This is a genomic window from Carnimonas bestiolae (genome assembly GCF_051251145.1).
Taxonomy (GTDB): Bacteria; Pseudomonadota; Gammaproteobacteria; order Pseudomonadales; family Halomonadaceae; genus Carnimonas; species Carnimonas bestiolae.
This window is the reverse complement of record NZ_JBPCZK010000013.1, coordinates 1-57,671: the sequence shown is the minus strand read 5'-3', so window position 1 is coordinate 57,671 and position 57,671 is coordinate 1. Positions and strand designations below refer to the sequence as shown.

At 56.7% G+C, this 57,671-nt stretch carries 51 protein-coding genes, 1 tRNA gene and 1 pseudogene; 25 read left to right on the top strand and 28 right to left on the bottom strand.

The window, feature by feature from the left end:
• Positions 1-44 precede the first annotated feature (44 nt).
• Entirely contained in the window at positions 45-1,685 is a 1,641-nt protein-coding gene (gene pgi / locus R84865_RS12680; protein WP_435639858.1) for a glucose-6-phosphate isomerase, read from the bottom strand.
• 267 nt (positions 1,686-1,952) lie between these two features.
• Here pgi and cmoA point away from each other — a divergent pair, with 267 nt between their 5' ends.
• A complete protein-coding gene (cmoA, locus tag R84865_RS12675; protein WP_435639857.1) occupies positions 1,953-2,717 on the top strand; it encodes a carboxy-S-adenosyl-L-methionine synthase CmoA in 765 nt (254 codons plus the stop codon).
• Complete coding sequence (gene cmoB, locus R84865_RS12670) at positions 2,717-3,709, top strand: tRNA 5-methoxyuridine(34)/uridine 5-oxyacetic acid(34) synthase CmoB (protein WP_435636705.1); 993 nt, start codon at positions 2,717-2,719, stop codon at positions 3,707-3,709. The genes cmoA and cmoB overlap by 1 nt, the downstream gene beginning before the upstream one ends.
• A gap of 72 nt (positions 3,710-3,781) precedes the next feature.
• Here the strand turns inward: cmoB and R84865_RS12665 are convergent, their stop codons facing one another.
• Positions 3,782-4,372 (bottom strand): hypothetical protein, encoded by a 591-nt coding sequence (locus tag R84865_RS12665; protein WP_435639856.1) that lies wholly within the window; start codon positions 4,370-4,372, stop codon positions 3,782-3,784.
• Between R84865_RS12665 and R84865_RS12660 the strand changes: the two are divergent.
• Both R84865_RS12660 and R84865_RS12655 read left to right on the top strand, forming a co-directional pair.
• A pseudogene (locus R84865_RS12660) lies at positions 4,372-4,599 on the top strand (DUF1698 domain-containing protein); the annotation flags it as partial. The gene R84865_RS12665 and the pseudogene R84865_RS12660 sit on opposite strands and share 1 nt — an antisense overlap.
• A 225-nt stretch (positions 4,600-4,824) precedes the next feature.
• Positions 4,825-5,811: a ChuX/HutX family heme-like substrate-binding protein gene (locus R84865_RS12655; RefSeq protein WP_435639855.1), complete on the top strand. Its 987-nt coding sequence runs from the start codon at positions 4,825-4,827 to the stop codon at positions 5,809-5,811.
• A gap of 205 nt (positions 5,812-6,016) precedes the next feature.
• Here R84865_RS12655 and cysN read toward each other — a convergent pair whose 3' ends face one another.
• From cysN to R84865_RS12640, 3 genes are all read right to left on the bottom strand, one after another.
• A complete protein-coding gene (gene cysN / locus R84865_RS12650; RefSeq protein ID WP_435636701.1) occupies positions 6,017-7,474 on the bottom strand; it encodes a sulfate adenylyltransferase subunit CysN in 1,458 nt (485 codons plus the stop codon).
• Complete coding sequence (gene cysD / locus R84865_RS12645) at positions 7,474-8,418, bottom strand: sulfate adenylyltransferase subunit CysD (RefSeq protein WP_435639854.1); 945 nt, start codon at positions 8,416-8,418, stop codon at positions 7,474-7,476. The genes cysN and cysD overlap by 1 nt, the downstream gene beginning before the upstream one ends.
• A 559-nt stretch (positions 8,419-8,977) precedes the next feature.
• Positions 8,978-9,709, bottom strand: coding sequence for a metallophosphoesterase family protein (locus R84865_RS12640; protein WP_435639853.1), 732 nt, complete (start codon positions 9,707-9,709; stop codon positions 8,978-8,980).
• 182 nt (positions 9,710-9,891) lie between these two features.
• Between R84865_RS12640 and R84865_RS12635 the strand changes: the two genes are divergently transcribed.
• Both R84865_RS12635 and R84865_RS12630 read left to right on the top strand, forming a co-directional pair.
• The gene (locus R84865_RS12635) at positions 9,892-10,989 is read left to right on the top strand and encodes a carboxynorspermidine decarboxylase (protein WP_435639852.1); all 1,098 of its coding nucleotides are present in this window, start codon (positions 9,892-9,894) and stop codon (positions 10,987-10,989) included.
• A gap of 93 nt (positions 10,990-11,082) precedes the next feature.
• Complete coding sequence (locus R84865_RS12630) at positions 11,083-12,297, top strand: saccharopine dehydrogenase family protein (protein ID WP_435636697.1); 1,215 nt, start codon at positions 11,083-11,085, stop codon at positions 12,295-12,297.
• Positions 12,298-13,285: 988 nt separating this feature from the next.
• Here the strand turns inward: R84865_RS12630 and R84865_RS12625 are convergent.
• Both R84865_RS12625 and R84865_RS12620 read right to left on the bottom strand, forming a co-directional pair.
• On the bottom strand, positions 13,286-13,744 hold the full coding sequence (locus R84865_RS12625) for a DUF1249 domain-containing protein (protein WP_435633108.1): 459 nt from the start codon (positions 13,742-13,744) through the stop codon (positions 13,286-13,288).
• Entirely contained in the window at positions 13,741-14,397 is a 657-nt protein-coding gene (locus tag R84865_RS12620; protein WP_435633109.1) for an NUDIX domain-containing protein, read from the bottom strand. Before R84865_RS12620 ends, R84865_RS12625 begins: the two co-directional genes overlap by 4 nt.
• 281 nt (positions 14,398-14,678) lie before the next feature.
• Between R84865_RS12620 and R84865_RS12615 the strand changes: the two genes are divergently transcribed.
• Both R84865_RS12615 and R84865_RS12610 read left to right on the top strand, forming a co-directional pair.
• A complete protein-coding gene (locus tag R84865_RS12615; protein WP_435639851.1) occupies positions 14,679-15,218 on the top strand; it encodes a GreA/GreB family elongation factor in 540 nt (179 codons plus the stop codon).
• A 260-nt stretch (positions 15,219-15,478) separates the two neighbouring features.
• Positions 15,479-16,099 carry a DUF4136 domain-containing protein gene (locus R84865_RS12610; RefSeq protein ID WP_435639850.1) on the top strand — a complete coding sequence of 207 codons (621 nt, stop codon included), beginning with the start codon at positions 15,479-15,481 and terminating at the stop codon, positions 16,097-16,099.
• Between the two features lie 88 nt (positions 16,100-16,187).
• Here R84865_RS12610 and R84865_RS12605 read toward each other — a convergent pair whose 3' ends face one another.
• A complete protein-coding gene (locus R84865_RS12605; protein WP_435639849.1) occupies positions 16,188-17,207 on the bottom strand; it encodes a methyltransferase in 1,020 nt (339 codons plus the stop codon).
• A 122-nt stretch (positions 17,208-17,329) separates the two neighbouring features.
• Complete coding sequence (locus tag R84865_RS12600; protein ID WP_435639848.1) at positions 17,330-18,112, bottom strand: methyltransferase domain-containing protein; 783 nt, start codon at positions 18,110-18,112, stop codon at positions 17,330-17,332.
• Positions 18,113-18,214: 102 nt separating this feature from the next.
• Between R84865_RS12600 and R84865_RS12595 the strand changes: the two genes are divergently transcribed.
• Positions 18,215-18,291 (top strand) — tRNA-Arg (locus R84865_RS12595).
• An 87-nt stretch (positions 18,292-18,378) separates the two neighbouring features.
• Here the strand turns inward: R84865_RS12595 and dctA are convergent.
• The 10 genes from dctA to R84865_RS12545 form a co-directional block, all read right to left on the bottom strand.
• Positions 18,379-19,680, bottom strand: coding sequence for a C4-dicarboxylate transporter DctA (gene dctA / locus R84865_RS12590; protein ID WP_435639847.1), 1,302 nt, complete (start codon positions 19,678-19,680; stop codon positions 18,379-18,381).
• Between the two features lie 476 nt (positions 19,681-20,156).
• Positions 20,157-21,506 carry a histidine-type phosphatase gene (locus tag R84865_RS12585; RefSeq protein WP_435639846.1) on the bottom strand — a complete coding sequence of 450 codons (1,350 nt, stop codon included), beginning with the start codon at positions 21,504-21,506 and terminating at the stop codon, positions 20,157-20,159.
• A complete protein-coding gene (locus R84865_RS12580) occupies positions 21,484-22,188 on the bottom strand; it encodes an oligogalacturonate-specific porin KdgM family protein (RefSeq protein WP_435639845.1) in 705 nt (234 codons plus the stop codon). The genes R84865_RS12585 and R84865_RS12580 overlap by 23 nt, the downstream gene beginning before the upstream one ends.
• Positions 22,189-22,581: 393 nt before the next feature.
• Positions 22,582-24,381 carry an N-acetylmuramic acid 6-phosphate etherase gene (locus tag R84865_RS12575; RefSeq protein WP_435639844.1) on the bottom strand — a complete coding sequence of 600 codons (1,800 nt, stop codon included), beginning with the start codon at positions 24,379-24,381 and terminating at the stop codon, positions 22,582-22,584.
• A gap of 133 nt (positions 24,382-24,514) precedes the next feature.
• The gene (locus tag R84865_RS12570) at positions 24,515-25,942 is read right to left on the bottom strand and encodes a sugar porter family MFS transporter (RefSeq protein WP_435639843.1); all 1,428 of its coding nucleotides are present in this window, start codon (positions 25,940-25,942) and stop codon (positions 24,515-24,517) included.
• Positions 25,943-26,184: 242 nt separating this feature from the next.
• Positions 26,185-27,189 (bottom strand): SMP-30/gluconolactonase/LRE family protein, encoded by a 1,005-nt coding sequence (locus R84865_RS12565; protein WP_435639842.1) that lies wholly within the window; start codon positions 27,187-27,189, stop codon positions 26,185-26,187.
• A 284-nt stretch (positions 27,190-27,473) separates the two neighbouring features.
• Complete coding sequence (locus R84865_RS12560; RefSeq protein ID WP_435639841.1) at positions 27,474-28,082, bottom strand: LysE/ArgO family amino acid transporter; 609 nt, start codon at positions 28,080-28,082, stop codon at positions 27,474-27,476.
• Positions 28,083-28,211: 129 nt separating this feature from the next.
• Positions 28,212-28,766 (bottom strand): YceI family protein, encoded by a 555-nt coding sequence (locus tag R84865_RS12555; RefSeq protein ID WP_435637563.1) that lies wholly within the window; start codon positions 28,764-28,766, stop codon positions 28,212-28,214.
• Positions 28,763-29,347, bottom strand: a complete 585-nt coding sequence (locus tag R84865_RS12550) for a cytochrome b (protein ID WP_435639840.1) — start codon at positions 29,345-29,347, stop codon at positions 28,763-28,765. Before R84865_RS12550 ends, R84865_RS12555 begins: the two co-directional genes overlap by 4 nt.
• A 341-nt stretch (positions 29,348-29,688) precedes the next feature.
• Entirely contained in the window at positions 29,689-30,141 is a 453-nt protein-coding gene (locus R84865_RS12545) for a TspO/MBR family protein (protein ID WP_435639839.1), read from the bottom strand.
• 663 nt (positions 30,142-30,804) lie between these two features.
• Between R84865_RS12545 and R84865_RS12540 the strand changes: the two genes are divergently transcribed.
• The 5 genes from R84865_RS12540 to R84865_RS12520 all read left to right on the top strand — a co-directional run bounded on the left by R84865_RS12540 (position 30,805) and on the right by R84865_RS12520 (position 35,141).
• On the top strand, positions 30,805-31,413 hold the full coding sequence (locus tag R84865_RS12540) for a YceI family protein (protein WP_435637566.1): 609 nt from the start codon (positions 30,805-30,807) through the stop codon (positions 31,411-31,413).
• 256 nt (positions 31,414-31,669) lie between these two features.
• Entirely contained in the window at positions 31,670-32,137 is a 468-nt protein-coding gene (locus tag R84865_RS12535) for a MarR family winged helix-turn-helix transcriptional regulator (protein WP_435631444.1), read from the top strand.
• A 41-nt stretch (positions 32,138-32,178) separates the two neighbouring features.
• The gene (locus R84865_RS12530; RefSeq protein WP_435631443.1) at positions 32,179-32,730 is read left to right on the top strand and encodes a hydrolase; all 552 of its coding nucleotides are present in this window, start codon (positions 32,179-32,181) and stop codon (positions 32,728-32,730) included.
• A 57-nt stretch (positions 32,731-32,787) separates the two neighbouring features.
• Entirely contained in the window at positions 32,788-33,783 is a 996-nt protein-coding gene (gene mmuM / locus R84865_RS12525; protein ID WP_435639838.1) for a homocysteine S-methyltransferase, read from the top strand.
• Positions 33,780-35,141 (top strand): FAD-dependent oxidoreductase, encoded by a 1,362-nt coding sequence (locus tag R84865_RS12520; RefSeq protein WP_435637569.1) that lies wholly within the window; start codon positions 33,780-33,782, stop codon positions 35,139-35,141. The genes mmuM and R84865_RS12520 overlap by 4 nt, the downstream gene beginning before the upstream one ends.
• Before the next feature lie 111 nt (positions 35,142-35,252).
• On the opposite strand, the gene R84865_RS12515 is transcribed toward R84865_RS12520, so the two are convergent.
• Genes R84865_RS12515 through R84865_RS12500 form a run of 4 tightly spaced genes read right to left on the bottom strand, consistent with a single transcriptional unit; the run spans position 35,253 to position 39,190 of the window.
• Positions 35,253-36,299, bottom strand: a complete 1,047-nt coding sequence (locus R84865_RS12515; protein ID WP_435639837.1) for an HlyD family secretion protein — start codon at positions 36,297-36,299, stop codon at positions 35,253-35,255.
• Between the two features lie 11 nt (positions 36,300-36,310).
• Positions 36,311-36,508, bottom strand: coding sequence for a DUF1656 domain-containing protein (locus R84865_RS12510; RefSeq protein ID WP_435631439.1), 198 nt, complete (start codon positions 36,506-36,508; stop codon positions 36,311-36,313).
• A gap of 17 nt (positions 36,509-36,525) precedes the next feature.
• A complete protein-coding gene (locus R84865_RS12505) occupies positions 36,526-38,658 on the bottom strand; it encodes an FUSC family protein (RefSeq protein ID WP_435639836.1) in 2,133 nt (710 codons plus the stop codon).
• Positions 38,642-39,190 (bottom strand): MarR family winged helix-turn-helix transcriptional regulator, encoded by a 549-nt coding sequence (locus tag R84865_RS12500; RefSeq protein WP_435637572.1) that lies wholly within the window; start codon positions 39,188-39,190, stop codon positions 38,642-38,644. Before R84865_RS12500 ends, R84865_RS12505 begins: the two co-directional genes overlap by 17 nt.
• Before the next feature lie 595 nt (positions 39,191-39,785).
• On the opposite strand from R84865_RS12500, the gene R84865_RS12495 reads away from it, so the two are divergent.
• The 6 genes from R84865_RS12495 (at position 39,786) to R84865_RS12470 (ending at position 46,307) form a co-directional block, all read left to right on the top strand.
• A complete protein-coding gene (locus R84865_RS12495) occupies positions 39,786-40,517 on the top strand; it encodes a YebC/PmpR family DNA-binding transcriptional regulator (protein WP_435631436.1) in 732 nt (243 codons plus the stop codon).
• Between the two features lie 63 nt (positions 40,518-40,580).
• Entirely contained in the window at positions 40,581-41,498 is a 918-nt protein-coding gene (locus R84865_RS12490) for a LysR family transcriptional regulator (protein ID WP_435631435.1), read from the top strand.
• A gap of 173 nt (positions 41,499-41,671) precedes the next feature.
• Positions 41,672-42,073, top strand: a complete 402-nt coding sequence (locus R84865_RS12485) for a YbaN family protein (protein WP_435631434.1) — start codon at positions 41,672-41,674, stop codon at positions 42,071-42,073.
• A gap of 36 nt (positions 42,074-42,109) precedes the next feature.
• Positions 42,110-42,955 carry an aldo/keto reductase gene (locus tag R84865_RS12480; RefSeq protein ID WP_435639835.1) on the top strand — a complete coding sequence of 282 codons (846 nt, stop codon included), beginning with the start codon at positions 42,110-42,112 and terminating at the stop codon, positions 42,953-42,955.
• Between the two features lie 272 nt (positions 42,956-43,227).
• On the top strand, positions 43,228-44,745 hold the full coding sequence (gene betC / locus R84865_RS12475; RefSeq protein ID WP_435639834.1) for a choline-sulfatase: 1,518 nt from the start codon (positions 43,228-43,230) through the stop codon (positions 44,743-44,745).
• A 188-nt stretch (positions 44,746-44,933) separates the two neighbouring features.
• The gene (locus R84865_RS12470) at positions 44,934-46,307 is read left to right on the top strand and encodes an NAD-dependent succinate-semialdehyde dehydrogenase (RefSeq protein WP_435639833.1); all 1,374 of its coding nucleotides are present in this window, start codon (positions 44,934-44,936) and stop codon (positions 46,305-46,307) included.
• Between the two features lie 117 nt (positions 46,308-46,424).
• Here the strand turns inward: R84865_RS12470 and R84865_RS12465 are convergent, their stop codons facing one another.
• The 5 genes from R84865_RS12465 to R84865_RS12445 form a co-directional block, all read right to left on the bottom strand.
• Positions 46,425-46,682 carry a hypothetical protein gene (locus R84865_RS12465; RefSeq protein ID WP_435637575.1) on the bottom strand — a complete coding sequence of 86 codons (258 nt, stop codon included), beginning with the start codon at positions 46,680-46,682 and terminating at the stop codon, positions 46,425-46,427.
• Positions 46,679-46,990 (bottom strand): hypothetical protein, encoded by a 312-nt coding sequence (locus R84865_RS12460; protein WP_435639832.1) that lies wholly within the window; start codon positions 46,988-46,990, stop codon positions 46,679-46,681. The genes R84865_RS12465 and R84865_RS12460 overlap by 4 nt, the downstream gene beginning before the upstream one ends.
• A gap of 162 nt (positions 46,991-47,152) precedes the next feature.
• Positions 47,153-48,385: a Tle-like phospholipase domain-containing protein gene (locus R84865_RS12455; RefSeq protein ID WP_435639831.1), complete on the bottom strand. Its 1,233-nt coding sequence runs from the start codon at positions 48,383-48,385 to the stop codon at positions 47,153-47,155.
• 334 nt (positions 48,386-48,719) lie between these two features.
• On the bottom strand, positions 48,720-50,027 hold the full coding sequence (locus R84865_RS12450; protein ID WP_435639830.1) for an alpha/beta hydrolase family protein: 1,308 nt from the start codon (positions 50,025-50,027) through the stop codon (positions 48,720-48,722).
• A 785-nt stretch (positions 50,028-50,812) separates the two neighbouring features.
• A complete protein-coding gene (locus tag R84865_RS12445) occupies positions 50,813-52,126 on the bottom strand; it encodes an alpha/beta hydrolase family protein (RefSeq protein WP_435639829.1) in 1,314 nt (437 codons plus the stop codon).
• A gap of 884 nt (positions 52,127-53,010) precedes the next feature.
• On the opposite strand from R84865_RS12445, the gene R84865_RS12440 reads away from it, so the two are divergent.
• The 5 genes from R84865_RS12440 to hxsA all read left to right on the top strand — a co-directional run bounded on the left by R84865_RS12440 (position 53,011) and on the right by hxsA (position 57,544).
• A complete protein-coding gene (locus R84865_RS12440; RefSeq protein ID WP_435631425.1) occupies positions 53,011-53,271 on the top strand; it encodes a hypothetical protein in 261 nt (86 codons plus the stop codon).
• A 607-nt stretch (positions 53,272-53,878) separates the two neighbouring features.
• The gene (gene hxsD, locus R84865_RS12435) at positions 53,879-54,205 is read left to right on the top strand and encodes a His-Xaa-Ser system protein HxsD (RefSeq protein WP_435631424.1); all 327 of its coding nucleotides are present in this window, start codon (positions 53,879-53,881) and stop codon (positions 54,203-54,205) included.
• Positions 54,198-55,658, top strand: coding sequence for a His-Xaa-Ser system radical SAM maturase HxsB (gene hxsB / locus R84865_RS12430; protein WP_435639828.1), 1,461 nt, complete (start codon positions 54,198-54,200; stop codon positions 55,656-55,658). Before hxsD ends, hxsB begins: the two co-directional genes overlap by 8 nt.
• 27 nt (positions 55,659-55,685) lie before the next feature.
• The gene (gene hxsC / locus R84865_RS12425; RefSeq protein ID WP_435639827.1) at positions 55,686-56,909 is read left to right on the top strand and encodes a His-Xaa-Ser system radical SAM maturase HxsC; all 1,224 of its coding nucleotides are present in this window, start codon (positions 55,686-55,688) and stop codon (positions 56,907-56,909) included.
• A complete protein-coding gene (gene hxsA / locus R84865_RS12420) occupies positions 56,906-57,544 on the top strand; it encodes a His-Xaa-Ser repeat protein HxsA (protein ID WP_435639826.1) in 639 nt (212 codons plus the stop codon). Before hxsC ends, hxsA begins: the two co-directional genes overlap by 4 nt.
• The last annotated feature ends 127 nt before the right edge of the window (positions 57,545-57,671 follow it).

Below are 57,671 nucleotides of genomic sequence, written 5' to 3'. Positions count from 1 at the left end.
AAAATACTGTATACGCAAACAGTGTTCAGGCTCAAGCACTATTGTTACGCCTTGCGAGCAATTTCAATCAAATGACGGGTTGAGTCGTCGAGCTCATCAAGACCTTCACCGGTAATCAGGTTCTGCTCGGTTTCGGTGGCAATTTTCTTACCGAGCTGCACGCCCCACTGATCGAAAGAGTCGATGTCCCAGATAACGCCCTGCACAAACACCTTGTGCTCATAGAGCGCTACCAGAGCGCCGAGGGTTTCGGGATTTACCGAATCGATCAGCAGCGTAGAGGAAGGCTGGTTGCCCGCGTAGCGCTGATACGGAGGCGGTGTCTGTTCGCTCTTGACCGCGTCGTCGCCGAGCATCAGCACGCGCGACTGCGCAAAGCAGTTGGCCAGCGCTAGGCGGTGCTGAACCTTGAAGCTTTCGCGCAGCGCATCGTTGTCGATTTCGTCGTAGCGGTTGAGCGGCGCAATGAAATCGCACGCCACCTTCTGAGTGCCCTGGTGCAGCAACTGATAGAAGGCGTGCTGACCATTAGGACCGACTTCGCCCCAGATAATCGGGCAGGTAGAGTAGTCAACCTGCTGACCAGCGTTGGTCACCGACTTACCGTTGGATTCCATTTCGAGCTGCTGGAAATAGCCCGGCAGGGATTTCAGGCGGCCGTCGTACGGCAGCACCGCCAGCGAGCGAATATCGAGGAAGTCAACGTTCCAGACGCCGGCCAGCGCGAACAGTACCGGCAGGTTGTCTTTGAGTTCAGTGGTGCGGAAGTGCTCGTCCATTTTGTGCGCACCCGCCAGCAGGCGCTGGAAGTTCTCGATGCCCACTTCGATAGCGATGCCCAGACCAATGCCGCTCCACAGCGAGTAGCGACCGCCGACCCAATCCCAGAACAATACCTGGTTTTCGGGCGCGAAGCCCCATTCGTCCATCTTGTCGGCCTGAGTAGACACGCCAATAAAATGGTTGGCCTTGAGCTCAGGCTCTTGCGCACCGGTACCCAGATTCAGCCAGGTCATCGCGGTATCAGCGTTGGCCTTGGTGTCGATGGTGGTAAACGACTTCGAGGAATAGATGAAGATGGTGGTTTCAGGGTCGAGCTTGGGCAGAATGTCGGCCAGCTGAGTGCCATCGATAGTGGAAGCAAAGTGAACAGCCACCGGATTGGAAGACTCGGCACGGAAACCGCTGAGCGCGTTGGACACCATCAGCGGGCCAAGATCAGAGCCGCCTACGCCCAGATTGACCACGTCAGTAACGGTTTTGCCGGTAACGCCTTTCCAGCTACCGGAGTGCAGTTTTTCGACCAGTTCCGCCATGCGCTCGAGCGACTTGTGCACGTCGGCCACTACGTTCTGCCCTTCGACTTCCAGATCATCGCTGGCGGGCTTACGCAGAGCTGTGTGCAGTACCGAGCGATCTTCGGTGGCGTTAATGCGGTCACCGCGGAACATTTGCGGAATCGCCTCTTTGACGCCGGCTTCTTCTGCCAGAGCGATCAGTTTATCGAGGGTTTCCTTACGCAGACGCTGCTTGGAGAAGTCGAGGGTGATGCCCGCGGCCTGTCGGGAGAACGTGCTGAAGCGATCACTGTCTTCAGCGAATAGCTCCTTGAGATGAACGTCGCGCATGCCGCTCTCAAGATGTTCCTGAAGGGCCTTCCACGCCGCAGATTGTTTAATCGACATCAGTCGTCTCTCCCGTTTTGAATGTAATCGTGCCAGCGCCATAAGCCCTGACGTTGCAATTCTTTAACACCGCGCGCCACGTAGCACCGCCACATGGCTATATAATAGAGGCAGCTCACCACTAGAGCGCGTTACCTGATAAGGGGTACCATAGCGCCCGCTACGCCGAGATGACAATGTCGCCATTTCTGGCTGCCAGCTACCTAATGATAACGCGTTTGCATAGCGCTTTACGTTGTCATCTTACGAAAGTTTTGGTCAACCGCAATGAACGATACTCAGCACGACAGAATTTACGCCTCCCCACGGGGCCACGTCACCAATTTCTCATTCGATGAACGCGTGGCGCGCTGTTTTCCCGACATGATCAATCGTTCGGTGCCGGGCTATGCGCAGATTATCTCGATGTGCGGGCTGTTTGCCGAGCGTTGGCTGCGCCCCGGCGGCCGGCTGTACGATCTGGGGTGCTCCCATGGCGCGGTGAGTCTGGCGGTTGCCGAGCGCCTGCCCGAGCGGGCCTGGACGATCACTGCGGTTGACCTGTCGAGCGCAATGGTGGCGCAGGCAAAACGTAATTTCACTACACGCGTACCTGCGGCGCGGCAATCGGATATAGAGCTGCTGGAAGCCGATGTGCTGTCGCTCAACTACCAGCCCGCGTCGATGATTGTGCTTAACTTTACCCTGCAATTCTTACCGCCGGAGCAGCGCGCGGGACTGATCCAGCGGCTTTTCGACGCACTGGAGCCGGGCGGCGCCTTGGTGCTTTCAGAAAAGATTACCCGCGAAAGCAGCGCCATCGATGCAGAAATTTTCGATCTGCATCACGATTTCAAGCGCGCCAACGGCTATTCTCAACTTGAAATCAGCCAAAAGCGCAGCGCGCTGGAGGACGTGATGATTACCGACACGCTCGCAACGCATCATCAGCGGCTGCACGACGCGGGCTTCGAGCGTCACTTCACCTGGTTCGAATACCTTAATTTCGCCTCGATGGTCGCCATCAAAGCCAACGCAGGCGGTGCTTCCTGATGGCTTACGATGCTGAACACCGCGACCTGTACCGTGCCTTTATCGATCAGGGGTTACAGCGCTGGCTGGCGTTGCTGCCAGAACAGCTGGCCGCGGGCCTCGACCGCAAGCGCTTTGGCGATCTTCCTGCTTGGCAGCGTGCGGTAGAAAAGCTGCCCGAACTACCCGAGCAGCGCCGCGTAACCCTCGACAGCGACACCTTGACGGTGGAAGTAGCGCTCAGTGACGCCGATCGCGCCAAAACCGAAAGTCTGCTTCGTCAGCTCAAGCCGTGGCGCAAAGGCCCTTTCCAACTGGCCGACATTTTTATCGATACCGAATGGCGCTCGGACTGGAAGTGGCAGCGCGTTGCGCCTCATATCAGCAGTCTGGCCCATCGCCGCGTACTCGATGTCGGCGGCGGCAGCGGCTACCACGGCTGGCGCATGGCCGGCGCAGGCGCCAGCTTCGTCCTTGTTATTGATCCTTCGCCGCGGTTCTTTTACCAGTTTCACGCGCTGCGACATTTTATTGGCGACGCCGACCAGCACCGCACCCATTTTCTGCCGGTGGGCATCGAAGAACTTCCTCCCCAGTTGGAAGCCTTCGACACGGTATTCTCGATGGGCGTGCTGTATCACCGCCGCTCGCCGCTTGATCACCTTCACCAACTGCGCGAAGCGCTGCGCCCCGGTGGCGAGCTGGTGTTGGAAACACTGGTCGTCGAAGGCGACGAAACCACCGTACTGATGCCCGGCGAGCGCTACGCCGCCATGCCCAACGTCTACTTCCTGCCGTCCTCCAAAGCCCTCGCCCACTGGCTCGAGCGCTGCGGTTTCACCGATGTGCGCATCGTCGATGAGGCCAACACCCAACTGGACGAGCAGCGCAGCACCGACTGGATGACCTTTCAGTCGCTGAAAGACTTCCTCGACCCACAGGATCACCGCAACACCATCGAAGGGTATCCCGCACCGCGCCGAGCGGTACTGGTGGCGACAAGGGAGAAGTAGCGGTGAGTGGCCGTAGAATCAGCGAACGATAAGAGATAGCACGATAGTGCTACGTGCCTCATTATCGATGTACTAAACGTCAGCGAAGCTGTTATGCCCGCCTTTTGCACTAAACAACTTAACGCTATACCGACCAAAGGGAAGCGCGGCATCGTCAACGTCGATTTGCTCGGTATCGACAAGGCGACGTAATCGCTCTTCAAGCGCCATGTCGTTGTCTATAAGCGCACCAAAGGTATCGTGATAGTAAGCAAGCGCATGTGCCACCACCAAGGCGCTGTTCACCCACGACGTATCACCGCCAATGTCCTTGATCGTTGTCAGCAGGATGGAATTCACGTCCCTTGTGGCAAGTGATGTTGGCAGCGCGAAGCCGTTACGTTGTTGATCATCAAGAGACTGCGGACTAGGCGGAATGCTTCGCCCCTTATATTCATGCCAATCAAATTGCGTTAAGTGCTCGGGTATCTGTTCAGGGAAACGCCTGAACGCCAATGCTTTCGCATCGAGCAGCGCTTGAAATATTTCTCTACGCAATGCCCACAAGGATTGTTTTTCCCGGTCATCAAGATCGGGCATCTCTAGCAGTTGATGAGTTAGCTCTGTCGCCAATTTTTCTATCGTGGCAACGCTCTCTTGCCACGCGTCATGTGTAAACGTCATTTTTTCTGCCCTCCTCCAAAGCCCTCGCCCATTGGCTTGAGCGCTGCGGTTTCACCGATGTACGCATCGTCGATGAGGCCGACACCCAACCAGACAAGCAGCGCAGCACCGGCCAGATGACCTTTCAGTCGCTGAAAAACTTCCTCGACCCGCAGGATCACCGCAACTCTATCGAAGGATACCCCGCACCGCGCCGAGCGGTGCTGGTAGCGACAAGGGAGAAGTAGCGAGCGCCCCGCTGGCTGCTGGCTACCACCCATAACTACAGGGTATTGCGGTGAATATTTTGATAAATATTTATTGCTGATATTGCTGGCTCATCTATTGCTTCACCATCAAATAAAAATTATTCTCATTATCACAAATAGGACAGCCACGCTTTCCTTGTACGCCCCCAACTTTGGCCCAACCGCAACTCCCGCCACGAGCTGCAAGGCCCTCGAGGTGCTTTGATGACTCAGGCAGCTATCATTCGCGAAGCTTACCGCGAAGCATTTTCCCGTGTACCCGACTTCAACATTCAGGAGTTGGCGCGCCAGCTTTCGATCAGCCACGGCCATATTCAGGCCGCGCGTATTGGCGATGGCGTCGCTGGTTTGGCGCTAACCCCCTGCGATCTGGTGATGCGCTTGCCTTCGCTGGGCGCGCTGGAAATTACCACCACCTCGTCGTGTTCGACGCTTTCAAGCCACAGCGATCAGCTGAAAATCGCCAGCAGCGATGCGTCTACGGTATCGCTGCGCATGCTGCTGCCGCATTGGCATTGGGCATGCCTGAATCAGGATGAGCACCCGTCGATCGAAGTATTCGACCGCTACGGCCGCCTGCTTCATCGCTTGGCCAGTCGTCCCGATAGCCCGGTTGCCGAGGGGTGGCAGCGTATCGCGCGGCTTCAGCTAGAGCATCAGCCGGCCTTTACCGAACTGGTGGATATTCATCGCGAGCCGGTCGGCGCTGTTGCTCCCGAGCTGCCCTACCTGGCCGACGAATGGAGTGCGCTGCGTAGCGATAGCGACATCACCACCCTGCTCAATAAGCATCGCTTGCGCCGTGTTGAAGCTTACTCGGCGCTGGAAAACCGCTTCACTCAGCGAATGACGCCGCAAGGCTTTGTTGCCACGCTGGAGCGCGCAGCCCAGGCCGAGCGCCCACTGCGCCTCGGCATCGCCAACGCTGGCGCCATCCACCACCACACCGGTGTGTTCGGTCACGTAGGACGTCGTCAGCACCATATTGAAGCGTGCGGCTCGCGCGCCACGCTGCGAATTGAGCGAGAAGCCATTGCCCACACCTGGATGGTCAGCTATCCCAGCGGCGACGGCATGCGTACCCGCCTCGAAGCCTTTGGCGGCAATGGCCGCTTGATCGCGAGCCTGACCGACGCCACGCCAATGCGCATGCCGGCCAGCACCATGCGCGCGATGAGCGTGTTCGGCTGAAGTAACGCACTGAAGCACTCACGCACTCGCTAAGGGAAGTCACTGAGCCGGCGTGATCGGTCACAACGCCCTTCTCAACTGCGATAGCGGCCCAGCGCTGTTAACTGAGTACCGCTAACAGCAGGCGGATAAAACAATGCCCCCGCAGAGGCTTCACGCTTCTACGGGGGCATTGGTCGTTTAGCGACTGGTTAGCTGAGCAACGCTACTCGAGCAGTGTCGGCAGGTCAGCCGTCGATTTTCCGGGGAAGTAGCGCTCAATCAAGGCAGCAAGTTCTTGCCTGAAGCCTTCGACATCGGTGTGGCGCTCGACACTGGCATCGACCTGAGCACGACGAATCATGCCCGCGCCCACCGTTACGTTGGTCAGGCGATCGATCACGATAAAGCTACCGGTGCCGGGAATGGTGCGGTAGCTGTCGAGCGGCAGCCGCTGAGTCAGCGCGACACGCACGCGAGCGATGTCATTCAGGCCAAGCTGATCCGCCTGATAGTGCTCGAGGTCATTAACGTTAATGCCGTAGAGAATCTCGTTCACTTCGCCGCTGGTTTCGCGGGTCGCCAGCTTGATGTCGTACTGACGCCCCGGCACAAGGGGCGCTTCGCCCATCCACACCAGATCAGCGTCGAAGGCATCGCTCAGCACTACATCGTCATCGGCACCGACAATCCAATCGCCGCGCGAAATATCGATTTCATCGGCAAGCGTCACCGTGATCGCTTGATCGGGATAGGCACGCTCAAGATCCCCATCGAAGGTCACAATGCGCTCGACCGTTGACTGCTGGCCGGAAGGCAATGCCTTTACCGCCTGCCCTGGGCGTAGCACCCCTGCCGCCAGCGTGCCCGCGTAGCCGCGGAAGTCGAGATCGGGGCGAGTCACGTACTGCACCGGCAAACGCAGCTGCGTCAGGTTTTGCGCTAGTTCGGTATCGGTGGTTTCGAGCACTTCCAGCAGCGACTTGGCCGACGGATCGGCAAAATACCACGGCGTATGCTCGCTGCGATTAACGATGTTGTCGCCTTCCAGCGCCGAAATGGGCACGAAGCTGATTTCCGGTACTTCGAGCTTTTCAGCGAAGGCCAAGTAGTCGCGCTTGATCTCTTCGAAGCGCTGCTGGCTGAACTCCACCAAATCCATCTTGTTGACCGCGATCACGAAATGCTTGATGCCCAGCAGGTCGCAGATAAAGCTGTGGCGGCGCGTTTGGGTTTGTACGCCATAGCGCGCATCGATCAAGATGACCGCCAGCGCCGCCGTCGAGGCGCCGGTCGCCATATTACGGGTGTACTGCTCATGCCCGGGGGTATCCGCAATAATGAACTTACGCTTGTCGGTAGCGAAGAAGCGATAGGCCACGTCGATGGTAATGCCCTGCTCGCGCTCCGACTGCAAACCATCGACCAGCAGCGCCAAATCGACACGGTCGCCGGTAGTGCCCTGGGTTTTCGAGTCGCGCGTAATCGCCGCCAGCTGATCTTCGAAGATACGCTTGGAATCAAACAGCAAGCGCCCGATCAGCGTCGACTTACCGTCATCTACGCTGCCGCAGGTAATGAAGCGCAGCAGGCCCTTCTGCTCCTGCTCGCGCAGATAGCGGTCGATGTCCGACGCAATCAGCGCTGACTGTTCTTCACTGAAGCTATCATGTTGCTCTGCCATTAGAAGTACCCCTCACGCTTCTTGCGTTCCATCGAGCCAGCCGAATCCTTATCGATAGCGCGCCCGGAACGCTCGGAGGTGCGTGCCAGCAGCATCTCCTGAATGATTTCGGGCAGCGTCGCGGCGTGCGATTCCACCGCGCCGGTCAGGGGATAGCAGCCCAGCGTTCTGAAGCGCACCCAGCGCTGCTCGGGCGTTTCGCCCTCTTCCAGCGGCATACGCTCATCGTCGACCTTGATCAGCATGCCATCGCGCTCAACCACCGGACGAGGCGCGGCGTAATAAAGCGGCACGATCGGAATTTCTTCCAGATAGATGTACTGCCAGATATCCAGTTCCGTCCAATTGGAGAGCGGGAACACACGGATCGACTCGCCCTTATTGATACGGCTGTTGTAAATATTCCACAGCTCCGGACGCTGGTTTTTCGGGTCCCAGCGGTGATGCTTGTCGCGGAAGGAGAACACCCGCTCCTTGGCACGACTGGCTTCCTCATCACGGCGCGCGCCCCCGAACATGGCGTCGAACTGATACTTGTCCAGCGCCTGCTTGAGCGCTTGGGTTTTCATGATATCGGTGTGTTTGGCACTACCGTGATCGAAGGGATTGATACCGGCGGCACGCCCTTCTTCGTTGGTATAGACAATCAGCTCCATACCCGATTCTTTCGCCATGCGATCGCGGAATTCGTACATCTCACGAAATTTCCACGTAGTGTCGACGTGCATCAGCGGGAAAGGCGGCTTGCCGGGATAAAATGCCTTGCGTGCCAAGTGCAGCATCACCGAGGAGTCCTTACCGATGGAGTACATCATCACCGGATTGGAGAACTCGGCCGCCACTTCACGAATAATGTGAATGGACTCGGCTTCCAACTGCTTAAGATGAGTCAACCGTTCAGATGACGGCGTCATCTCGACGGTAGAACGAGCGTCGGATGTCATGCAGAAACCTCATGGGGAGACGGTGCTGGATTCGGTCTAGCATTCGTTGTGTTAACGCGTGTGGCCGTTGCGCTGACGCCACCTGATGCCCTTGCCAAGGGCCATTGCGCGCGGCATATAGAGGCCACCGCCTGAGCGATGCTGCGCGCTGGCAGCCTCGCATCCTGTGGGCGGCGCGGGATGCACACACCCTATAGCGGCATCACTATAACGTCAAAGAATCAGCACCTATGTAGTATGAAGATCTGGTTATAACGACGCCGAATGACTTATAGCGTTTTTTGCTAGTAAGGCAGCTAGGCACCGACACGCCGCCAGCCATGCAACCAAGCGCTGGTGCCGCCGCCAATATCGAATATAGCGGTGACTGGAAGCGCAGCAGCGTTCGAACCAAGGCGCATATCGTCTGCGCGACACCGCTAACGGCAGGTCTTTTGCGCTATCGAGCGAGGCGGCGTGTTTGCTATGCAGAGCACTGTGACGCGAACACTGCTCGCGACCTGAAAAGCGCCAAGAAAGCGTTGCCCGCTCGACTTCCATGCCGAAGCACAGCAGACCGCTAATCCAACGGAAAGCGCACGACCTGCCACCCTTCGAGCTGTTGCTCACCCAGCGTCACCACCAGATAGCCCGGTAACAGCGTGGCATCAGTAGTGAAGTCCTCTTGCGTGGCGTCGAATTGATCGACACAGCCGGGCGAGGTGAGTACCTGCACGGCACCGTGGCGCTGGGCAACCGGGGTATGGATATGCCCGGCCAGCACCGCCGCCGGCGGTGTATCCAGGCGATCAATACAGGCCCAGAAGTCGGCCTTGTCGCGCAGGTCGATACTGCCCATCCAGCGTACCGGCGGAGCGATGGGAGGATGATGCAACGCCACTAGGCTGGGGCCATCGCCAGCAGCCACACGAGTTGCCAGTGCGGCCAGCTGCTCCGCCCCCACTTCACCGCCGTCCCAGCCTGCTACCCACGAGTTCAGCCCGAGCAACCGCCACTGGCCCACGCGCGCTTCCTGCAGTAGCGCTTTGTGGCGCGCCATCTGCTCGGGATCATCGTGATTGCCCGGAATCCAGCCCCATTCGACGCCTAACGCATCACAGCCTTCAATCACCCGCTGATAGCTACGCGACGAGCCATCATCGCTGACATCGCCACACAGCAGTAGATAGTCGAAGGTTTCTGAACGCAGCGCTCGCAGCGCGGCACGAAAGCGTTGCTCGGGGTTATTCCCCCGAACCTGTGCCGCGGGGTCTGCTTGCAAATGAATATCGCTGAGCTGAATTAGACGCATGGAAAATGCTGGATGCCTCGATAAAGCGTTAAGAAAATAGCGCGCAAGATGCACGCATTTCGCGGCAAAGTTCGCTATATTACGCGACTTATCTTTTTGCTGCGGTGGCGCTCGTTATCCTGCCGCGACACTTTTTTTATCAAGTGACTGATTTACGGCACTATGCTGATCGAGCCCGATTGATGATGAAAACGCCCTACTATCTGATCGACAAGCAAAAACTGCTGCGCAATATGCGCATCATGGACCAAGTACGCGAACTGTCGGGAGCCAAAACCTTGCTCGCGCTGAAGTGCTTCGCTACCTGGTGCGTATTCGACCTGATGCGTGAACACATGGATGGTACTACCTCGTCGTCGCTCAACGAAGTGCGCCTCGGCCGTGAAAAGTTCGGTGGCGAAACGCACGCCTACTCGGTGGCATGGGCAGACCACGAAATAGATGAGGCAGTCGGACACGCGGACAAGATTATCTTCAACTCGATTCAGCAGCTCGAGCGCTTCGAACAGGCCGCTAGCGGTATCGAGCGCGGACTGCGCCTCAACCCTGGGGTGTCATCTTCCTCGTTCGATCTGGCCGATCCTGCACGGCCGTTCAGTCGACTGGGTGAATCAGAGCCGCAGCGGGTGCTTGAGGTCATAGATCGTATCAGCGGCGTGATGATTCACAACAATTGCGAAAACGCTGACTTCGCGCTGTTCGATCGCATGCTCAACACCATTGAAACCCGCTTCGGCGCACTGCTTGAGCGTTTGGAGTGGGTCAGCCTGGGCGGCGGCATCCATTTCACCGGTGAAGGCTATCCGCTGGAAGCATTCTGCGCTCGACTAAAAGCCTTCTCCGAGCGTTTTGGAGTGCAGGTTTACCTTGAGCCCGGCGAGGCGGCGATCACCGATACCGCCACCCTTGAAGTCAGCGTGCTCGACACCCTTCATAACGGCAAACCGCTGGCGGTGGTCGACGCGTCCATCGAGGCGCATATGCTCGATCTATTGATCTATCGCGAAGAAGCCAGCATCGTACCCAACCAGGGTGAGCATGAGGTGATGGTGTGCGGTAAGTCGTGTCTGGCGGGTGATGTCTTTGGCACCTTCCGCTTTCCGCAGCCGCTCGAGGTGGGCGATACGCTATCGATCGCCAATGCCGCCGGTTATACGATGGTAAAGAAAAACTGGTTTAATGGTGTCGCCATGCCTGCCATCGCGGTGCGTGAGCTTGACGGCAGCATCACTGAAATTCGCCGTTTCGGCTACGAGGATTACGCGTCCAGCCTGTCGTGAGCAGGCGTGTTCGGTGCGCTAATAGGCGCGCCTTTTCTTTCACGATAAATGATCTCCACCACAACGTGCATTAACGAGGGAATCCCTACTGAAATGAAGAAAAACGTCCTTATCATCGGCGCTGGCGGCGTCGCTCGGGTCGTGGCGCATAAATGTGCGCAAAACAACGATGTCTTTGGCGATATTCATATCGCGTCGCGAACGCTCTCTAAAGCAGAGCAGATCGTCACGTCGATCCACGATAAAAACTCGTTGAAAACGACCGGCACTATCAAGGCTCATGCGCTTGATGCTCTGGATGTAGCAGCAACCAAGAAGGTAATCAGTGATACGGCTTCTGCCATCGTGATTAACGTTGGCTCGGCGTTTCTTAACATGTCGGTACTAACGGCCTGCATCGATACCGGTGCTGCCTATATCGATACAGCGATTCATGAAGACCCGCTCAAGATCTGCGAAACACCGCCCTGGTACGGAAATTACGAGTGGAAACGTCGCGAGGAAGTCAAAAAGGCCGGTATCACCGCCATTCTCGGCGCGGGCTTCGACCCCGGCGTGGTCAATGCGTACGCACGGCTAGCGCTGGATGACTACTTCGATACCCTCGAGTCGATCGATATCGTCGATATCAATGCCGGCAGCCACGGTCGCTACTTTGCGACCAACTTCGACCCCGAAATCAACTTCCGCGAGTTTACCGGCCAAGTGTGGTCGTGGCAGAACCGCGAGTGGGTGTCGAACAAGATGTTCGAAATCGGTCGCGAGTGGGATCTGCCCGTCGTGGGCAAGCAGCAGGCCTATATGACCGGTCACGACGAAATCCATTCGCTGTCGCAAAATCTCGACGTACCCAACGTGCGCTTCTGGATGGGCTTCGGCGAGCGCTATATCAACGTGTTTACGGTGCTGAAAAATCTCGGCCTGCTCTCGGAACAGCCGATCACCACCGCAGAAGGCCAAGAAGTGGTGCCGCTCAAGGTGGTCAAAGCCGTACTTCCCGACCCCGGCTCGTTAGCCCCCGACTACACCGGCAAAACCTGCATTGGTGACCTAGTGAAAGGCACCAAGGATGGTCAGCCCGGCGAAGTGTTTATCTATAACGTTGCCGATCACGAAGAAGCGTACCAAGAGACCGGCGCCCAAGGCATCTCCTATACCGCCGGCGTACCCGCCGTCGCCGCCGCCCTGCTGATTGCCAGCGGCGAATGGGACGTCAAGCACATGGCCAATGTTGAAGAGCTACCGCCCAAGCCCTTTATCGAGGTGCTTGAGCGCATTGGGTTGAAGACGCATGTAGAGGTGAAATAAGCGGCTTATTTGGGTGGCTTATTTGGGAGTCTGCGTGGGCTTGAATTGTCGGTGGCTTTACCGCGAGGCTGATTCTAGAGCCTGCGCAGCCTTTCACTGTTAGCGTCTTAGCAAACGTTATTTATTGATATCTGAAGGGGACCTTGGCAGGCCCCCTTCACCCCCGCCTGCGTCAGGCGCGTCAGACCATCCGCTTGTGCAACTGCGTTGCAGCGGATGATTCCGCGCCTTCCTTTATGAAGTTTGCTGTGTTGATGGATTGGCCGGTGGCTAATTCATGGTTCTGCGTGGGACTTCATTGTTGGCGTTCTTATCGGTGATTCATTCTGAATCCTGCGCAGAGCTTCACTGTTGGCGGCTTTATCGGTTAGCTAATTCTGGAGCCTGCGCGGGCTTTCAATGTTGGCATCTTTACCAGTAACTCATTCCTGAACCTGCGCAGCCTTTCACTGTTAGCGTCTTTTCAAACCAAACCTTTCCTTTGAATGCGAGAGGAACCTTGTCCCTCTCGCGCTCTCCCGCTTGAGGAAGCGCCCCGAATGTGATGTCGCTGTGCACGCACAGCGCACACATTCAATGGGCTGTCATGCCTTGGCAAATAGAATCCCTAGCGTGATTAGCTATCTGCATACGCAAACTTCGTAAGAGGAAGGCGCGGAATCATCCGCTTGCAGCGCGGTTTTGCAAGTGGATGGTCTGACGTGCCTGACGACAGCGGGGGTGAAGGGGGCCTGCAAGGTCCCCTTCAGATATCAATAAATAACGTTTGCTAAGACGCTAACAGTGAAAGGCTGCGCAGGCTTTCGAATAAGCCCGCAGATAAGGACGCTAACACCGAAGAGCTGCGCAGGCTCTCAAATAAGCCAGCAGATAAGGACGCTAACACCGAAGAGCTGCGTAGGCTCTCAAATAAGCCAGCAGATAAGAACGCCAACAAAGAAGTCCCACGCAAGCTCCAGAATAAGCGAGCGAACAAGACCACCAACAATCAACGCCTCAGAGAACCTGCACTCCGCCCATGCTCTAACGCGTGATCGAGCCATTCGCCAAGAAAGCGGTTGAGCTGGAGCTTTTCATCGGGCTGATGCATGTGGGCATTGGGGTAACGATAGCGGCCTTGAAAGTGGCGCTTGCGCTGGAAGTCGACCACTTCTGCCATGCGCACGTCGTGGTACAGATGCACGCGCATACGCGGTGAGTCGACCAGTGCTTCGAGCATGCCGCTTTGGGTGACGTTCAAGCGGGTAGTGTAAGGAGCTTGTTCTTCTACCTCGACGTGCAGGCAGCCGAACGAGCGATCGCTTTCGCCCAGTGCGATATCGATACGCTCTCCCTCGGCACGTCCGCCAATCAGCCGCGACAGGCGCAGAAAGTTACTGGCGCACTCGGCCTGCAAACTCTTGAGGTCTGTCACATAGGCACGTTTTGCGGGCGTGGAAAAGGTCATCCATTACTCCTGGCACGCAGCGACGCACGCTCTCGCGCCAGCCACTGCATTGCAATAATCATCATGCCATTGTCCAACTTGCCTTCCTCCAGCAACTGCATTGCTTTAGGGAAGGGAATGACATGCACTCGAATATCTTCCTGTTCTTCTGCAAGACCGTGAACACCGCCCACCGCACTGCTATCAAGCAACGCGCAATACAGATGCACGCGCTCGGTATAGCACCCCGGTGAAGGGTAGAAAGAGTACAGCGGAATCACCTCAGCAATACGGCAACCGGCCTCTTCCCATGCCTCGCGGCGCGCTACCTGCTCCGGCGTTTCGTCGGTGTCGATCAGTCCTGCCACGACCTCTAGCACCCACGGGGTAGCGCCATCCTGACGCGCAACAATACCTGCGCGTACCTGCTCGACCAGTACCACTGCATCCTCTGCCGGATCGTACAGCAGCACCCCTACCGCATCGTGATGCTCATGCACCTCACGAGTGACTTCTTCACTCCAGCTACCGTCAAATCGACGGTGCTTGTACTTGAGCTTCGAGAAGGTAAAGAAGCCCTGATATACCGGTATATCTGAGGTGAGGTCGACGTCATTTGCGGTAAATTCGACGATTCCGTGTCCTCGATCCGCTTGTTTCGCGTTATCTACCACTGCAGCACTCCGTCATCCAAAACGCTATGCGCTTGCGCTTCGGCCACTGAGCCACAGAAGACGAAACGCTACCCTGCCAAAGGCAATAGAGCGCCACTAAATTCACGATCACGCACCAAGATGGCGCTTACTGGCGCTAAATTCAAGCGCCAGTGCAGCGCACACGTCTGCCCTTCCCGATTTCTCAGGGTTGGTAGACGCCCCTGCCGCCCGCATAATGGGCACATTCCAAGCTATCCTAAAGCGCTATTTGTTTTAGAACCATTATAGGTATGTTACCGATGAAAGGCCGCAACATGACACGTTGGCGTGATCCCGCCAAGGACCCGCGTCAGGAAGCCAAAAGCAATGTCATTACGCGTGCGGGCTTCGAACGAATGCAGGGCCTGTATCAGCATCTGACCAGCGTACGTCGTCCGGAGCTATCACGGAAGACGGGGGAAGCTGCCGCGCAGGGCGATCGCAGCGAGAACGCTGATTACACCTACAATAAACGCGAGCTCAACAAAACCATCAGCCGCATTCGCTATCTGGGCAAACGCCTGGATGAGCTGACCGTGGTCGATCGTGCTCCCGACGACCCGAGCCGCGTATTCTTCGCCGCTTACGTTACGCTCGAAGACGATAATGGCGATGAGCTGGAGCTGCGGATTGTCGGCCCCGATGAAACCGTCCCGGATAAACACTGGATTAGCGTGGATTCGCCAATGGCACGCGCGCTGCTGGGCAAGCGTCTCGATGATGAAGTGGAAGTCGCTGCGCCAGCGGGGATCGCTCATTATATCGTGACGGATATCCGCTACGACGACGCAAAGGCGTAGCATTAGCCGGCCTGAATATGGGATCACACGAAATGAACAGCCTGACGCGCTTTAGCTGACAACACCGTCCGCCCCGCCGTTTCGAGCTACAAACCCTTACGTTCGGCACAAGCTTCTTGCCCCATTACACGGTAAACTTGATCAACGCGCTCGGTTACGCGCTTTTGCTGGCTCGACACCCTGAGCTGGCGTACCAAGCATCTCGCTGAGAGTCGCGGAGGCTCACAGCTTATTCGGTCTTTTTGCAGGAGTTCCCTGTTATGCCGTTGCCTTCTCTCTTGCCCGCGAATGCCTTGAGAACAACGTTGATGGCGCTTGCGCTAGTGGCGCTTAGCGCATGCAGCAGCGTGGTCACTCAGCGCGACTATGACCCCACCCGCGACTTCGCCACCTATCACCACTGGCAGTGGGCGTCACCGCGGGTAGTGTTCACGCCTGACAATACCCTAACGCGCAGCAGCTTAACGGCAGAGCGCATCGATCAGGCGCTCAACGAACAACTGCCCGGCAAAGGCCTAACGCCCGCCAGAACCGAAAAAGGCGCCGACGTGCTGCTACAGGCGACCGTCGCCTATACCCACCGCACCCAGGAAGATCCTTTCTACGATGGCTCCTGGGGACCATGGGGCCCGTGGGGGCCGCGCGGCTATTACGGCGGCTACTATGGTGGCTGGGGCGGTCCGGGCTTCTATGGACCGCGGGTGCGAAGATTCCCGGTAACTATCCTTCAGCTCGATATGTACGACCGTCGCGATGGCCAGTTGGTGTGGCGCGGGCGAGTAGAGCGCGATACTGACGACAGCGCGTCGCCGCAGCAGCGAGCGCAAATTATTGCAGGACTGGTAGAGGAGGCGTTGAAGCAATATCCGCCGGGACCTTGATCGCGCTTCCCACAGGCAAACAAACGGCCCCATTACGGGGCCGTTTGTGTAAGCACTGCTCTGAGCGTAGAACTCGCCTAGCGCTGCGTTAGCGCTTGCGAGTGCGTCGCGGAGAAGATGCGCGGTAGATACGATAGCGCCCGTCCTCTTCCAGGGTATCGACACGCTCAAAGCACGCTTCCAAGGCCGCGCGATAAGGAAGAAACACGTTCGCCACTATGTAAAGTTTACCGCCGGGCCGCAGCCGGCTGGGCGCTTGCTCGATCAACCGTCGCGCGGGGCCTATATCAACATCGCGCGCTTGGTGAAACGGTGGATTCGATACAATCACGTCGAAGGACTCAGCGACTTCTTCCAGCATATCGCCAATAGCGACCGCCCCCTCCATGCCGTTCAACGCCAGTGAACGTCGGGTGGTCTCGACCGCAAAGGCGTCGACGTCCAGCGCCGTTACTTCAGCACCCGCTCGCGCCAGCCACAGGCTGATAATGCCATCACCGCAGCCCACATCCAGCGCACTGCCGGAAACACCCTTGGGAAACTCCTGAGCCAAGCGCGTGAGCAGCATGTCGGTACCGGCATCCAGCCGCCCATTGGCAAACACCCCCGGATGCGTGGCCAACTTCAATTCAAGCGCGCTGTACTCACCCCACTCGGGCGCGGCGATATCCACTGGCTTGGCGCGTGTCGCGAACAGCGAGCAGCGGCGTGCGTTATCGAGCCGCGCGCACTCGAGCCCTGCGGCCTCAAGCACCTTGGGTACGCGTTTGATACCGCCCTGATGCTCACCCACGATCTCAATCGGCGCTCCTTCCGGCAGCCAATGACACAGCGTTTGCAGCCACCATAGCCCCAGGGCATGGCTTTTCGGCCAGAACAGCAGTGCCCCGTCGCTGCACTGAGCAGGCGCGGCAAGGCCCAACTGCACCTGTTGGCGGTGCTGCTCCAGCACCTTGGCCACCGCAAGATCGGTTACCCACGCGCTGCCCAGGTGCGGCAAGAAAGCAGCTGCCGCCAGCGGCACCGCCACCTGACAAGCATTGCTATCAAGCTGCGAGGCTCCGCGCTCGAGCAGTTGGCACACAGGAGGAATAGTATGAGAAGCCATAGATACGTTTAGATTCGCTCAAACGGTGGCAGCACTCGACTGCCGAGATGGAATAGGACACGCCCAGAAGGATAGCGACGTTAGGACAGGCAATGGAAGCTCAGCCGCGTGCGCGCTCCGCATCATAGCGGGCGATACAGGCTGTAGTGCAGATAACGGCCCATGCGCCAGAACGGATCGACGCGGCAATGGGCGAATTCGAGCTCACGCAGTTGGGCCAACTGAGCTTCACTGGGAAACTTCTCACGCAGATAATCGTGGAATACCCGAATGCCGGTGATGCCCCTTATTTCGAGGCCTGCCTCCGCGCACCACTCGGCGATCTGCTGATGCGTTAACGGCGAGATGGGCGTCAATCGCGTGCCGCGCCCCTTGCCCGCCAAATCGTTGTTGAGCGCCTTGTCGAAATTGCCCTTCACCACGTTGGAGAGCAGCAGCGCGTCACGATTGAACACCATCAGCGACAGCCACCCGCCCGGCGCGAGCTGGTTCGCCAATGCGTCGAAGCCTTCACGCGGCTGCGCCATCCACTCAAGCACCGCATGGCAGATGATGCGCGGCCAGGGCCCCGGCGCTAGCGACGCCAACGACTGCACATCGCCCTGCACCAGCGTCACGTCGAGCCCCTGCAAGCGCTCTCGAGCAAACTCGAGCATCTCAGCGGCTGGCTCTATCAAAGTCACCCGATGACCGCGCTCAGCGGCCCACGCCGACATCTGGCCCAAGCCGCCCCCAGCATCCAGCAGCGGCTCACAGGCAAACGGTATATCCAGCGCCAGCGCATGCTGCACCAGCGCCAACCGCAACCGCCCCCGCGACGCACCGTAAAGGCTGCGCCCGAACTTCGCCGCCATTGCACCAGTAAAATAGCGATCTTCCGCCACGCCAAGGCACTCCACTGCCATTGCAAAGCCAGCAAGTTTACTCGCCCCAGCAGCCAAGCCCAAGCGCGCCCTTTCCCTCGACCGCCAGAATCCCTATAATTCTGGCCTTCACCTCCCGCGCAAGCCCTTATAGCTCAGCTGGATAGAGCGTCCCCCTCCTAAGGGGAAGGTCGCAGGTTCGACTCCTGCTGAGGGCGCCATTTATCTCTTCTAGCGCGCATTCCCCCCTAGCCTTTTTCTCCACGCCCAAAACAGCCCTTCTCCCGCCTCCTCAACTCAACTTTCCCCTAAGTCTGCCCTTGCTGAACCTCGTGCGCGCGATAAGGCATTTCCCCATTTAGCACGCGCTGCGCTTTGGCGACGTCGAAGTCGCGTTCCCATTTGCCTATGGCGATGGTGGCGACGCAGTTGCCGAGTACGTTGGTCAGGGCGCGGGCGATGCCGATGAACCAGTCGATGGGCAAGATGACGGCGAGTGCGGCGACCGGTAGTGAGGGGATTGCTGAGAGGGTAGCGGCGAGGATAACGATGGCGGAGCCTGGGACGCCATGCGCGCCTTTGGAGGTGACCATGGAGACTGCGAGAATCAGCGCTAGATCACCGCCGCTGAGTGCAGTGCCGGTGAAGTGCGCGATAAATACCACGGCCATGGTGATGTAAATGGAGAAGCCGTCGAGATTGAACGAATAGCCGGTAGGAATTACCAAGCCTACCGTGGAACGCCCTACTCCCAGCCATTCAAGCTTGCTCATTATTTGCGGCAGCACAACGTCGGAGGCGGTGGTGCCGAAGACAATGCCGAGTTCGGTGCGCAGGTAGACCATCAGTTTTTTCAGGCTAACGCCGCAGAAAGCTGCAATAGCGCCGAGCACGACAACAATAAAGATCAGACAGGTCGCGAAATACAGCACTAAAAATCCGGCCAGATTGCTCAGCGAGCCGAGTCCATAGTGCCCCACCATATAGGCAACCGATCCGAATACGCCCAGTGGCGCGGCGCGCACTAAAATGCCCATCATGCGGAACATCACGGTGCTCAATTGATCGATCAACGTCACGATAGGACGCACTTTGTCGCCGCTTAGCGCTAGGGCGACCCCAAACAGTACCGAGAGCACCAGCACCTGTAGCACGTCACCGTCGGCAAAAGCGCCGATAAAGGTGTCGGGAATCAGTCCGGTAAGGAAATCGACCAAGCTGTTCATATGAGCACCGTGAGAGGCATCCGCCAGCGCGCTTTGACTCTCATCGATGTGAAGCTGAGTATGGCTTCCTAAGCCTGTTAACAGCGACACCACCAACCCCAGCAGCAGCGCTACAACACTGACCACCTCGAAATAGAGAATGGCTTTGCCGACCAAACGCCCCACATGCCGAAGATTGGCATTGGCGGTGATACCGTGCACCACAATCAGAAACACCAGGGGGGCGATCACCATCTTGATCAGCTTGATAAAGCTATCGCCTAGCGGCTTGAACGCCTCGGCAGACTCAGGAAGAAACCAGCCAAATAGCGCACCTGCCACCAGCGCAATCACCACCTGCCAAAAAATAGAGCGTCCCATGCGCCGAGCTATCGCTACCGCCATTAATCCCTTCTCCACATTCACACTTCACTTCATTGCGCTACGTCGTTGACTAGCAAGCAGCGGTCGTCCAGCAAAAGCTGGTGAGCGTGAAAGTGCAAAATGCGGGCCATGCACCGAAGGAAGCTTCCGTGACTCGCACCAAAGCGCAAGGCAAAGGTAGGCGCGCCACGCGTGAGGATCATCGGGGGGCCTGCTTCATCGGCGCAGCGACCACGCTCAGCCGCCCCGCTGCGGATCATGAAGGCACGCTGCGCAACACTGGCTTGCGGGTCCTGATGCGTGCGCTGAAACTTCACGCGACCTGCGGTGGACGAAAAGGATGTCGAAGCGGGAGCAAGGGCCCGCCGTGGGATAGAAGACACCACCGAATCTGCGATGGATAAGCACCAGCATGGTGCATGCCTATCGTTTGCACAGCGCAGCCGCTGCACCAGCGTGCTTATTCGCTGGGCAGCGTGCCGTTGTTTCTTTAAATGCTACTCAAACAATGTCGGCGGGTGCGGCAACTCAACAAGCTGGCGACGAGCCCGGGCAACCACCGCTGATAGCGGGCAGAGTCTGCCTACCGAGGTGGCGCGGCACCCCTCCCCGTTAAGCTCAGCGGCGGGCAACGGGTGACGTGCGTCCAGCGGGCTTAGGCGACGCCATTGGTCGAGCGAGCGCGCTCGGAACACCACGCGCAGCCATTGAGAGTTATCCGCGAGATTGCGGTAACGCTGGAGCTCCAGGCTTCCGCCCGGCGGGATATCATTGCGCGGGTAGCCAGGCAACTGCCAATTAAAGCCCAGCATGGTTTGCACCTGCGCGATATTGGTGTCGTGCCCCACCAGCATCACAAGCGGCCGATTCAGTGCGTCGAGGTGGGCGCGTGGGGCGTTATCAGCGTTGTCGGGCGACAGGGCGGCAAGCATTTGCTCGAGCAGCAGCGATCCGCCGTGGCGCGCGTATTCCGGCGTATCGCTAAGCAGATCGTACTTGGCCGCGTGAAGCGCCATGAGCTCGCGTACCGTGTTGGCATCGCGACCATGCCCGAAAGCCACCTGAGCGATGGGCATATTCTCGCTGTACTGCTCGCGGATGGTTTCAGCAATACTGGAGCCTTCCGACACCGGCCCCGTCAGTTTGGCTTTGCCACTCTTCGAGAAGGCAACTCCCCACGGCTCATCGAGAAAACCGCAAGCGTCTTTGGCATCGCTACAGACCACTCGGCGCATCTGCGCTACCGCGTGCTGATAGTGCCTGGCAGCGGCCTGCGGTGATCCGCCCATCCGCGCCAGCACCCGCTGCCTTACCTTATGCGTATCCAGCGGCGATAGCCCCAGCGAGGCTTGCGAGAACAGTGGATCTTGCTGGGCGGCGGAAAAATGCGGCGCGAGGCCACAGCCAGGGAACATGCCATCCGCCAGTGCCAATCCCGTTGCCTTGGTGCGTTGATCAACATCGGACCAGATAAATAGCTGATCCGATAAGGGACAGCCGGCACTATCCTTAAGCCGAAGCCCCCGTGCACGCCAGTCAGCCAGCTGGTAGGCCGCCTGGTCGGCAACTCCCTTGTAGCCGTGCCCCGTCAGGTGATTATCCGGCACACTGAACTCGGGCCATTGGCGACCAGTTGCGCGATTTAGCTTGGCGGTATTGCCTTGCGGCCTTACCCCATGACGGCCAAGCATCACCACTTGTTCGAGCTGGTAATGATCCGCCCGGTTCGAGGTGCCAGTCTGGTCCGCAGCGGCGGGTAGCGATAGCAGCGCGAAACCACCCGCTATCATTACCGTGCATAGCTGTTTGAGTACTGAAACGCTTCTATAAGGTGTAGCTGAGGCCAAGATAGCTCTCCGTTTCACGCTTGCTGGAATCATCGGCGACCGAGACATTCTTGAATTCAATAAATGGCGCCCAGTGCGGGTTGATGCGGTAGGCAAGTTCCACGTCGTGCTTGTAATCGCTGTGGCCGTTGTTGAAGAGCGCGTGATTACCGTTGTAATGCGTGTATTCATAGCCGAGGGTCCAGCGCCCCATTTGCTGCGACGCAGATGCTTTGATTTCGTGGGTGCGAGTGACCGATTTGCCGCGCTTATCCTTAACGTAGAACACATACCCCACGCCTACCTTGGTGCCCTTGAATAGCTTGTACTGCGCTTTCAGCTCGGGCTTGTACTTCTTTTCCTTGTCTTTAATCGCGTACTTGATTTCAGGCACCAGCCTCCAGCGCGGCGCGACTTTCCAGCCGTACTTGAGCGTATATTCGCGCTCATTCAGTTTGTCATCATCAAACGCATTGCCCGCATCACCGTTGGGCTTCTCGCGCGGCACGAACTTGTATTTTGCCTTGATACCAACGGCGCCGAAAAAAGAATGAGAGAAAGCGAAGATATCTTTATGTTTCTCGGATCTGTCGGCGTACTCATGCGCATAGTCGAGCGATAACGCCCAGCCGCTAGCACTAACGCCAAGCGCAGCAACGAGCAGGCAGGCACTCAGCGCCCACCGGAAATAAACAGCTGACACAGTAATCCTTGGTATGCATGACCCATTGTTGGGCAAGCAAGATACGCAGGAAAAATGACAGCGCTGTGAGCCTTACATGATGGCTAGGTGACACCGCCCTCCCCACGTCACCATTTAAGGAAGGTGGCCGAAGGCAGCGCGGATTCACCGAAAAGAGAGATAACCCCATATCGTCCAGCGCGCGCTAACGCACGGCAGTTCGGCAGTTCGGCAGTTCGGCAGTTCGGCAGTTCGGCAGTTCGGCAGTTCGGCAGTTCGGCAGTTCGGCAGTTCGGCAGTTCGGCGGTTCGGCGGTTCGGCGGTTCGGCGGTTCGGCGGTTCGGCGGTTCGGCGGTTCGGCGGTTCGGCGGTTCGGCACCATCCTACCGCTTTACCCTCGGCGACTAAGCGCTGCTACGCTTGCCCCAACACCTGCTGAGAGAAGGCTTCGGGAAGCCCGCCTTCGACGTACCGCTGGGCGAGAATGGCGGCTCCTTGGCTGGCGCTGTGCAGCGGGGCTTGTACCTCAAGCCCTGCCTGTTGCAGCCGACTGATCAGCCGAGCGCGCAGCCAAGATCCTTCGCTAAGCAAGCCGCCGCTTAGCGTCACGCTGGGCGAAAGGCCGTCGGCGGCCTGCCGCGCGGTTTCGAACAAGTGATCAACGGCGGCGTTACACAGCGCGATAGCGCTCTGATCACCGCTGGCGGCTAGCTCAGTGACCTTGCGGGCAAATGAGGCCAACAGCGCAGAGGGCGCGTCGGCGCTGTGCACTCGGCTAATGTAGTCGTCGAGCGAACCAAAATGGGCCAGGAAGGCGCTTTCCAATGCCTCGGCATGCGGCGCCCGCTGGGTGATACCGCTGATCGCACGCCATGCTGCCTCGCGGCCCAGCCATGCCCCCGAGCCAAGATCACCGGCGAGAAAGCCAAGACCATCAACGCGTCGCCACGCCTGCGTGCCGTCACTGGCCACCGCAATACTGCCCGTTCCCACCGTCAACAGTGCGCCCGCTCCAGTGCCTACGGCGCCGACGTAAGACGCAACGCTGTCACTGGTAATGATGGCGCGCGCGTGAGGGAATACGCTCTGGAGCCCTTCCTGCAACGCGCTAACACGCTGTGGATGATACTCAGCGCCTGCCATACCTACACCAATCAAGGTGACCGTCGCGCCGCTATCGGCCAGTTGGCGAACGTAATCGTGCAATGCCTCGGCGGCTTCTGGAGGAAAGAGTGAGAACGAGCTGCCTTCAGTGTCGAAACGGAACTCCTGCGCCGACAGCGGGCGCTGATCAGCACCATTGAGTGCCACGGCACGCAAGCCACTACCGCCAATATCGATGCCCAGCACTATGCTATCCGATGCCGCCGGCGATGGTGCTGACGCATCGCGGGTAAGAACAGGCAGCGCATCGAGCACTGCCGCAACATCGTAGTGGTGCTGCTCGAGCAGCGCGGTGATGATGTTCTCGGGCTGCTGAGTCAGCTCAGCCACAATACGACCGGCGCGCTGCTTCAGCTTGTGATTAGTCGGCTGCACGCCCAGCATCAGATTGGAGCGCACTCGACCAAGCTTGATCATCACCGTAGTGGAGATGGCCTGAAGCACCATCTTCTGCGCGCTGGCCGCTTTCATGCGGGTGGAGCCGGTAATTACTTCCGGGCCGGTAGCGACCACTATCGCTAGCGCTGCCTCGCTAATCAGCGGTGCATCCGGATTCGACGTCAACCCAATGGTGAAGGCCCCGCGCTGACCTGCCTCGTGCAATGCGCCCAGCACGAAGGGCGTGGTGCCGCTGGCGGCAACCCCCATCACCACATCGTTGGCAGCAACGTCAGCCACCGCCGCTGCGCCGTCAGCGGCACCATCTTCGGCGTGCTCTACGGCACCCTGCATCGCACCAATGCCGCCAGCAAGGTGGGCGACAATGCGCTGCGCAGGGAATCCATAGGTGGGCGGCACCTCGGCGGCGTCCAACACTGCCATCCGACCACTCGTACCAGCGCCCACATAGTGCAGCGTACCGCCGTCGGCCAAACGCTGTGCAATCGCAGCCACCGCCTGCTCCATCTGCGGCAGCGCCGAGCGCACTACAGCGGCAACCGTGGCGTCCTCGTCATTGATCAACGCCAGAATATCCCGCGTTGGCAGTTGATCGATCCGAGCGCTAAGCGGATGACGTTGTTCGGTGGGCGGAAGCGAAGAAGAAGTCATGAAAAGGTCCGTTACTGCTCATCCAAATAGGCGCTAGCATCTCACGAATCAGCGCCCGATGCTGTCCCAAAAGCGCTGCACCGCGCCTGAGCACTAGCTTATAGCATTGCGGTTAACGTCGCGTGACGCGGTGCTAGCGGCGAATCGACGCGCCGACTTCACTGTCGCTGCTCGACTCCCAGCGTCCGCCGTTCTCCCAAAACAGCCGGATGTCATCGAGCGGACGCCCCTTGGTTTCCGGTGCCAGCGTTCGGCAAAACACAATGGCCGCCAACGCCATTGCGGCGAAGCCCATAAAGGTCACACTCCCCCCTACTGCCGAGAAGACCGCCAGGAAGAACTGGGCAATCACGATATTAATCAGGAAGTCAGACGAGAGAGCGATGGTGGCACCCACTGCGCGCAAGCGGCCCGGCAAGGTTTCAGCGGAATAGATCCATATCAGCGAGCCGAAGCTCATGCCAAAGCCCGCTTGGAACAGCACGAAGCCCAGCACACCTGCAACGCTGAGCGCCGTCGATGCCGTACCTAACGCGAATACCGTCGCGATCACGACATCGCCCAGCAGCATCAGCGTCAATCCGGTTTGCATCAATGGCTTGCGACCAATTCTGTCGACCAGTACCAGCGCAATCAGCGTGGTCGCCACTGAAAACAGCGTGATCAGTCCGGGCAACAGCAGCTTACCCGCACTGCCGCTGAAGCCCATACCAGCGAAAATTAAGGGCTGGTAGTACACCAGCGCATTGATGCCGGTCAGCTTTGCCAGCGCGCCAAAGCCCACCACGAAAATAAAGGCTCGCCGGTAAGGAGGCCGCAATAGCGACAGCAGCGAATGCCTGATCCCCGCGCGCTGTGCGTGTTCTTCATCTAACCGCCGAGCAGTGTCAGCACACAGCGCTTCGGCATCGGCAGGAGAGTGCCCCAACCCTCGCAGCGTTGCGACCGCCTTGTCACGCGCCTCGCGCATCAGATACCACACTGGGGTGTCGGGTAGGCGCAGCACCGCTAGCGCCACGAGCAGCGAGGGAATCGCGGCAATACCAAGGTTAAGCCGCCAGTTATCGAGCGGTGCCAGCAGAAAGCCCGCCACATAGGCCAGAATAATGCCGCAGGCATTCGACACCTGGTACATCGCGATCAGGCCGCCGCGCCGCTCGGACGGTGAGATTTCGCTCACAAATACCGGCGCCGCCACGGTAGAAAGACCAATGCCAATGCCCAGCATCAAGCGGCAGATATTCAGCATCGTTAAGCCAGTGGCCAGCGCTTCTCCCAACGCGAATAGCGTAAACATCACCGCCACCAGCAGCAGGCTGCGCTGGCGGCCGAGTCGATTGGTGATGACGCCCCCGCTTACCGCACCGAGCAAAAGGCCAATACCAATGATGGCATTAAGGGAAGAAAACTGGCTTTGGCTTAGACCAAGATCATTGGGCAGCGACTCAGCAACCGACGCGCTGGCGCCCATGTCGTATCCGTAGATAACGCCAATTGAGGAAACCGGTATCAGACAGCGCCATGGAATCGGTAGAGAATGCTGATGGGAGGTAGCGGTCAATGCAGAAGTACTCTTTGGGCAAAAGGCTCAGCGTAATGAGAGCCACTTGTTATTAGGATGACTAGCAGCCTAACCAAGTGCCTGCTCAAACGCTAGCCACCCGCGCGCTGTCCACTCTTCAACGTCTTCAGCCCACAAAAAGGCCACCCGAAGGTGGCCCTTGATAACGGTGCTCGCTGTGCAGCCGGTGCCTTTGATTACGCCGAACTGCTACGTCGAGCCGTGCTGTACAACGAATACGCTTAATCGGCGCTAACCACCGATACCGGCACTCGCCATACGCGCATGCCGGAAGTCGCATAGCCCCAATGATCGCCGCTGGCATTCTTGCAAAGCGCCACGTTGGAGGTGGCGGACTCCGACGGAATCAGCACCTTGCCCAAAAGCTCAGCCTTGGGTGAGTAGATATGCAGCCCTTCCTTGCTACCGCTCCACACGTTGCCTTCGGTATCCACATCGATGCCATCCGGCACGCCGGGCGATACGGTGACGAACTCACGCTCGTTGGTCAGCTTATTGTCACGCACGTCGTACGCCATGATGCGATGATTCTGCTCGGAAGAGTCCACCACATAGAGCATTTTGTTGTCGGGAGAGAACGCCAGACCATTCGGCTTCGCTATGCCTTTCAGCACGAATTGCTCGATGTCATGGGAAGCGGGATCGAAACGATAAACGTGCTCGCCAAGCTGCTGCTTGCCGCCGGGGTAGCTTTCGTCCTGACTTTTCAGACCGTAATCAGGATCGGTGAACCAGATGGCGCCGTCGCTTGCCACCACAACATCATTGGGGCTATTGAAGCGCTTGCCCTGATAGCGATCCACCAGCATTTCCCAGGAACCATCCGATTTGCGGCGTTCGATGCCGCGTTTGCCGTGAGACGCCGCAATCACGCGTCCTTCGCCATCAACCGCATGACCGTTTTGGAAATCCGACGGCGAAAGCTCTACCTTCAAGCCGCCCTGCTCGCTCCAGCTGACCAGCCGATTGCGCGGAATTTCACTGAACATTACCGAGCCATCGGGCAGGCACACTGGGCCCTCCGACCACACCGATTTTTCGGCGATGGTGCGCGCCTGACGCGACTGATCGACCAACTGATCAAAGGCTTTACTGGTGCCTTTGAACGTTACTTGCGGGGCATCCTTCGCTGCAGCGCCATGATTTAACGCCACCAGCGCCAAAGGAAGAGCACAAAGCGCAAGAACGCGCGACGCCGTAGGGCGAGAAAAAACGTTGAAATTCAAGAGGACCTCCTCAGCGGGGAGCAACGGTTTAGTGACACTGCCGATAGCCGTGGTTCCAGCGACTTATTCAGCAACAATCGACGAATATAGCGCACAGCCTGACGTATAACCTGAGAGAAGTCTTTATATTTGCACATTTTTCTCGCTAAACATTCAGTCTCAACATCAACTTCTTCCGCGCCCTTACATACTCCCAATCAATGCGTCCCTATCGCTTAGCGCCCCTGAAAAAGAGACCATCAAGCCCGCGCCACCTTCTCGCTCTATCGTCGCTCGCTGCCTTGCTACGGGGCAACGATCAAGCGCACCGCAATCCCCCACATCAGCAGCGCCACCGCAGCATCCAACAGCTTCCACGCCATCGGCCGGGCGAATAGCGGCCGTAGCCAGCGCGCGCCATATCCCAGAGTAACGAAAAACAGCAGCGATGCGCTCATCGCGCCGCTGGCAAAGGCGATTTCGGCACCGGCGAAGCGCGTCGAAATCGATCCCATGAACACCACGGTATCGAGATATACGTGCGGGTTAAGCCAGGTTAATGCGAGACAGGTCAGCACGGCGCGTCTGAGTGACGTTGTCGCCTCGCCCTCCACCACCAAACTGTCGTTGGCGCACAGCGCTGCCCGCATGCTCTTGGCGCCAAACCACAGCAGAAACAGCGCGCCGACGTAGCGCATCACCGGGTCGAGCCACGGCAGCAGCGCTACGACTCGGCTGAAGCTACTGACGCCCAGCGCAATCAGCACCACATCAGAAAGCGCGCAGGTCGACACCACTGCCAGCACATGCTCTCGTTTGATTCCCTGCCTCAAAACAAAGGCATTTTGAGCACCGATCGCCAGAATCAGGCTCAGGCCAATGCCAAACCCGGTAGAGAATGCAGCCGACATCATTGTGGTTAGCTCAACCTTTATCTGAATAAACGCTTAGCATAACGTTTTTCCATCAGCTTTCACCCACACAAAAAAGCCCCGCAACGCATAAGCATTGCGGGGCGGCTGACCACCCTTAGGACCGGATGATTACTGAGCGGTCAGATTCAAGTGCGCGGTCACTTCGACATCAGCGCCAATCACAGAGGTGTCCTGGTAATCCCCCTCACCGACACCGAAGCTCAGGCGTTTCAGCTTGCCGTGGATATCCATGGTGGCGTGATTGCCATCGGGCGCGAAATCGACCGTCAACGCCACCGGCTCTGAGTGTCCCTTCATCTCCAGCGTGCCTTCCGCAACAATCTTATCGCCCTGTTTGGAGAACGACGTGGTGACGAAGTGCGCTTTAGGGTGGTGCTCGGTGTCGAAAAACTCCTTGTTGGGCAGCATGCCATCACGCGTGCTCTCGCCGGTTTTCGCGCTCGTCAGATCGACGGTCACATCGGCCTTGGAGGTATCAAGATGCGCGGGATCGAAGTCGATGGACGCCATCCAGTGGCCAAAGGTGCCGTCGAAGGACTGCCCTTGATAGGTCGTCTTGAACCCCAGCGAGCTATCGTCCTGATTAGCGCTGTAGTGAGCCGCCTGCGCGGCAACCGGTAGCACCAGCAGCATAGAAATCAACGATGCCGTTAGTTTTTTCATTTGAAATCCTCGATGGATGAAACCTCAGAGTGCGCACGCCCAAAGGGCAGCATGCGTTTAAGGGTGGCGTCGCGATCAATAAAGTGATGCTTGAGCGCCGCCAGCGCGTGTATCACCACTAGCGCGATCAGCGACCAGAAAATCACTAGATGCGCGGTAATCACCACATCCGCCCACTGGTGATTCACCACGCCGCCCAGCGACGGCAAATTGATTTGCTTGAAATACTGCAGCGGAAAGCCTTTCAGCGAATTCGCCCACCATCCCGACAGCGGCATGGCAAGCGCCAACAGATACAAAAACCCGTGGACGGCATGCGCAGCGATGTGCTGCCAGCGCGACATAGGCAGCGCCCGCGGAGCGCGACTGGAAAACCGCCAGGCCATTCTCAGCAGCAGCAGCCCTAGCACGGTCAAACCAATCGACTTATGCAGGGCATAGGCGTTAATCATCTTCATTGACGGCGACAGTCCCGTCATCCACAGCCCATAGGCGCCATTACCGATAATCAGCAGCGCCGTCGCCCAGTGAAAGAAGCGCGCAACGCTTCCCCAGTTCCCCGCGGTATTCTTAAGGCTCATCGAGTTGTCTCACTGCACAGGGTTAGAGGAGAGCGCGCGAACCGAGTGCGCTCAACGACATTGGCTGAATTAAAGCACGTACATCCAACGACATCTGCGGGAGGCGCAGAAAGATATACTTCCATATTTGGAAATAATTATGGGCGCAATGCGACTTATTCAGCGACAAATCGAAGATAATTGAGCGCGGCCTAAGCGTGCAATCGCCAAGGCGACGACTGAGGTCGCCAACTACAGCACCCTAAGCAAAGGTAAATGGAGGTAGAAATAGCCCGCGCGCGACAGCAATGCGAATCAATGCCCCACCAGCGGCAGCGATGCGGTCGCGCGGTAGCAGTGCGTCAGTTCAGCATCACCAGACTGATATTCAGCAGCGTCGCGTAAGCCACCCACGCCAAGTACGGCACAAACAGCAGCAGCGCCCCTTTATCAACGCGCTGCGCCCGCATCATGAACAGCACAATGGCTAACAGCATCGCCACAATGATGACTGCGCCACCGGTCAGGCTTTTCACACCGAAAAACACCGGCGACCAACAGAAGTTAAGCGCTAGCTGCAGCATCCAAGCGCGCATCGCGCTCGACCAGCCAGTACGCATCCACACTCGCCACCCGGCCACCGCAATCAATGCATAAATAACGCTCCACACCGGCGCGAATACCCAGGGCGGAGGATTGAACGCAGGCTTATGCAGCGCGTTAAACCAGCTGTCGGGGCGCGTGGTGTATCCCAGCAGCAATCCCCCACCGACCACCACCACTAAAAATCCAATAAGCAGCAACCACTTACGCATGATATCGCTCTCTGAAATGAAGAGCTTCAAGTGTAGCAGCAGCAGGGAAAAGACAAGGCAAATACGGACGACTAAAGTCGGGCTGTTGAGGGAGCGGCGGTGGGCTAGGCTATGCTGACGTGAGTGTCTTGCTCCCAGAGAACTGAACGGATCGCCTTTGGCGACGAGCCTTCAATTGCTGGGCTTGTAGGGAAGGAAACCGGAGGAGGTGTGAAGCGTTAATGCCCGCTTTGCGCCGCCGGCGCGGGTGGACCGGTGTGAGGAGGCTAGGCTCTCGGCTTGCACATTGGCTGGACTGCGCTGCTGGCCCCGATTTTGGCTCATCCGCCTATAGGGGTGGCGGTTGGTCGCTACACGCAGGGCGGGCATGTGCCATACCCGTGCTCAAAGCACCTGTTAATAATAACCACATTTTTATTGTGGACATACCCCCTGCGACAGTTTTACGCACTTTTTTTTGCACATTGAGCGCTAATTTCCATTTCGGAAAATCACTTATGCACTCAACAGGGCCGCCAGAAACGCTTTAGTGCTCTATGATCGTTAGGAAGAAAGTGGATTTCTGGGAAAAATAGTCGCCAAACCACTTTTTCTAATTAGTGCATAAAGGAAGAGAATTTTCTCACTGCTCTCTTCCCCCATGATCTTCAGGAGATGCCCACCATGACGTTCAAGAAAACCGTCCTCGCGTCGCTAAGCGTAGCTGCGCTGACCGCAGGCCTGAGTCAGGCTCCGCTGGCCGCTGCCGCCGACGTACAGAGCGGCACTTATAAGGTTGAGCCGGCCCACACCCAAGTGCTGTTCAACGTGGATCATTTCGGCTTCACCAACTACCACGGCGTGTTCTCGGGCGCATCGGGCTCCTTGACGCTGAATGCCGACGACGCTTCCAAAAGCAAGGTCGACATCACCATTCCCACCACAACCGTTCAGACAACCTCGGACAAGCTGACCGAGGAGCTGAAAGGCAGCGATTGGTTCAATACCAAGGCGCACCCCAACGCCCGCTTCGTATCGACCAAGGTCACCAGTAGCGACAGTGATAACGCCAAGGTGGAAGGTAACCTCACGCTGAACGGCGTTACCAAGCCGGTAACGCTTAACGTGCATTTCCATGGTGCAGGCGAAAACCCGCTCAACAAGGCATACACCGCGGGCTTTGATGCCATCACCACCATCAAACGTTCCGACTTTGGTATCAAGCAGTTTGTTCCTGCGGTCAGTGATGAAGTCAAACTGACCATCGAAGGCGCTTTCGAAAAGGCAAAGTAAAGGCTCCACGCTGAGCCTCTTGGATGCCCTGCCACACCAGCAGGGCATTTTTTTGTCTTATCGCAGCGCGCATGCTGCTGCCGCGCGATAAAAACGGCTCTTGTCGGCCATACACGCTGGATCATTTTGCCGCATTGCTCCCCCTTCTCATCCACACTAATTGCATGCAATATAGAAAGGACTATCGAGCGCGCACAGCATTGCTGCGCTCTCAACTGATGGCCTTGCGCCACTCAACGTCTACCGAGCCTTTATCATGGTGACTTCATCTGATCCGTTGCGCTTGGATCAGCAGGCATGCTTCCCGCTGTATGCAGCTTCCAACCTGATCCAACAGCTTTACCATCCGCTGCTAAAACCGCTGGGCCTTACCTACTCCCAATACCTGGTGATGCTGGTGCTATGGGAGCTTAGCGACCATCAGACCGACATCAGCATCAGCGATATCAAGAAGCGCCTGAAGCTCGACATTGGCACGCTATCGCCGCTGCTGAAACGCATGGAGAAAGCCGGTCACCTTCAACGCCAGCGCTCCGACAAGGACGAGCGCCGCGTTATCATCACCCTGACCGACCATGCCAAGGCGTTGCGTGAACAGGCTCGTGATATTCCCGCGTGCCTGTTCAATCAGGTGGGCATTAGCCTCGAAGAGCTCAGAACGCTGCGTGAGCACGTTATCCATTTAGTAGAGAAGCTGGAGCAGGCAAACGCACAGCGCCGCTGAGCCACCTGTCCTTTCACCCTATATTGCCGACGGAGAATCCCATGTCGCTGAACAAGCATTCGACTGCGCTGATTATTATCGATTTGCAGGAAGGTATTACCACCGACGACAGAGCGCCCTACTCCTCAGAGCAAATTATCGCTATCAACAAAACGCTGGCGGATCGCTTCCGTGAAGCAGGTGCTCCAGTGGTGCTGGTCAAGGTGGCGTTCAGTGCCGATGAAGCCCCCAGCCGCAAGGTGTCTAGCCCGTCGCTGCCCGAGCAGTCACCCGAAGGTTTCGACACTCTGGTAGAAGGCTTGCAGCAGCCGCAGGACATCGTCGTCACCAAACACCACTGGGGCGCGTTTATCGGCACCGATCTCGATTTGCAGCTACGCAGGCGCGGCATCGATACGGTGGTGATCAGCGGCATTGCCACCAATTTTGGCGTCGAGTCGACGGCCCGCTCCGCGTGGGAGCTTTCGTACAATGTGGTTATTCCGGAAGACGCCTGCACCTCGTTCAGCGCGGAATATCATCGGTTTTCGATCGACCATATTCTCAAGCGCATTGCGGTGGTTAACGGAAGCGACGACATTCGCTTCAACTAAGGCAAGTCATCTTTCTTCTTCACGCGGGCCAGCCAATGGCCCGCTTGGCGGTACCGAATGAATCAACACAGGTTGCCACTCGATCTCGCGTCACTGCTTGCCGAGCAGCAGATGCTGGTCGTGGATGGCGGACTTTCCAATGAAGTCGAAGCGCAAGGCGCAACGCTTGCTACGCAGTTGTGGTCGGCACGGCTGCTGCTCGACAATCCGGAACTGATCAAACGCGCGCACCGCGCCTACTTTGATGCCGGCGCAGATGTTGCGATTACCGCTAGCTATCAAGCTTCGCTGGAAGGATTTGCTGCGATTGGCGTGAGCGAGCAGCAGGCCCTTGAGCTGATCAAGCGCTCGGTCAGCCTTGCCCGTGAAGCCGCTGATGAACACTGCCACGAGCGCGCGGGAGCGGGTGTACGCCCTCTCGTAGCAGGCTCGGTCGGTCCCTACGGCGCTTATCTCGCCGATGGCTCCGAGTACAGCGGCGACTACACAATCTCCGAGCCACTGCTCAAAGCCTTCCATCGTCCGCGCATCGACGCCCTGCTCGACGCTGGGGTCGATATTCTCGCCATCGAAACTCAGCCCTCGTTCAGCGAAGTGGTCACCCTGGTACGGCTACTGGAGGATTATCCTCAGGCCCGTGCGTGGGTGACCTTCAGCGCGCGTAATGGCAGCGACATCAATGATGGCACCCCAATCGCTGAGTGCGCGGCGTGGCTGGACGAGCAGCCACAAGTGGTCGCGCTGGGCGTAAACTGTACACAGCCTGAATTTATCTCCTCGCTACTCGGTCAACTTTCGCCACACACTTGCAAACCCTTGGTGGTCTACCCAAACTCGGGTGAACACTACGATGCGCAAAGCAAATGCTGGAGCCCCACTGCCGCACCTGATAGCGCAGGCCTCTCACAGCACATCAGCAAATGGTACGCACTGGGCGCACGCTTGATTGGAGGCTGCTGCCGTACCACGCCGAGCGATATTGCCACCATAGCCGCAGCGCGCAGCGTCCTGCCGCCTGCACCGATTTCCTCACGTCGAGAGCCGACTCCATGAGCCACGCTGGATCACACGGTGCCCAGGTTGAACATCAGCAATGCATCATTGCCGGGGGCGGCCCCGGTGGATTGATGCTGGGCCTGCTGCTGGCGCGTGCGGGAGTAACGGTCACCGTGGTCGAGAAACACGCCGACTTTCTGCGCGATTTCCGCGGTGACACCGTGCATCCCTCTACGCTCGATGTCATGGATGAACTCGGGCTACTGGATGAAGTGCTGAAGATTCCGCATACCCGCGCCGAGCAGTTGCATGCCGAGATGGGTGGACAGCAGGTCACCATCGCCGACTTCTCACGGCTAAAAAGCAAATGCCGATTTATCGCGTTCATGGCGCAATGGGATTTCCTCGACTTCATCGCGCGCGAAGCACGTAAATATCCCAACTTCCGGCTGCTGATGCGCACCGAAGTGACTGAGCTGACGAATAGCAACGGGCGTATCACCGGTATCAAGGCAACCTCACTTGACGGTGATATCACTCTGCATGCAGACCTGGTAGTGGGCGCAGACGGTCGTCACTCGAAGGTGCGTGAGCACGCTGGTATGCAGGTCAATGCCTTTGGGGTACCCACCGACGTACTGTGGATGAAGCTCAGTCATCAGCCTAACGATCCGCCCTACACCATGGGCCACGGCGGCCCGCGCATGGGCATTGTGCTGATCGACCGCGGCGATTACTGGCAGTGCGGCTACGTAATTCGCAAGGGCAGTTTCGATGATATCAAGGCTGCCGGACTGGACGCCTTCCGTGAGGAAGTCGGCGAGGCACTGCCGCTACCCACCGAGCGTATGCAGGAGATAGAGCGCTGGAACGATGTGTTTTTGCTGCGCGTCAGGATTGATCGACTCGAGCGCTGGTGGAAACCGGGGCTGCTGTTTATCGGTGATGCGGCGCACGCGATGTCACCGATTGGCGGCGTGGGCGTCAACCTGGCCATTCAGGATGCGGTAGCAACCGCCAATATTCTTGCGGCCCCGCTGCGCGAAGGCCGACTGAAAGACAAGCATCTTGCCAAGGTAGAAAAACGCCGCCGCTTCCCTACCCGCGCCACTCAAAAACTGCAACTGATGATGAAACGCCGCCAGAAGCCTGACGACGCCGATAGCACCAGCAACGACACCGCAGCGGCTGACCAAACGCCCCCAAACCAGCACACAACGGCATCTTCCGATGCCGCAGCAGCCCCTGAACGCAAAGGGCCGCCGCGTTTCGTGCGCGCGCTGGCCGGATCGCCGGTGCTGGCACGCTTGGCCGGAAGGCTGATGGGGCTTGGGTTCCGCCCCGAGCACATTCGCCATCAAGCAGCACCGGCCGTTTCCAAGCAGCCCGACAGCCCAAACGATTCCTTCTCTTAGACACCTTTGCAGTATCGCAATAGCAACACCCCGATCACCCATTGTTGGCGGATGATCGGGGTGTTGCGTTATTAGGGGCTGTGCTGACGTAACGCAGCCACCGGCGATAGGTTACTGCTGTACAGAGACTGCCGGTTCACCGTCGTCGGAATCACTGGGCTTCAGATTGACAGTAGCGGTCATGCCAGAAAACAGCACGGTATCCTTGGGTACCGTGGCAGGGTCGATCTCGATGCGCACCGGCACCCGCTGTGCTAATCGCACCCAGTCGAAGGTGGGGTTCACATCCAACAGTTGGTTTTCACTGTTGGTGTTTTCAGTGTCGCCAATCCCACGCGCAATGCCGGTGACCCGTCCTTCAACATGAGTCCCACCGGCCATCAGGCGAATATCGGCCTTATCACCAATTTTCAGGTGGGGTAGTTTGGTCTCTTCGAAGTAGCCATAAATATAAAAGCTATTGCTATCGATTAACGCCATTTGCTGTTGGCCCGCATCGGCGTAGTCGCCCACGCGCACGTTCACGTTAGTGACATAGCCATCGGTGGCCGCCTTGACCTCGGTGCGATCAAGGTTGAGCTGGGCCTGATTAACACTGACCTGTGCTTGCTGGATAGCTACCTGAGCGACATTGACCGCATCACGCTGCTCTTGCAGTTCCTGCAGGGCCTGCTGATATTCGGCCTGGGCCGTGCTGGCCGTTGAGATAGCATCCGACAAGTCCTCACGCGAAATAGCCGTCGATGATAGGTGGCGACGGCGCTCAGCGCGATCGGCGTACATCTCATAGCTGCTGCGCTTGGCTTCCACCGTCGCTTTCGCACTGTTGGCCTGAGACACCGCCTGACGATAGTTGGCACGCGCTCGATTGAGTGCCGACTGGGCATCAGCCAGCGCCAACTGATAGCGAGACGTATCGACCACCATCAACGTTTGACCACGATGCACCAGTTCGTTGTCTGCCACCTTCACATCCGTGACCAGCCCGCTTACATCGGGGGCCACCTTGGTGACGTAGGCGCGAATACGGCCATCACGCGTCCACGGCGAATACATGTAGTGGGACCATAGTACGTAGGCCAGCACGATGGCGATGACGAACATCGCAAGCGTGATCAACGCGCGAAACACCTTCACCGAGTTCATTCGATTACTCACTTGACGCTCAATTAAAAGAAAACCAGCCCTATCAACGCAAACACGCTCGTGAACAACGCCAATCGAAATAGCCCCGGGTGCCACACGTAGTGATAAACACCGTAGCGGGCGGCCAGCTTGTCAATTCCCCACATCAACAGCAGTGAGGCAACAAATAACACCAATAAACCGGGCGCCAGCGCATCGCCCAGCATCACTTCTCTCGGCATCGGTTGCTCTCCTCTTGTTATTCAGGCTGCCCAGCGTGGCTGTCATAAAGCCCGAGACCAGCATCTTCTACCAAGCGTTTGCCGGCATGCTCGATGTCTGCCGCGAGCACGTGCACACTGCGGCGCAATGTCGGCGCGGCCTCATCCGCCTGCGAGACCAGCGCCTCTGCCTGTAGTACCGCCGCCTGAGTACGCTGATAGCGCTCAGCAGTAGGCATGCGGAATAGCAGTACCGTTTGTTCGATAGCGCTGCGCACGGCGCGGCGAATCTCACTGGCAAGTGTCTGCTGCTGTTCGAGCGCCAGACGCAGCTCAACGATGGTGCGGCCCGTCCCGCAGACAATCAGCGCGCGTTCGACCAAGGGGCTGGATTCGACGTCCTGCACCTGACTCATCAACTGATTGAAGAGGTCACGATTCTGGCTTTCGAGGCGTCCCGCGATCCCACTAAGCGAGGAAGTGGCTGCGCGCTGCACTTGATGATCCATGCGCTTTTGCAGCCGCCTGGCTACCCATTTGAAGCGCCCCGCGGGAGGGATGATCGTATAAGCGGCAATCGCGGTGGCAATTCCAAACAGCTGCGCCAATGCACTGTTGATAAATTGGGTTACGTCATAGGGCTGCACATTGGCAAGCCCGGTAATATAGACAAAGCAGATACAGTACCCGAGCCCAATACCAAAACGCCCCATCTGCACCATGATCACAAAGCCGACCAGGATAAAAGGAATATAGGTCGTGACCAGCAGCCCGTAGCCGTCAATATGCGGCATGACCAGAAATTTGAAGAGAAACACCGCCACACAGGCTATCGCATAGCCGATGCCTACTTCGTAGGTAGTTTTGGCAGGGTTAGGCGTACTGGCAAACAGCGCGCAGTAGATCCCGGTATTGAGCAGCACGTTTTCACCGCCCGACCAGCTCGATTCAAACCAGAACCATCCCACCGCCATCATCGCTAGAAAAGCGCGCGCAACATTTATCAAGGCGGGGGCAAAATCGGTCACGCGGCTAAAGCTGACCACGTTGCTAACAAACAGGGCCGGCGAGGCGTTATAGAGTTTGTCAGTGCTTTGCGCATAGGCAATCAGTTCATCAATTAGCCGCAGCAGCAGCGCACTGGCGGTGTCCAACGCGCGCGCCTGATCCGGCTGTGCTGCCAGTTGCTGTTCCAGAACGCCGGAATGCGACAGCACCTGCGCTCGGCCGCGCTGTAAGCGCTCAACCATGGCACGCCCTTCACGACCGCCGTAAGGCCCCTCTCCCACGGCTTCACACAACTGATCGTAAAGCAGCAAGATACGCTCATAAGCATCGTGCTGCTCACGAGCCAGCATACGCGCGCAGTAGGCATGCAATGCATGAAAGCTGGCACAGGACTCCATGAAGCGCTGATTCGCATGTTGGAAGCGCGCCGAGCGCGCCATCAGGCCAGTGTCTTCGAAGATAGCGGAAGAGCGCAGATCTTCGAACTGCACCGCCAGTTGCATGGCGTCTACCTGATCCTTGATAAACGACCTGTTATCGATATCGCCCGGCCGCACACGGTTGAAAAAACCGAACAACATCTCAAACTGCGATTGCGCCTGCGCCCACAGTGATTTACCCATGCGCACCGGGAACACCACCTCATGCACCACGGTAGTCACGATGATGCCCAGCATCACCTCACTACAACGTGCCACCGCATCGTTAAACACCATTTCGGGGTGCTGATAGCTCGATAAGGTAATAAAGGTGGTGGTATAGCCGCTCAGTACGAAGGCGTAGGATTTGAAATTACGCATAAATCCCGCCCCGCCCGCACACAGCGCTATCCAACTGGAAAACCCGAGCAAAAACAACTCGCTGTGCTGGGCGTACAGCGCGATCAGTAGCACCGAGACGATCGCACCGATTACCGTACCAATGGTGCGGTAAAAGCTTTTGGCGATAATCATCCCCGACTGCCGGTTAAGAATCAGCACCGTAGTCAGCATGGCCGTAGAGGGCGACTGCAGGTTGAAGCGCAGCGCCAACCAGCCGGTAATAAACAGTGCCAGCAGCGCACGCCCGATATACACCCAGTGCGGCAGTTCGACCCTCAACGCGCTGTTCAGGTTGTCCAGCCACCTCGAGGCGCTAGCAATGTCATCACTCCTCGATGACATCGGCTATTTCCTCACCTTCCAGCGCCATGCCCGCCAACAGCTTGTGCAGCAGCAGCTTCAGCATCTGCTGCTCCAGCGACGACAAACTGGCCGTTTCCAGATTCAGCAAGCGCGAGATGGGCGGAATGAACGCTTCTACTGTGGCTAATCCCGTCTCAGTCATGGTCAGCAGCGTTTTGCGCCCATCATCGGGGCTGGGGGCGCGGCTCACCATGTCCTTTTCACACAGTTGGGTAATCAAACGCGTGATATTGGTCTGCTTCTCACCGGTACACTCGCCCAGCTCAGACGGCGTCATGGCGTAGTGCTCAGAGCCATATAGCATCATCAGAATGTTGTATTCGGAATGATTAAGGCCCCAGCCACGAAGCACGGCGTTGGCCTGATCCTGAATTTCGCGAAACAGGTGTTTGATTAACCGGACCACCAGCGCGGCATCGGTCGGAAATTCAGGGTGCGAGCGTTGAGTGATCTCGATGTGGCGCTGAGTGGCCGCGAAGCGTTTCTCAAGCCGATTCATAACGGTTGCCACTATGTTAGTTCATATGTGAAATAAATTAGCGCCAGTATACGCGTACTCATGGACGTTATGGAATGCCTGTTAGGCGCGCTGCATCGCCGACAAACCTTGCAGCTTTCGATGCTGAGCGCTCATTGTCACGATCCCAAGCGCTTAAACCAAACCCAACATACTGAAATATAGAGAAAAACTACTTATAGCGAGAGATTTTACGATCGCCACAGACGCGTTTACGAAACATGCCCTGCTGACGCCAAGACGTGCCAGCGACGCTTAATATGCTTCAGAAAGGAAATAACACGAATATCTTGGTTCGTCATAGCTCGGTGGGCCGCACCGTTGCCTATAATGCCAATGGATTGACCACGCGCGCCAAGCGCGCAATAGCAGATTTAGTGCTGCTCGCTGCTTACCTGAAATACGCCTCGTGCGCTGACGTCATAAGGAATAGTAATCAAAAACGGAACAATTAAGCTGGAAAACAGCGCAATGTAGTTAAATTTGCCCAGACTTTACTGACCAAATCGACGTTTCCATAATCTGTGGCTCTCCCCTCGCGGCGCTGGGTCGAGTACACTCTTGGCGTCACTAGATTAGGGAAACCACGATGGGAAGGACGTTCGAAAACCGCAAGGCCTCCATGGCCAAAACTGCCGCAGCAAAAACCAAGGTATACAGCAAATACGGTCGCGAGCTTTACGTGTGTGCCAAGCACGGCGGCGCCGACCCCAGCGCCAACCTTGCGCTGCGCAGCATGATCGACCGTGCCAAAAAGGATCAGGTGCCGGGTCACGTCATCGATAAAGCGCTGGAAAAGGCCAGCGGCGTCGGCGGCGAAGATTACTCACCCGCTCGCTACGAAGGGTTTGGCCCCGCCAACTCGATGCTGATCGTTGAATGCCTGACCGACAATCCTAACCGTACCTTTGGTGATGTGCGCGGCAGCTTTACCAAAAGCAAATGCAAGATCGGCACCCAGGGCACGGTATCGCACATGTTTAATCACACGGCGATTTTCTCTTTCAAGGCCGATGCCGAGCGCAACGAAGAGAGCGTGCTTGAAGCGCTGATGATGGCCGATGTCGATGTCACCGATATCGAGCAGGACGACGACCAGATCAACGTCTTCGTGCCGCCTACTGAGTATGGCAAAACCACTCAGGCGCTTACCGAGCAATATGGCAACCTCGACTTCGACACCGCTGAAATTCAGTTTTTGCCGCAGTCAACCATGACGCTTGAAGGGGACGACCTCGCCCAGTTCGAGAAGCTATGCGATCTGCTCAACGATCTGGATGATGTGCAAACTATCTACCATAACGTAGAGCTGTCGCAGTAAATACATAGCGCTGGATGATCACCTTTACGGTCACCAGGGCTGCAGTGCAGTAGAGGGCAACGCATGGATCGTCTCGAATGTGACCGCATGCTGGTCGCGGTGCTGGAAAGCGGGAGCTTTTCGCGCGCTGCCGAGCGGTTGGGCATCAGTGCTGCCAAGGCATCCAAGCTGATTTCCCGGCTCGAATCCGACCTTGGCGTGCAACTTATCACACGCACCACGCGCGCCCTCTCTGCCACTGAAATCGGGCAGTTCTATTACGAGCGGGTTCGCGCGTTGCTCACCCAAATCGACGAGCTCGATAATGCCGTTCAGCACTCATCGAGCAAGCCGTCGGGGCGGCTGCGCATTACTGCCCCGCTTTCCTTCGGTGTTAGTCAGCTAGTGCCCGTGCTCAACCAGTTTGCCGAACGCTATCCCGACATCCAGCTGGATGTCAGCTTCAGCGATAAATTTGTCAGTCTGGTCGATGAAGGCTTCGATGCTGCGGTGCGTATCGGCATTCCCGCCGATAGCCGTCTGATTGCGCGTCGCCTATGCAGCGCCAGCGTACTGACGGTCGCCTCGCCCGCCTACCTCGAGCATCATGGCGAGCCCACCAAGCCTCAACAGCTCGGCGAACACGAGTGCATTATCGACACTAATCTGTCCGAGCCCTCATCGTGGCGGTTTTCGTGTGCCAACTCGGATATATCAGTGACTGTTAACGGTAGAATCAGGCTCTCCAATCCGGAAGCCTGCCTCAAGGCTGCCGAAAGCGGCCTCGGCATTGCGCGCTCGCCGGCATTTGTGGCTGACCGCGCCATCCGCACCGGACGCGTCAGAGAAATACTGCGCGAGAACGTCACTCCTCCCAACCACGGTATCTACGTGCTGTACCCCTCCAGCCGCCATCTGGCGCTGAAGGTGCGCGTTCTTATCGACTTCCTGGTCGAGCAATTTCCCGACCCGCCCCCCTGGGAAGCGCAGTTGCATCATTGACAGCATAGCCGCCGCCGAACGCTAGTGGCTGGCGGGGCAAACTGCCTTTACGCGGTCTACTCACCGGCTCGCTACGCACCTTCATCTATTTGATACTGATACGGTACTGGCGCAGCACCGTTACTTTTACGTATTCTTAAGGTTTTCCACTGCGACCCACGCTGGAGTGAGTCATGGAAGAACCAACCAACGTTTCCCCTACCACCCGCTGGATATACCTTGGCGTCGGGTGGCTATTCGTGGCGCTAGCCGTAATAGGCGCTTTTCTACCCGTAATGCCCACAGTACCGTTTCTGATTGTTGCCGCCTGGGCATTCGAGCGCGGCTCACCGCGCCTGCATCGCTGGCTTTATCAGCATCCGGTGTTCGGCCCGCCGCTTACCCGCTGGCGTGATCACGGCGTCATTCCCCGCTACGCCAAATGGCTGGCCGTCGGCTCGATGACAGCGAGCGTGATTCTGATGCTGATTATTGGGCTACCGTTCGTGCTGATTGGCGGCATTGCTCTGATCATGATTGCCACTGCGGTGTACATCGTGACGCGCCCCTCTAGCGTGGAGGCGTCACGTAAATAACCCTGTTTGTTTTATTCACCCCTGAAGGAGAACGCCATGAGCCGTGCGGATATCCCCACGTTCACACTCAACGACGGCAACCACCTGCCGGTTATAGGGTTCGGCACCTATCAGCTCAACGGCCGGGAAGGCATCGACAGCATGATGGCCGCTATTAGTCGCGGCTATCGGCTACTTGATTCTGCCTTCAACTACGAAAACGAAGGTGCGGTAGGCCAAGCGGTGCGTCAGAGTGAAGTCCCACGCGATCAATTGTTCGTGGCATCGAAGCTACCGGGCCGCCATCACAAGTACGATCAAGCCGTAGTGACGATCGAAGAATCACTCTACCGCACCGGCCTCGACTACCTTGATCTCTACCTGATTCATTGGCCAAACCCTAAGCAGGGCCTTTTTGTAGAAGCCTGGCAGGCGCTGATTGATGCTCAGAAGCGCGGCTTGGTGAAGTCGATTGGCGTGAGCAACTTTTTGCCCGAGCACATCGACACCTTGATCAAGGAGACCGGCGTGGCACCTGCCGTCAACCAGGTAGAGCTGTCTCCCTACTTCGCGCAGGATAAGCAGCGTGCCTTCGATGCCAAGCACAACATTGTGACTGAAGCCTGGAGCCCGCTGGGCCGTGCGTCGGCGCTGCTGGAAGATCAACATCTTCAGGAGATTGCGGCCCGCTACGACAAGAGCATCGTGCAGATCATCTTGCGCTGGCATTTCCAGCTTGGCGTGCTGGCAATTCCGAAATCATCCAATCCTGAGCGCCAGAAGCAAAACCTCGAGCTGTTCGACTTCGCGCTCAGCGATGATGAGATGGCTGCAATCAAGCGCCTCGATCGCCCCGACGGCCGCATTAACGATCAGGACCCGGCCGAATACGAGGAGTTCTAACGTCGTATCGGGGTACCTTGCCGAGCGGCGACACAGTGCTCGGCATTTGCTCTCAACAGCAACCAGCCTCAGCACATCAGCAAATATTGAGCGCGTGCTCGCAAGGCCACCAATCAGCGGCGCCTGCCCCTTAGGCGCCGTTGCTGTATCTATACGAGCCTCATCGTACCGCGTAGAGACCACCTCGATAACAGGGCGAGCGGTAGACGTAGTGCGCTACCACCGCTACCGTGCTGAATGGATCCGAAGTTCGCAACGATATGGACGATAAAATGAACAAGCGCCCGAATATATTGATAGTGATCGCCGATCAGGTGAATGGACGCCTGTTCGAGAACGGCCCAGCCGACTACCTGAAAGTCCCTCACCTGCGTCGCTGGTTTGCGCAAGCGACCAACTTCTCCAACAGCTACACTGGCAGCCCGCTGTGCTCACCGGCCCGCGCGTCGCTAATGACCGGCCAACTGCCTTCGCATACTGGCGTCTACGACAACGCCGCCGAATTTCCTTCCAGCCTGCCCACTTACGCCCATCATCTGCGTCGTGCCGGCTATCAGACGTTGCTGTCGGGCAAGATGCACTTTGTCGGCCCCGATCAGCTGCACGGCTTCGAAAAGCGCCTGACTACCGATGTCTATCCCGCCGACTTCGGCTGGACGCCCGACTACCGCAAGCCCGGCGAGCGTATTGACTGGTGGTATCACAACCTTGGTTCGGTCACTGGGGCGGGCGTGGCCGAAACCTCGAACCAGATGGAATACGACGACGAAGTGGCCTTTTTCGCCGAGCAGGCATTGTTCAATCTGGCGCGAGGTCACGATCAGCGCCCGTGGTGCATGACCGTCAGCTTCACTCACCCGCATGATCCCTATGTTGCGCGCCGCAGTTACTGGGATCGTTACGAGGACTGCCCCGCGCTGATGCCCGAGATTCCCGCCGTACCCTTCCAGCAGCAGGATGCCCACTCACAGCGACTAATGAAGGCGAGCGAATTCGAGAAATTCGAGATCACCGACCGCGATATCCAGCGCGCACGGCGCGGCTATTTCGCGAACCTGTCATTTATTGACGATAAATTCGGTTCGCTGCTCGACGTTCTCGAACGCACCCGCATGCGCGACAACACCATCGTGCTGTTTCTTTCTGACCACGGCGACATGCTGGGCGAGCGCGGTTTGTGGTTCAAGATGAGCCCGCGCGAAGGCTCTGCACGCGTTCCCCTCGCGATCCAATTGCCCGGGCAGCAAGGCGGCACTATAGACACGCCGGTGTCGACACTCGACCTGAACGCGACGCTAGCCGATCTGGTAGGCATCGATCTTAGCGAAGTCAGCCCCTGGAGCGACGGCGAATCGCTGCTGCCGCTGCTACGCGGTGAAGGTGGCCACGCACCGGTGGCAATGGAGTACGCCGCCGAGGGGACAGAAGCACCGCTGGTGACGCTGCGCGATGGGCGCTACAAGTACAATCACTGCGAACTCGACCCTCCGCAGCTATTTGACCTTGAAAACGACCCGCACGAGTCCCACAACCTAATAGAGGAAGAAGCTTACGCGGAGCTCGCTGCCCGCTTCGCTGCACGTGTTGCTGAACGCTGGAACATGACCCGCTTTGACAACGAAGTGAGAGAGAGCCAGGCACGGCGCTTGGTGGTATATAAAGCACTGCGCCAAGGCCATTACTTCCCATGGGACTATCAGCCGCTGCAAGCAGCCAGCGAGCGCTACATGCGTAACCACATGGACCTCAATACATTGGAAGAGGATCAGCGCTTCCCACGCGGTGAATAGCGATTGAATCAAACCAGCTACACTAAAGAACGTTAGCTATCAGCGCGCAACATGGATGATGATGCAGTTTCCGATACGAGCGCTGTAGCACAGTCAGATGTCGCCACGACCGAGCGTCCGACGTGAGTCACCCATGCACGACGTAACGCCCTTCGATCCATTAGGATCCTTTATTAAGAGGAGCAATCATGAGTCAGTATCGCACCGTTAACCCTGCCACAGGTGAAGTAGAGAAAGAGTTCGATACCCACACCGACGAGCAAATGTTCGCCAAGCTGGACACCGCTCATGCATTGTGGAGCAACGATTGGAAATTCCGCTCCTTTGAAGAACGCCGCAAGGTAGTTCAGGGCGCGGCCGACGTACTGCGTCGCGATAAAGAGAAGCACGCGCGACTAATCGCCACCGATATGGGCAAGGCTTATAAGGAAGCCTTGGCTGAAATCGAGCTGTCCGCCGATATTCTGGCGTACTACGCCGACATCGCAGAAAAAACGCTAGCGCCTAAAAAGATCGATACCGATACCGGCAATGCGACCGTGATCAGTCAATCGCTGGGCGTCATCTACTGCGTAGAGCCCTGGAACTTCCCCTACTATCAGCTGGCGCGCGTAGCGGCCCCTAACCTGATGGCAGGCAACGTGGTGATGGTGAAGCACGCACCCGGCGTACCGCAGTGTGCGCTCGGCTTCGAATCGCTGTTCAAGGATGCCGGAGCACCGGAAGGCGCTTACACCAACCTCTTTATTAGCAACGATCAGTCCGAACAGTTGATCAGCCGCTTCGAAGTACGCGGTGTAGCGCTGACCGGCAGTGAACGCGCCGGTAGCGCAGTGGCCGCACAGGCCGGTAAGGCGCTGAAGAAATCTACGCTCGAACTGGGCGGCGCTGACGCCTTCGTGGTACTCGACGATGCCGATCTGGATCAGGTAATTCCCTGCGCAGCAGCGGGCCGTATGTCGAACAACGGTCAGGTATGTACCTCAGCCAAGCGTATGATTGTGCATGAATCGCTGGTCGACGAATTCACGCGCCGCCTCACCGACGCGCTCAAAGAGTTCAAATACGGCGATCCTCTGGACGAAAGCACCACTCATGGCCCGATGAGTAGCGAAGACGCCATGAAGAATGCGCTGGATCAGGTACAAAAGGCGGTCGACCACGGTGCGACATTGGTGACCGGCGGCAAACGAATTGATCGCAAAGGCTTCTTTATGGAAGCTGGCATTCTGACCAATGTGACCAAGGATAACCCCGTCTACTACGAAGAAATCTTCGGCCCGGTCGCGATTATTCATTCGGTATCCAGCGAAGAGGAAGCCATCAAGCTGGCCAACGATAGCCCCTACGGATTGGGCGGCTCGGTATATACCACCAATATCGAGCGCGGCGTGAAAGTAGCCGAGTTGATCGAAACCGGCATGGTGTTTATCAACAAACCCACCGATACCGCTCCCGAGCTGCCGTTCGGCGGTGTGGGCAATTCAGGCTATGGCCGTGAACTCTCTGAATTCGGTATTGAGGAATTCCTCAACCGTAAGCTGATTCACACCCCTTCCTGAGTTCAACCCCCTGCGCCGTATCTGCGCGCCAGGGGGCTGTGTAGCACTACCAACGAAAACGCCGACGTTAGTGTATAGCGTCGGCGTTTTTTCGTTATCGATAAAGCTTCCGCTACTTTACTCCAAAGGCCCAATATCCTCTTTGGCATTTTCCAAACGTAACACGTCGCGATTGAAGGCAGAGAACGCTGCTGACTGCGTTTCCCATTGCGCCAGCGAGCGCGCCAAGACGCCGATCAACCGCGGGTCGGGAAACGCATCATCCATCAATTCTTCTAGCAGACTACATGCTTGCTGGTATTCACCCGCCGATGCAATGCTTGCAATATAGCCAGCCTCGTCGAACAGCATCCGAGCCAACTGCACAGCGCTCATGGCCGTTGCTCATTCATCGGGGTTAGCGAGCACAGCAAGCGGTAATCGCTTAGCGGCAGAATATGCTTCACGTAAATATAGCGGCCACAGCTGCCCACCATCAGCACCAACTCAGGCGTTAAGCCACGTATCAGAAGCGGCTGCCAGCGCGCGAAACTCGCACCCAGCCGCCACGAACAAGGTGATGGCGCTAACCGTTGTTGTGCGTCATTGCCGTTGAGCTGAACGTAGGCGGCCGCCAACTGCGCCGCAAGCGCTGGATAGCGTTCGATAGCCTGCACGAAAGGTTGCCGGGATAACACCGCCATGGCTCGCCATCCTTGTTGATCACTCCTAAACAGACGCACCGTCAGGTGCGCCTTCCCGAATGAAATAACGGCATCCCTGGCGCAATATTGATATCTACCAAACAAAACGCGCCGCGAGAGATGTCTCCCACGGCGCGTTAACACCAGCGGCTGCGCTACTCGCTAGGCGAGTGCATCAAACGAAACGGTCTGGGCATTATCCGCTGAGCCCACGACATCGGCCCAATCGGCCAACGCAAGCGATGACACATCGGGCTGTGCGTCATCGGCTTCAGGCAGGCTAGCATCGTGATAGTCGTCGCGTTCCGCATTAGCGGCGATTACCTCACCAATGCCCTGATCGGCCACATCGAACACCTCACCACGCTGTTCGGCACCGGCATCCTGATCTATTGAATAAAGGGAAAGCTCAACGCCTAAGTTCAACGCTTGATTGCCCGGATAATGGAACGCCTGCTTGTGATCGTTGAACTCTTGCAAGAAACCGATGCCGTTGTTGTTGGCGGGGTCAGACATCCGCTCAGACAGTTCGATCTGATCCTGCACGTCCCCCACCATCACAACGTTACCCCAGTGCGGGTGGACCCCATTCTCGCTATCGAATTCAGCGGCGAGCGGCTGTACGCCCTCAACGTCTGACGCCAGACTGCCCCAGACATCCCCGTAATTGACCACGGAAATGAAGTTCGAGCCATCACCCACGGCACTCTCGGAGGGGGCGATGCCTTGCCCAGAAAAACTAATGCCACCGAGCCCGGTTTGCTGGGCGACATATTCAGCTTCGCCGCCGCCCAGCGAGTGGCCCGTAACAAAGATATCGTCGGAGGAAATGCCGTGCTTGCTCGCGTTTTCAGCGATGTAGCCAGTATATTTCAAGGCATCATCCTGAGCGGCTGAGGTTAGGCCAGCGGCCGTAGGCAAATTGGAGGCGTATTGGCCCGCCATTTGACTGGGGTTGACCTCGGACGTATCGCCACCGCCTGAACCAGAGAAGGCCACAATCAGCTGCGGATGGTCGTCGGTGGTTTGCCACACTCGCGCAGAAAGCCCAGAGGCCACATCAACCAGCTCCGCCTGCCGACCATTGATGGTGTAGGGAGCCAAGCCGTCCGGCGCATCGCCTTCCAGCACGTACTCGGCATTGGCCGCATCGATAAATTGCGACATCGTCGGCGAATGCGCCGCCTGATACTGTGCATCAGGCTGGGGAATCTCGTAATCGTTATCGAGGACGCGCAGGTCGGTTGGCGTCGAGTGGTGAAAATACGCTTGCGGTAGCGAAGCAAAAAAACTTTTGGCGATGTTGGTCGACGAACCGTCCAGACCGCGCGTTGCTTCATCAAGACGAGACGCTAGCGGCTGGAACCTATCAATAATTGACCCTGAGTCAGACACACGAACCTCCTTGCATGGCGCGCTAACGCAGCACGTTGCATCAATGCGTCGGCCGGCATTGGCAGCGTGCGCAGCAGCGCTATAAATGAAGGTTCATTGTGTTGAGGAGATGCTACAGCGATGTTAAATGAACGCTAATCTCGGCAATATTCGCCGAAACTAAACTAAATTTAAGGTTAGCAGCCACGAAGCCAGCGTCGCCCTACTGTTACTACAGCTGCAGTCACCAACGCTCAGCCGCATCGTATCGACGCCGACATAATCATGCGACATGAAAAAACCACCATCGCACAGCGATGATGGCTTGATCAGGATACTGCGATCTTTGCGGCAATCAGGCCACGGCGTCCAACTGTGCTGCATCGTCGGCACCCGCCACGCCCACAACCTGAGCCAGCGCGGCAGCGACATCGCTGTCGACCGAGGCAAGGTCAGCGCTGCTATCAAGCTGCGCCATTGCATCATCGCTGACGTTGGCGTTGATTGCCTGCGCCAACAGCGATTGCGCATCAGTTTCGGTGTCAGGCAGCGCGAGGTCGTGGTAATCGGTGCGTTCGTCGTTGGCCACTATCGTTTCAGCGATCGTGTGATCAGCGACATCGAATAGCTCGCCGTGCTGTTTAGCGCCGGGGAACCAATCCGTTCTTGGAATTTCCGGTGTAATGCCCAAATCCAATCCCTGGTTAGCCGGGAAGTGGTGAGAAAAACCACGAGCCAGAAATTCAACGACAAACACCAGCGCGTTGTCATGAAGCGGCGCGGCATATAGGTCGTGAAGATCCACCTGATCGTTGACGTCTCCCACGAGAACTACCGTACCCCAGTGCGGGTGCACGCCGTTTTCCACATCGAAGTCAGCCGCCATTGGCTGTACTCCTTCAACATCCGAAGACAGCGTGGCCCATGGATCACCATACGTCACTACGCTAATGAAATTGGATCCATCGCCCACCGCGTTATCGGATGGCACTATCCCTTGACCGGCCCAACTGACGCCGCCCAGGCCGGTCTGCTGCCCAACATATTGGGCCAGCGCACCGCCCAGAGAATGTCCGGTGACAAAGATATCGTCGGAGGAAATACCACGTTCATTGGCAGCGTCAGCAACGTAGCTGACAAACTTCACCGCATCTTGCTGGCCAACAGATTCCCATCCAGTGGCGGTAGGCACATTGCTAATAAATTGGCCAGGCACCTGAAACGGATTGGTTAGCAAGGTCAAGCCACCACCGGAGGGTGAAAATGACACAATCAACTGATGGTTATCGGTGGTTTCCCACACCCGCGCCGACATGCCGGACACCAGGTCGACCAATTCCGCCTGTCGTCCATCGATTTCAAATGGCTCTAGCCCTTCAGGAGCCGTGCCTCTGATCGCGTACGATGCGTTGGCCGCATCGAAAAACTGTTCCATGGTGGGCGAGTGCGTCGCTTGATATTCGATATCGGGCAACGGAATCTGGTAATCGCTATCCAGTTCGCTAATTCGGGTGGGGGTTGAGTGATGGAAAAATGCGTTGGGAAGCGACGCAAAAAAGCTCGCTGTCCCGTTAATCCAAGAGTCGTCGAAGAGGCGCGTTACTTCGTTGACAAGGTGGCCTACGCCATGCCAGCCATCGATCAGTTTCCCGTATTCGGACATTTCGAATGTCTCCATGCAATAATGAATAACGCTTCGCGTCGTGTTTTTTTAGTTGGCCGAAGCCATTGTTGCTCCACGCTTTTATCGTGGCCTTGCCGAAACCATCAATACCACCATCGTCCATAGCGCCGCGGAGCTACCCGCCCTCGTGCTACTGCCCACTATTACGTTCAGCAGCCGAATCGCATGATGGAACAGACCTGACATTCATTACACATTCAATACACCTAAATACGAAAATTAGTACACCTCTAATAATTCGCAAGCTATGAAGTCAACCGAGGCTTTATTATGCCAATAACAGATGGCTATATAGTGACATCGCTTCATCGCATATTCGCTCACTAGTGACCCCGACGCTGCCACTAACTGGCAACCAGTGCGTCACTGCTAGGCTTCAGCGCAAACCGGCGATGAAGTTGCCAACCACAATAATGTGCGTATCTACGCCGTTATAAATGGAGCACGCGAGTGAAACGAGCAGTAGACGCATGAGCAATTGGCTAAGCATCGGGCTAGCCCCTCACAAAACACGCAACATATTAATTAGATTCACGCTTTTATTGCCGCGCAACGAAGTTGCCCTGCGGGCTACACATCACGTGCGGGAAGACATGCTTGCTGGCGGTGCGCCTCGCAGCTTGGCCAGAGCCTACCAAGCGATGATATTCAGCTGGCACCGAAGAGTAACCAATGCCGCTACCATTAGCCTTGTAAGTAATACCCGAAAAAAACCGCGCGGTGACGATCCGCACGGTGTTCTCTACGGGATGCCGCTGCAGGAATTACGCGACTGCGTCCAGCTGCACACCCGCATCGGCACCTACCACTCCTACCACATCGGCAAGTGCTGCCATGCCACCTTGCGCCGAACCAGGCTCACCCCCCGTTAGCTCGGACAGTACGCTGTCTGACACATCAGCGCTTACGTTGGCGGCGGCGGCCTCAGTTAGGGCTGCCGGCACCTCCGGCTCACTGTCGGGCAACGAGGCTGCATGGTAATCGGTACGTTCTTCATTGGCCGCCAGCGTTTCGGCAATCGTTAAATTACCCGCATCAAACACTTCACCATGCTGGTGCGTGCCGGGAAAAGCGGAAACTATCGAGCCCCCCGCTTCAATTCCTAGATCAGCGCCCTGATTGCCCGGAAAATGGAACGAGATACCACGTTCAAAAAATTTCACCAGGAAATACAGCGCATTGTCGTGGAACGGTTTGTTGAAAGTATCTTGAAGTTCCTCCTGCTCTTGTACATTGCCTAATAACACCACGTTGCCCCAGTGAGGATGCTTTCCGTTCTCCGGATCAAAATCGGCCGCAATGGGCTGGGTACCTTCAATATCGGACGACAGCGTTCCCCATGGATCACCATAAGTAATCATGTTGATAAAGTTGGAGCCATCGCCCACCGCGCTGTCAGAGGGCACAATACCTTGCCCAGCGAAGGCCACGCCGCCGACTCCAGTTTGCTGCGCAACATACTCGGCAGTTCCTGCGCCCAACGAATGACCAGTAACAAAAATATTGTTAGAGGAAATACCGCGTTCGTTAGCGACCTCTGCAATGTAATTGGTAAACGCAACGGCGTCTTCTTGCCCTACCGACACTACGCCAGCCGCCGGAGGCACGTTAGCAAGAAACTGACCAGGAAGCTGCAGCGGGTTGGTCAAGACAGTGTCTCCCCCACTGGAGAACGCAAAGGACACAATCACCTGATGGTCGTCGGTAGTTTGCCACACCCTGGCAGAGGTGCCAGACACGAGATCAACCAATTCAGCCTGGCGACCATCAATCTCAAAGGGTTCCAACCCTTCAGGCGATTCAGAATTAAGAGCGGCTTCGGCAACCGCAGCGCCGTAAAATTCCGCTACCGTAGGCGAGTGTTCTGCTTGGTACTCGGTGTCAGGCGGCGGGATGTGATAATCGTTGTCCAATACGCTGAGGCGTGTTGGCGTGGAATGATGTAAAAGAGCATTGGGGATAGACGCAAAGTAGCTCACTGCATCATTCAGCCACGTGTCATCAAGACAACGCGTGACCTCATTGATTACATATCCTACCCCATGCAACTCATCGATAAATTTTCCGTATTCCGACATGTCAATATACCCTCATAGAATGATGGGAACGATCCCATTCACATCTCCGTGCTAGCCCCACGAAGCTGCCTTCAGCCGCTCCAGTTCCCGCTACTAAGCAGGATATTGAGCGTCATGCGTGTTAACGTGCGAACGATCACCAAGCATCAAGCTCTCAAGAAGAGAGGCCTCGACACCTGCATGCGCCGCCATCTTGGAGCAACGCGCATGGCTGGATTGCTTCTACCCGTCCAGCGATACACCAACCACTCTTGCAGCTTAGACCACCCACCAAAATTAGCTAGCAGGGTAACGAAATATTAAGAATCCTAATGAGTAGCTGGGTAACCAAATCTATGGACGGCCGAACGATAAGATGATCAACATCACTCCACACCACGTCGGGCGGCGTAATTAATTTACGTGGCAGTGAGTAACGGCTGATTTACACAACTATTACTTATGGTAATAACAACCATTACCGAGCACTTGCCCATCAGTGATAGTGCCCCAAGCCACTCCACGGCGATCAACGGTACAAAAAAACAATGGGTTACCATCGATATGGTTGTTATTTTTTCGATTTTCTAAAGGCTAAACAACCGAAACCTCTCCTACTATTGAGTAGAGCCGGTAATTAGAAATTTATACCACTCTAATAATGATATTTAATCGGCAATTATGAATCATTATGGAAATAACAACAGTAAACTAAATGCGCTGGAGACAGGCGGCCAGGGATGTCTTCAGCGCACGAAATTAGGGAAAACATCTCATCTGCGCCGCAAGATGCCACTCCAATTCTTAAATTAGTATTAAAATCAAACCAGCGGGATTGCGATATCCCGGAAGCACGTTTGAATAGCGTGTTTAATTATTCTCCTCTTACCGTTAGAGAACTTGTGATGAATAAGCAACTAATTCTGCTGTCTGCGGCACTCTCGATAGCGTTAACACTAACTGCCTGCGAATCCCTCAGCGCTTCTACATCCTCAAGCAGCAACGAAACCTTTTGCACCGCCAATACGGTTCGCGGCGATAGCAACATGCGCGACACCGACCGCAGGACCATCGAGCACTATGGCTGCCCAAGCCAAAGCGGTGTGACAATTGGCGAAGACAAAGGCGACACCATTCAATGGCGCGGCCCTATCAACGCACAGTAAGCTAACATCAAGCGCCGCGATCATACGTGGCGCTTCCTCGACACACACTACTGCCCAAAACGCAAATAAAGCCGAGCAGCGAATAGCGAGCAATAACCGCCAAGCCCCCAATGCCGTAAACAGTCATCGCTTTGGTCTAACTGTTCACTTGGTGTGATGGGCACATTTCCAGCGTCAACGTCTGCAAGTTGGCACTAGGGATCTAGCGCTGCCGCTGGAAGCGGCTTGGGGTTCGTAGGGGCTGTTTGAGAAGTGCCTCGGCAAGGCAACCGTCACCACTGCCGGTATAAACGGCATGGGGATGAAATGCCCTATCTCGGCCACCGCCAAGAAGATGCCGAGTATATTCGCCGAACGACCTAACCTGACACTCCTAAACGAGCGCGTGCCCTTTCCAAATGGCTTCCAGCTCCTCGCTTGTCTTTTTGATATTAAAAACACCTGCACTATTATTTTCATGTACTATAATTATGCTATCGGTCCTCTATGACTAACGTTTTCGTCACTTATCGAGAATAATTCTCGAAATCACCAGGATCAATAACCATTCTCAAGTAAAATTATTATCATTATGCGTCATTGATATTCAGCAGGACGCCAAGTACATATGAAAGATCAATCAGAAAAATCCGTTACACTTCTTTGGAGTACCAGCCTCAATATCGACGAACGCATTTATCCAATGCCGGTGGTCGAAAAGTCCATTTACTGGCTAGCCGATAAACTAACCATCCTTGTTACCCGTGACGGGTCCAGTAATCTATCGCTCTCGATACGTCCAGCGCATGGTGCCTCGCCGCTTCATCAGAGAGAGGCAATCGATTTGATTGTGCGAAATCTCAATGATTTTCTGCTACGAGAAAGAGTAAAAAATGAAACCCTGGAAATTAAGAAAACGCTAATAAAAGCGGCTCTTTCGACTCACTATGAATAATCTTCTCTCGCGAACCATCGCCACTGATGCGCCCTACCAATTGCTTCCTTTTAATTTTTTTCGATTAAATGGCGCGCACAAGAATATATTGGTCACATCAGAAACCGGCGAGCATCTTTATCTTGATGAGCCTCAGTTAGATCATTTGATCAATAAAAGGTTGGATTCACGTACGTCACTTTATCGCGACCTCCTGGCCCGCCACTTTATATTTGAGCCCAACGTCCACGACCCATTGCCGGAAATGGCGGCACAGTACAGAAGCAGAAAAAGCTTCCTTGCTGACGGCGTTGCCCTGCACATCATTGTCGTAACGTTGCGATGTAACCACACCTGCCAGTACTGTCAGGTTTCCAGGGCACCTCTTGGCGGCAGCATGCACGATATGTCGATAGAAGATGCCGATCATACGATCGAGCGTATTTTCGAGTCGACATCTCCCACTCTGACCGTCGAGTTTCAGGGCGGCGAAGCGCTGCTGGCCTTTGAGCGTATCGAATACATCGTTGAGAAGATTAGCCAGCGTAACGTTACTGAGCAGCGGGATATTCAGTTCGTTATCAGCAGCACGCTTCACCATCTGGATGATCACATGCTGAATTTCGCCAGCGCTCATAATATCCACTTCTCAACCTCGCTGGATGGGCCGGAATTCCTTCATAACGCCAACCGACCGACACCAACGAGGGATTCATACCAACGTACCTTGAACGGCGTGAAGCGCGTCAGAGACAAGATGGGCAATGGCAGCGTTACGGCATTGACCACGCTAACTCGTAAAAGCCTGGATTACCCCACAGAAATCGTCGACGAATACGTTAAGCAAGGCTTCTCCAGCATCTCGTTACGGCCGCTGAGTCCTTACGGATTCGCGGAGCGCTCTGCCAAGCGATTAAGTTACACCGCAGCAGACTACAGCGACTTTTATCGCAAAGCGCTCGATCACATTATCGCGCTCAATCAGCAAGGGCACTATCTATCAGAAGGGCTCGCCAGCCTGTTTCTGACCAACATACTAACGCCTTTCGCGACTGGCTACGTTGACCTTCGCTCCCCCGCAGGCGCAGGCGTCGGAGTGCTTGTGTATAACTACGACGGCAAGGTCTATCCATCCGATGAATCGCGCATGCTGGTGGAAATGGGTGATGACCAACTGTGCCTAGGAAGCGTGGCTTTACCGCTATCCGAATTGCTCGCCTCGCCTGTTATTGACTCACTGCTGGCCGCTGGCGTTGCCGAGTCACTGCCCGGATGTGCCGACTGTGCACTACTGCACTTCTGCGGAGCTGATCCTATCGACCACTACGCGCGGCAAGCCGACCCCATTGGACATCGAGCGTTCAGCCATTTTTGCCAGCGCAATACACAGTTGCTGAGCCACCTGTTCGAAGTGCTACGGGACGCACCATCGACAACTCAAAACACCTTGATGACGTGGGTTGGCCGACACTAGACCTGCATATATTGGAAGACTGTTGCCATGGCGAGATTAACGACGCGCGCATGTATCGACAATTTAGCGCAGCCGCGCATGTTCAAAGTGATTACCCTCTCAGAGTTTATTGCCAAAGGCACACACTCTTGCGCAGGATCTGCCACGCACGATGACTTGTTACTGTGGGTAGATGCCAACGCCGCGAAGCTTCCTCTTGAAGGACTACCGATAGGAGGCCTTTTTTCCCAAGGTAAACCACCGCTACCTATTGTTTTAGAAGGCCCGCACGTCCATTCACTAAAATATAGCGAGGTAGTAAACCCGGGCGACGTGATCGTCGTGGATCCACGTTCTTCGCTGGTCAGAGTGCTTTACCGACGAGGGGCTAACAGCAACCTGCTATTCATTACTGATCGTTGCAACAGCGAATGTCTGATGTGCTCGCAACCGCCGAAAGACGTCGACGATGCGTGGCACATCGAAGAGAATCTCGCCTTACTAAATCTTGTTGACCCAGGAGAAGAGCAGCTAGGCATTAGCGGTGGAGAGCCCACACTATACCGTGACGGCTTGCTTCGCATACTCAAGAAAGCCAAAGCATGTAATGGCGATAAATCTCTTCATTTACTTAGCAATGGGCGCCAGTTAGCGGATAACTTCTGGATAAACGCACTGCGAAACATCGATCATCCCAGCCTAATGTGGGGTATTCCGCTCTACGCAGACAATGCCCGCGATCATGACCACGTTGTGCAGGCACCGGGCGCGTTCACCGAGACTCTTCAAGGTATCTATAATCTAGCGCGCGCTCATCAGCGCATTGAAATACGCGTCGTATTAAGCAACCTGACCGTCCACAGGTTACCAGCACTGGCCTACTTCATATTCCGCAACATGCCCTTTGTTCGCCATGTCGCGTTTATGGGCATAGAGAACATGGGGCTGGCGAAAAAGAACTACGGCCAACTTTGGATAGACCCGCTGGATTATCAGGACAAGCTGAAAGAAGCCTGCGAATACCTGGACATCCTGGGTATCCCAGTGTCGATTTATAACTTGCCCCTGTGCATTTTGGACGCGTCGCTCGTCCGCTTTTACCGGCGGAGCATTTCCGACTGGAAAAACATTTATATCGATACCTGCAGTCAGTGTGCAGCAACAACCGTGTGTGGAGGCTTTTTCAAATCGCACTCAGAGCGCTGGCAAAGCCGCGGCGTACATCCGATGAGTGACGAACAGCTTATTGAATATGCCGAGGCATTCGCATGAAACTAAAAGAACGTTGGAAACTGCTGATTAGTCATTCGGCAGCACTTATTCCTATCGCCAGCCTGCAACCCGCCTATGCAGGCATAGATGCTCAGGAAAATTTCTCGGCGCTTGACTATAACGACGTCCCGCCCGAATTTACCAATCCATTGAATCGACTGGACGCCGTCAATCTGTACGCAGCGCACCGCTCGCACAGTTCCCATAGCTCACACAGCTCGCATAGTTCCCATAGCTCCCACTACAGCGGGTCGTACGCGCGCTCCTACACACCGCCGCCATCCCCACCTCCAGCGCCGGCCCCAGCAAGAACGACCACTTATGAGAGCAGCGGCGCCTCGGGGTATGATAGCGGCAGTCGCGAAGTTCAATCACTATCAAGCGCGGGCAGCGAGCCATCATCCACCCCACCGGCGCGCACCTCGCGCATCAATACTCAAACGCTCTCAGATCTGGTATTGCGCGTTCAAATCGCACTCACGGTGAGAAAGTTCTATTACGGCCCCCTCGACGGCATTTTAGGCCCGCAAACACGGCGTGCCCTGAAAGCCTACCAGCGCGAGTCTCATATCACCGCATCCGGTAAAATGGATATCACAACGCTTAGTGCGCTAGGCATACAGCTGCCTGAATAATACAGGTCAGGAGAACGCGGTTGGCGGTTGGCGGTTGGCGGTTGGCGGTTGGCGGTTGGCGGTTGGCGGTTGGCGGTTGGCGGTTGGCGGTTGGCGGTTGGCGGTTGGCGGTTGGCGGTTGGCGGTT

Excerpts from the sequence above, each read along its gene's own strand:
- R84865_RS12535 (WP_435631444.1), top strand. The coding sequence starts at position 31,670 with ATGGTGACTTCATCTGATCCGTTGCGCTTGGATCAGCAGGCATGCTTC.
- hxsD (WP_435631424.1), top strand. The coding sequence starts at position 53,879 with ATGAAAGATCAATCAGAAAAATCCGTTACACTTCTTTGGAGTACCAGC.
- R84865_RS12505 (WP_435639836.1), bottom strand. The coding sequence starts at position 38,658 with ATGTCATCGAGGAGTGATGACATTGCTAGCGCCTCGAGGTGGCTGGAC.
- R84865_RS12560 (WP_435639841.1), bottom strand. The coding sequence starts at position 28,082 with ATGATGTCGGCTGCATTCTCTACCGGGTTTGGCATTGGCCTGAGCCTG.
- R84865_RS12600 (WP_435639848.1), bottom strand. The coding sequence starts at position 18,112 with ATGGCAGTGGAGTGCCTTGGCGTGGCGGAAGATCGCTATTTTACTGGT.
- R84865_RS12605 (WP_435639849.1), bottom strand. The coding sequence starts at position 17,207 with ATGGCTTCTCATACTATTCCTCCTGTGTGCCAACTGCTCGAGCGCGGA.
- R84865_RS12445 (WP_435639829.1), bottom strand. The coding sequence starts at position 52,126 with ATGTCGGAATACGGAAAATTTATCGATGAGTTGCATGGGGTAGGATAT.
- R84865_RS12545 (WP_435639839.1), bottom strand. The coding sequence starts at position 30,141 with ATGCGTAAGTGGTTGCTGCTTATTGGATTTTTAGTGGTGGTGGTCGGT.
- R84865_RS12470 (WP_435639833.1), top strand. The coding sequence starts at position 44,934 with ATGAGTCAGTATCGCACCGTTAACCCTGCCACAGGTGAAGTAGAGAAA.
- cysN (WP_435636701.1), bottom strand. The coding sequence starts at position 7,474 with ATGGCAGAGCAACATGATAGCTTCAGTGAAGAACAGTCAGCGCTGATT.
- mmuM (WP_435639838.1), top strand. The coding sequence starts at position 32,788 with ATGAATCAACACAGGTTGCCACTCGATCTCGCGTCACTGCTTGCCGAG.
- R84865_RS12520 (WP_435637569.1), top strand. The coding sequence starts at position 33,780 with ATGAGCCACGCTGGATCACACGGTGCCCAGGTTGAACATCAGCAATGC.
- R84865_RS12665 (WP_435639856.1), bottom strand. The coding sequence starts at position 4,372 with ATGACGTTTACACATGACGCGTGGCAAGAGAGCGTTGCCACGATAGAA.
- R84865_RS12540 (WP_435637566.1), top strand. The coding sequence starts at position 30,805 with ATGACGTTCAAGAAAACCGTCCTCGCGTCGCTAAGCGTAGCTGCGCTG.
- R84865_RS12610 (WP_435639850.1), top strand. The coding sequence starts at position 15,479 with ATGCCGTTGCCTTCTCTCTTGCCCGCGAATGCCTTGAGAACAACGTTG.
- R84865_RS12655 (WP_435639855.1), top strand. The coding sequence starts at position 4,825 with ATGACTCAGGCAGCTATCATTCGCGAAGCTTACCGCGAAGCATTTTCC.
- R84865_RS12615 (WP_435639851.1), top strand. The coding sequence starts at position 14,679 with ATGAAAGGCCGCAACATGACACGTTGGCGTGATCCCGCCAAGGACCCG.
- R84865_RS12625 (WP_435633108.1), bottom strand. The coding sequence starts at position 13,744 with ATGACCTTTTCCACGCCCGCAAAACGTGCCTATGTGACAGACCTCAAG.
- R84865_RS12465 (WP_435637575.1), bottom strand. The coding sequence starts at position 46,682 with ATGAGCGCTGTGCAGTTGGCTCGGATGCTGTTCGACGAGGCTGGCTAT.
- R84865_RS12440 (WP_435631425.1), top strand. The coding sequence starts at position 53,011 with ATGAATAAGCAACTAATTCTGCTGTCTGCGGCACTCTCGATAGCGTTA.
- R84865_RS12490 (WP_435631435.1), top strand. The coding sequence starts at position 40,581 with ATGGATCGTCTCGAATGTGACCGCATGCTGGTCGCGGTGCTGGAAAGC.
- R84865_RS12550 (WP_435639840.1), bottom strand. The coding sequence starts at position 29,347 with ATGAGCCTTAAGAATACCGCGGGGAACTGGGGAAGCGTTGCGCGCTTC.
- R84865_RS12495 (WP_435631436.1), top strand. The coding sequence starts at position 39,786 with ATGGGAAGGACGTTCGAAAACCGCAAGGCCTCCATGGCCAAAACTGCC.
- R84865_RS12450 (WP_435639830.1), bottom strand. The coding sequence starts at position 50,027 with ATGTCCGAATACGGGAAACTGATCGATGGCTGGCATGGCGTAGGCCAC.
- cmoB (WP_435636705.1), top strand. The coding sequence starts at position 2,717 with ATGGCTTACGATGCTGAACACCGCGACCTGTACCGTGCCTTTATCGAT.
- hxsA (WP_435639826.1), top strand. The coding sequence starts at position 56,906 with ATGAAACTAAAAGAACGTTGGAAACTGCTGATTAGTCATTCGGCAGCA.
- R84865_RS12530 (WP_435631443.1), top strand. The coding sequence starts at position 32,179 with ATGTCGCTGAACAAGCATTCGACTGCGCTGATTATTATCGATTTGCAG.
- dctA (WP_435639847.1), bottom strand. The coding sequence starts at position 19,680 with ATGGCGGTAGCGATAGCTCGGCGCATGGGACGCTCTATTTTTTGGCAG.
- hxsB (WP_435639828.1), top strand. The coding sequence starts at position 54,198 with ATGAATAATCTTCTCTCGCGAACCATCGCCACTGATGCGCCCTACCAA.
- R84865_RS12640 (WP_435639853.1), bottom strand. The coding sequence starts at position 9,709 with ATGCGTCTAATTCAGCTCAGCGATATTCATTTGCAAGCAGACCCCGCG.
- R84865_RS12485 (WP_435631434.1), top strand. The coding sequence starts at position 41,672 with ATGGAAGAACCAACCAACGTTTCCCCTACCACCCGCTGGATATACCTT.
- R84865_RS12555 (WP_435637563.1), bottom strand. The coding sequence starts at position 28,766 with ATGAAAAAACTAACGGCATCGTTGATTTCTATGCTGCTGGTGCTACCG.
- R84865_RS12480 (WP_435639835.1), top strand. The coding sequence starts at position 42,110 with ATGAGCCGTGCGGATATCCCCACGTTCACACTCAACGACGGCAACCAC.
- R84865_RS12635 (WP_435639852.1), top strand. The coding sequence starts at position 9,892 with ATGATGAAAACGCCCTACTATCTGATCGACAAGCAAAAACTGCTGCGC.
- R84865_RS12460 (WP_435639832.1), bottom strand. The coding sequence starts at position 46,990 with ATGGCGGTGTTATCCCGGCAACCTTTCGTGCAGGCTATCGAACGCTAT.
- hxsC (WP_435639827.1), top strand. The coding sequence starts at position 55,686 with ATGGCGAGATTAACGACGCGCGCATGTATCGACAATTTAGCGCAGCCG.
- R84865_RS12575 (WP_435639844.1), bottom strand. The coding sequence starts at position 24,381 with ATGACTTCTTCTTCGCTTCCGCCCACCGAACAACGTCATCCGCTTAGC.
- pgi (WP_435639858.1), bottom strand. The coding sequence starts at position 1,685 with ATGTCGATTAAACAATCTGCGGCGTGGAAGGCCCTTCAGGAACATCTT.
- cysD (WP_435639854.1), bottom strand. The coding sequence starts at position 8,418 with ATGACATCCGACGCTCGTTCTACCGTCGAGATGACGCCGTCATCTGAA.
- R84865_RS12630 (WP_435636697.1), top strand. The coding sequence starts at position 11,083 with ATGAAGAAAAACGTCCTTATCATCGGCGCTGGCGGCGTCGCTCGGGTC.
- betC (WP_435639834.1), top strand. The coding sequence starts at position 43,228 with ATGAACAAGCGCCCGAATATATTGATAGTGATCGCCGATCAGGTGAAT.
- R84865_RS12510 (WP_435631439.1), bottom strand. The coding sequence starts at position 36,508 with ATGCCGAGAGAAGTGATGCTGGGCGATGCGCTGGCGCCCGGTTTATTG.
- cmoA (WP_435639857.1), top strand. The coding sequence starts at position 1,953 with ATGAACGATACTCAGCACGACAGAATTTACGCCTCCCCACGGGGCCAC.